The sequence below is a fragment of the Loktanella gaetbuli genome, assembly GCF_020531945.1.
In the GTDB taxonomy this organism is placed as follows: domain Bacteria; phylum Pseudomonadota; class Alphaproteobacteria; order Rhodobacterales; family Rhodobacteraceae; genus Loktanella; species Loktanella gaetbuli.
Window position 1 is genome coordinate 170,345 of the sequence record NZ_JAJATZ010000006.1, and the last position, 57,671, is coordinate 228,015.

General features: G+C 58.6%; 45 protein-coding genes, 1 tRNA gene and 2 pseudogenes (2 of these 48 running past the window's edge). 30 read left to right on the forward strand and 18 right to left on the reverse strand.

The window, feature by feature from the left end; translation table 11 throughout:
• Positions 1–1,694, reverse strand: partial view of an NADP-dependent isocitrate dehydrogenase gene (locus tag LGQ03_RS13270; protein ID WP_226748789.1) — the 5' portion only. The gene continues 514 nt to the left of window position 1, outside the view; the window shows 1,694 of its 2,208 coding nt (coding positions 1–1,694); its start codon is at positions 1,692–1,694; its stop codon lies beyond the left edge, outside the window.
• A gap of 183 nt (positions 1,695–1,877) precedes the next feature.
• On the opposite strand from LGQ03_RS13270, the gene LGQ03_RS13275 reads away from it, so the two are divergent.
• The 9 genes from LGQ03_RS13275 (at position 1,878) to LGQ03_RS13315 (ending at position 10,154) form a co-directional block, all read left to right on the forward strand.
• Entirely contained in the window at positions 1,878–3,020 is a 1,143-nt protein-coding gene (locus LGQ03_RS13275; RefSeq protein WP_226748790.1) for a DNA cytosine methyltransferase, read from the forward strand.
• Positions 3,017–3,754 (forward strand): GIY-YIG nuclease family protein, encoded by a 738-nt coding sequence (locus LGQ03_RS13280; RefSeq protein WP_226748791.1) that lies wholly within the window; start codon positions 3,017–3,019, stop codon positions 3,752–3,754. The genes LGQ03_RS13275 and LGQ03_RS13280 overlap by 4 nt, the downstream gene beginning before the upstream one ends.
• Positions 3,755–4,314: 560 nt before the next feature.
• On the forward strand, positions 4,315–5,529 hold the full coding sequence (chrA, locus tag LGQ03_RS13285) for a chromate efflux transporter (RefSeq protein WP_226748792.1): 1,215 nt from the start codon (positions 4,315–4,317) through the stop codon (positions 5,527–5,529).
• A gap of 202 nt (positions 5,530–5,731) precedes the next feature.
• Positions 5,732–6,298, forward strand: coding sequence for a hypothetical protein (locus LGQ03_RS13290; protein ID WP_226748793.1), 567 nt, complete (start codon positions 5,732–5,734; stop codon positions 6,296–6,298).
• Positions 6,295–6,969, forward strand: coding sequence for an ABC transporter ATP-binding protein (locus LGQ03_RS13295; RefSeq protein ID WP_226748794.1), 675 nt, complete (start codon positions 6,295–6,297; stop codon positions 6,967–6,969). Before LGQ03_RS13290 ends, LGQ03_RS13295 begins: the two co-directional genes overlap by 4 nt.
• Before the next feature lie 197 nt (positions 6,970–7,166).
• Positions 7,167–8,123 carry an ABC transporter permease gene (locus tag LGQ03_RS13300; protein ID WP_404807658.1) on the forward strand — a complete coding sequence of 319 codons (957 nt, stop codon included), beginning with the start codon at positions 7,167–7,169 and terminating at the stop codon, positions 8,121–8,123.
• A 30-nt stretch (positions 8,124–8,153) separates the two neighbouring features.
• On the forward strand, positions 8,154–8,921 hold the full coding sequence (locus tag LGQ03_RS13305; protein WP_226748796.1) for a DUF4198 domain-containing protein: 768 nt from the start codon (positions 8,154–8,156) through the stop codon (positions 8,919–8,921).
• Positions 8,921–9,256, forward strand: coding sequence for a hypothetical protein (locus LGQ03_RS13310; RefSeq protein ID WP_056036342.1), 336 nt, complete (start codon positions 8,921–8,923; stop codon positions 9,254–9,256). The genes LGQ03_RS13305 and LGQ03_RS13310 overlap by 1 nt, the downstream gene beginning before the upstream one ends.
• A 4-nt stretch (positions 9,257–9,260) precedes the next feature.
• On the forward strand, positions 9,261–10,154 hold the full coding sequence (locus LGQ03_RS13315; RefSeq protein WP_226748797.1) for a metal ABC transporter substrate-binding protein: 894 nt from the start codon (positions 9,261–9,263) through the stop codon (positions 10,152–10,154).
• A 479-nt stretch (positions 10,155–10,633) separates the two neighbouring features.
• Here the strand turns inward: LGQ03_RS13315 and LGQ03_RS13320 are convergent, their stop codons facing one another.
• Positions 10,634–12,763, reverse strand: a complete 2,130-nt coding sequence (locus tag LGQ03_RS13320) for an AAA family ATPase (RefSeq protein WP_226748798.1) — start codon at positions 12,761–12,763, stop codon at positions 10,634–10,636.
• 36 nt (positions 12,764–12,799) lie between these two features.
• Complete coding sequence (locus LGQ03_RS13325) at positions 12,800–13,201, reverse strand: hypothetical protein (RefSeq protein WP_226748799.1); 402 nt, start codon at positions 13,199–13,201, stop codon at positions 12,800–12,802.
• Between the two features lie 225 nt (positions 13,202–13,426).
• Here LGQ03_RS13325 and LGQ03_RS13330 point away from each other — a divergent pair, with 225 nt between their 5' ends.
• Positions 13,427–13,759: a hypothetical protein gene (locus LGQ03_RS13330; RefSeq protein WP_226748800.1), complete on the forward strand. Its 333-nt coding sequence runs from the start codon at positions 13,427–13,429 to the stop codon at positions 13,757–13,759.
• On the opposite strand, the gene LGQ03_RS13335 is transcribed toward LGQ03_RS13330, so the two are convergent.
• From LGQ03_RS13335 to LGQ03_RS13345, 3 genes are all read right to left on the reverse strand, one after another.
• A complete protein-coding gene (locus tag LGQ03_RS13335) occupies positions 13,756–14,241 on the reverse strand; it encodes a hypothetical protein (RefSeq protein ID WP_226748801.1) in 486 nt (161 codons plus the stop codon). The two genes, LGQ03_RS13330 and LGQ03_RS13335, sit on opposite strands and share 4 nt — an antisense overlap.
• Positions 14,242–14,327: 86 nt before the next feature.
• Positions 14,328–14,816 (reverse strand): hypothetical protein, encoded by a 489-nt coding sequence (locus LGQ03_RS13340; RefSeq protein WP_226748802.1) that lies wholly within the window; start codon positions 14,814–14,816, stop codon positions 14,328–14,330.
• A 653-nt stretch (positions 14,817–15,469) separates the two neighbouring features.
• Positions 15,470–20,329, reverse strand: a complete 4,860-nt coding sequence (locus tag LGQ03_RS13345; protein WP_226748803.1) for an NACHT domain-containing protein — start codon at positions 20,327–20,329, stop codon at positions 15,470–15,472.
• Between the two features lie 346 nt (positions 20,330–20,675).
• Between LGQ03_RS13345 and LGQ03_RS13350 the strand changes: the two genes are divergently transcribed.
• Positions 20,676–21,455 (forward strand): alpha/beta fold hydrolase, encoded by a 780-nt coding sequence (locus tag LGQ03_RS13350; protein ID WP_226748804.1) that lies wholly within the window; start codon positions 20,676–20,678, stop codon positions 21,453–21,455.
• 288 nt (positions 21,456–21,743) lie between these two features.
• On the opposite strand, the gene LGQ03_RS13355 is transcribed toward LGQ03_RS13350, so the two are convergent.
• Positions 21,744–22,175, reverse strand: coding sequence for a hypothetical protein (locus LGQ03_RS13355; RefSeq protein WP_226748805.1), 432 nt, complete (start codon positions 22,173–22,175; stop codon positions 21,744–21,746).
• 268 nt (positions 22,176–22,443) lie between these two features.
• Between LGQ03_RS13355 and LGQ03_RS13360 the strand changes: the two genes are divergently transcribed.
• Positions 22,444–23,214: a hypothetical protein gene (locus LGQ03_RS13360; RefSeq protein WP_226748806.1), complete on the forward strand. Its 771-nt coding sequence runs from the start codon at positions 22,444–22,446 to the stop codon at positions 23,212–23,214.
• A 721-nt stretch (positions 23,215–23,935) separates the two neighbouring features.
• On the opposite strand, the gene LGQ03_RS13365 is transcribed toward LGQ03_RS13360, so the two are convergent.
• Complete coding sequence (locus LGQ03_RS13365; RefSeq protein ID WP_226748807.1) at positions 23,936–24,418, reverse strand: very short patch repair endonuclease; 483 nt, start codon at positions 24,416–24,418, stop codon at positions 23,936–23,938.
• 68 nt (positions 24,419–24,486) lie between these two features.
• On the opposite strand from LGQ03_RS13365, the gene LGQ03_RS13370 reads away from it, so the two are divergent.
• From LGQ03_RS13370 to LGQ03_RS13400, 7 genes are all read left to right on the forward strand, one after another.
• Positions 24,487–26,040 carry a DNA cytosine methyltransferase gene (locus LGQ03_RS13370; RefSeq protein WP_226748808.1) on the forward strand — a complete coding sequence of 518 codons (1,554 nt, stop codon included), beginning with the start codon at positions 24,487–24,489 and terminating at the stop codon, positions 26,038–26,040.
• Between the two features lie 65 nt (positions 26,041–26,105).
• The gene (locus LGQ03_RS13375) at positions 26,106–27,599 is read left to right on the forward strand and encodes an ATP-binding protein (protein ID WP_226748809.1); all 1,494 of its coding nucleotides are present in this window, start codon (positions 26,106–26,108) and stop codon (positions 27,597–27,599) included.
• Positions 27,596–30,331 (forward strand): Z1 domain-containing protein, encoded by a 2,736-nt coding sequence (locus LGQ03_RS13380; protein WP_226748810.1) that lies wholly within the window; start codon positions 27,596–27,598, stop codon positions 30,329–30,331. The genes LGQ03_RS13375 and LGQ03_RS13380 overlap by 4 nt, the downstream gene beginning before the upstream one ends.
• Positions 30,318–31,292 carry a PD-(D/E)XK motif protein gene (locus tag LGQ03_RS13385; RefSeq protein WP_226748811.1) on the forward strand — a complete coding sequence of 325 codons (975 nt, stop codon included), beginning with the start codon at positions 30,318–30,320 and terminating at the stop codon, positions 31,290–31,292. Before LGQ03_RS13380 ends, LGQ03_RS13385 begins: the two co-directional genes overlap by 14 nt.
• A complete protein-coding gene (locus tag LGQ03_RS13390) occupies positions 31,289–33,367 on the forward strand; it encodes an AIPR family protein (protein WP_226748812.1) in 2,079 nt (692 codons plus the stop codon). The genes LGQ03_RS13385 and LGQ03_RS13390 overlap by 4 nt, the downstream gene beginning before the upstream one ends.
• Positions 33,368–33,714: 347 nt before the next feature.
• Positions 33,715–34,017 carry a hypothetical protein gene (locus LGQ03_RS13395; RefSeq protein ID WP_226748813.1) on the forward strand — a complete coding sequence of 101 codons (303 nt, stop codon included), beginning with the start codon at positions 33,715–33,717 and terminating at the stop codon, positions 34,015–34,017.
• On the forward strand, positions 34,014–35,405 hold the full coding sequence (locus LGQ03_RS13400; RefSeq protein WP_226748814.1) for a hypothetical protein: 1,392 nt from the start codon (positions 34,014–34,016) through the stop codon (positions 35,403–35,405). Before LGQ03_RS13395 ends, LGQ03_RS13400 begins: the two co-directional genes overlap by 4 nt.
• Here the strand turns inward: LGQ03_RS13400 and LGQ03_RS13405 are convergent, their stop codons facing one another.
• Together LGQ03_RS13405 and LGQ03_RS13410 are read right to left on the reverse strand one after the other, a co-directional pair.
• Complete coding sequence (locus LGQ03_RS13405) at positions 35,406–37,484, reverse strand: site-specific integrase (RefSeq protein WP_226748815.1); 2,079 nt, start codon at positions 37,482–37,484, stop codon at positions 35,406–35,408.
• Between the two features lie 150 nt (positions 37,485–37,634).
• A tRNA-Asn gene (locus tag LGQ03_RS13410) sits at positions 37,635–37,728 on the reverse strand.
• A gap of 120 nt (positions 37,729–37,848) precedes the next feature.
• Between LGQ03_RS13410 and LGQ03_RS13415 the strand changes: the two genes are divergently transcribed.
• From LGQ03_RS13415 to LGQ03_RS13445, 6 genes and pseudogenes are all read left to right on the forward strand, one after another.
• Positions 37,849–39,102, forward strand: coding sequence for a tyrosine-type recombinase/integrase (locus LGQ03_RS13415; RefSeq protein ID WP_090158658.1), 1,254 nt, complete (start codon positions 37,849–37,851; stop codon positions 39,100–39,102).
• Positions 39,099–39,815 (forward strand): hypothetical protein, encoded by a 717-nt coding sequence (locus LGQ03_RS13420; RefSeq protein ID WP_226748816.1) that lies wholly within the window; start codon positions 39,099–39,101, stop codon positions 39,813–39,815. Before LGQ03_RS13415 ends, LGQ03_RS13420 begins: the two co-directional genes overlap by 4 nt.
• A 269-nt stretch (positions 39,816–40,084) precedes the next feature.
• Complete coding sequence (locus LGQ03_RS13430; protein WP_090158661.1) at positions 40,085–40,657, forward strand: hypothetical protein; 573 nt, start codon at positions 40,085–40,087, stop codon at positions 40,655–40,657.
• On the forward strand, positions 40,654–41,997 hold the full coding sequence (locus LGQ03_RS13435) for an AAA family ATPase (RefSeq protein ID WP_226748817.1): 1,344 nt from the start codon (positions 40,654–40,656) through the stop codon (positions 41,995–41,997). The genes LGQ03_RS13430 and LGQ03_RS13435 overlap by 4 nt, the downstream gene beginning before the upstream one ends.
• Before the next feature lie 306 nt (positions 41,998–42,303).
• Positions 42,304–42,612, forward strand: coding sequence for a hypothetical protein (locus LGQ03_RS13440; protein ID WP_143056780.1), 309 nt, complete (start codon positions 42,304–42,306; stop codon positions 42,610–42,612).
• Positions 42,613–43,382: 770 nt separating this feature from the next.
• Positions 43,383–44,572 (forward strand): annotated as a pseudogene (locus LGQ03_RS13445) (IS3 family transposase).
• A gap of 190 nt (positions 44,573–44,762) precedes the next feature.
• On the opposite strand, the gene LGQ03_RS13450 reads toward LGQ03_RS13445, so the two are convergent.
• The 5 genes from LGQ03_RS13450 to LGQ03_RS13470 all read right to left on the reverse strand — a co-directional run bounded on the left by LGQ03_RS13450 (position 44,763) and on the right by LGQ03_RS13470 (position 48,466).
• A complete protein-coding gene (locus tag LGQ03_RS13450; RefSeq protein WP_090158664.1) occupies positions 44,763–45,446 on the reverse strand; it encodes a DUF4386 family protein in 684 nt (227 codons plus the stop codon).
• A complete protein-coding gene (locus tag LGQ03_RS13455) occupies positions 45,443–45,925 on the reverse strand; it encodes an NAD(P)H-binding protein (protein WP_226748818.1) in 483 nt (160 codons plus the stop codon). Before LGQ03_RS13455 ends, LGQ03_RS13450 begins: the two co-directional genes overlap by 4 nt.
• Positions 45,926–45,946: 21 nt before the next feature.
• The gene (locus LGQ03_RS13460; RefSeq protein ID WP_090158666.1) at positions 45,947–46,309 is read right to left on the reverse strand and encodes a glycine zipper family protein; all 363 of its coding nucleotides are present in this window, start codon (positions 46,307–46,309) and stop codon (positions 45,947–45,949) included.
• A gap of 106 nt (positions 46,310–46,415) precedes the next feature.
• Positions 46,416–47,441 (reverse strand): helix-turn-helix domain-containing protein, encoded by a 1,026-nt coding sequence (locus LGQ03_RS13465; RefSeq protein ID WP_226748819.1) that lies wholly within the window; start codon positions 47,439–47,441, stop codon positions 46,416–46,418.
• Positions 47,442–47,530: 89 nt separating this feature from the next.
• Positions 47,531–48,466: an alpha/beta fold hydrolase gene (locus LGQ03_RS13470; protein WP_226748820.1), complete on the reverse strand. Its 936-nt coding sequence runs from the start codon at positions 48,464–48,466 to the stop codon at positions 47,531–47,533.
• An 87-nt stretch (positions 48,467–48,553) separates the two neighbouring features.
• Between LGQ03_RS13470 and LGQ03_RS13475 the strand changes: the two genes are divergently transcribed.
• Positions 48,554–49,267 carry a helix-turn-helix transcriptional regulator gene (locus tag LGQ03_RS13475; protein ID WP_090158755.1) on the forward strand — a complete coding sequence of 238 codons (714 nt, stop codon included), beginning with the start codon at positions 48,554–48,556 and terminating at the stop codon, positions 49,265–49,267.
• Positions 49,268–49,303: 36 nt separating this feature from the next.
• Here LGQ03_RS13475 and LGQ03_RS13480 read toward each other — a convergent pair whose 3' ends face one another.
• A complete protein-coding gene (locus LGQ03_RS13480) occupies positions 49,304–50,203 on the reverse strand; it encodes a LysR family transcriptional regulator (protein ID WP_090158669.1) in 900 nt (299 codons plus the stop codon).
• A 133-nt stretch (positions 50,204–50,336) separates the two neighbouring features.
• Here LGQ03_RS13480 and LGQ03_RS13485 point away from each other — a divergent pair, with 133 nt between their 5' ends.
• Entirely contained in the window at positions 50,337–51,059 is a 723-nt protein-coding gene (locus LGQ03_RS13485) for a DUF4386 domain-containing protein (RefSeq protein WP_226748821.1), read from the forward strand.
• A 12-nt stretch (positions 51,060–51,071) separates the two neighbouring features.
• Complete coding sequence (locus LGQ03_RS13490) at positions 51,072–52,097, forward strand: NAD(P)-dependent alcohol dehydrogenase (RefSeq protein WP_090158671.1); 1,026 nt, start codon at positions 51,072–51,074, stop codon at positions 52,095–52,097.
• A gap of 932 nt (positions 52,098–53,029) precedes the next feature.
• Here the strand turns inward: LGQ03_RS13490 and LGQ03_RS13495 are convergent.
• Complete coding sequence (locus LGQ03_RS13495) at positions 53,030–54,676, reverse strand: mechanosensitive ion channel family protein (RefSeq protein ID WP_226748822.1); 1,647 nt, start codon at positions 54,674–54,676, stop codon at positions 53,030–53,032.
• A gap of 275 nt (positions 54,677–54,951) precedes the next feature.
• Complete coding sequence (locus tag LGQ03_RS13500) at positions 54,952–55,203, reverse strand: hypothetical protein (RefSeq protein ID WP_177172739.1); 252 nt, start codon at positions 55,201–55,203, stop codon at positions 54,952–54,954.
• Between the two features lie 57 nt (positions 55,204–55,260).
• Between LGQ03_RS13500 and LGQ03_RS13505 the strand changes: the two are divergent.
• Both LGQ03_RS13505 and LGQ03_RS13510 read left to right on the forward strand, forming a co-directional pair.
• A pseudogene (locus tag LGQ03_RS13505) lies at positions 55,261–55,548 on the forward strand (integrase core domain-containing protein); the annotation flags it as partial.
• 182 nt (positions 55,549–55,730) lie between these two features.
• The coding region annotated (locus LGQ03_RS13510; protein ID WP_226748823.1) for a DUF11 domain-containing protein crosses the window boundary (this coding region is incomplete at its 3' end): on the forward strand, positions 55,731–57,671 show 1,941 of its 8,110 nt. 6,169 nt of the annotated region lie beyond the right edge of the window.

Below are 57,671 nucleotides of genomic sequence, written 5' to 3' on the forward strand. Positions count from 1 at the left end.
ATGGACAGCATTTTGGCGGATGTGCCCAGTTCGAGAATCGGGAACAGGTCGGTCAGATAATCACGCAGCACGTTTCCGGTGACGGCGATAGAATTCTCGCCCTTGCGGATGGTGTCGAAGGACAGCGCCGTCGCCTCGCGCGGGGCGAGGATCTGGAATTTGTCGGCGACACCGGCCTTGTCCAGCAGGGGACGGACGTATTTCAGCAGCTCGGCGTCGTGGGCACGGTCCTCGTCCAGCCAGAACACGGCCTGACAGTTTTCCAGCGCCTGACGGTCGATGGCCAGCTGGACCCAGTCCTCGATCGGGGCCTGCCGGGTGGAGGCAGACCGCCAGATGTCGCCTGCTTCGACCTCGTGTTCGTGCAGGATATCGCCGTTGTCCAGCACCATGCGGACGGTGCCGTCGGCGGGGATTTCGAACGTTGTGGGGTGGCTGCCGTATTCCTCGGCCTTTTGCGCCATCAGGCCGACGTTCTGCACGGTGCCTGCGGTAGCAGGGTCCAGCGCGCCATTGGCGATGCAGTTTTTCACGGCCTCGTCATAGACCGCGGCATAAGAGCTGTCGGGGATCACGCAGTTGGTGTCGGCCTCTTGGCCGTCGGGGCCCCAGCCCTTGCCGCCCGCACGGATCAGCGCGGGCATGGAGGCGTCGATGATAACGTCGGACGGGACGTGCAGGTTGGTGATGCCCTTGTCGGAATTCACCATGTACATCGGCGGCTGGTCGGCCATGACCGCGTCGATGGCGGCCTGGATTTCAGCGCCCTTGGGTGAGGCTGCGATCGTGGACAGAACACCGCCCAGACCGGAATTCGGGTTTACACCCATTGCCGCAAGGTCATCCGCGTATGTGTCGAACACAGGTTTCAGGAACGCCTTGACCGCGTGGCCGAAAATGATCGGGTCGGACACCTTCATCATGGTGGCCTTGAGGTGGATCGAAAACAGCGTGCCAGCCTCTTTGGTCGCGGCGATCTGGTCCAGCAGGAATGCCCCCAGCGCCTTGGCCGACATGAATGTCGCGTCGACGACGGTGCCAGCGGGGTAGCTGACTGCGTCCTTGAGGACCGTCACTGTGCCGTCTAGGGCGACGTGTTCGATCCGGGCGGTGGCGGCCTGCGCCAGCGTCGCGGATTTTTCGTTGGACCGGAAATCGTTGGCGTCCATGGTGGATACGGTGGTTTTGCTGTCGGCGGACCATGCGCCCATGCGGTGCGGGTTGGCCTGCGCATAGTTCTTTACGGCGACAGCAGCGCGGCGGTCAGAGTTGCCTTCGCGCAGGACCGGGTTCACGGCAGAACCTTTGATCGTGTCGTATTTTGCGCGGATCGCCTTTTCGGCGTCGCTGGCGGGGGACTCTGGGTAGTCGGGCAGCGCATAGCCTTGCGCCTGCAATTCTTTGACGGCGGCGACCAACTGCGGGACAGAGGCCGACACGTTGGGCAGTTTGATGACATTGGCACCCGGCGTTTTCACCAGCTCGCCCAGAAAGGCCAGATCGTCGGACTGACGCTGGGCCTCGGTCAGGTGTTCGGGGAATGTCGCGATGATGCGCCCGGCCAGCGAGATATCGCGCGTGCCGACGGTGACGCCTGCCTCTGCCGCGAACCGCTGGATGATCGGCAAAAAGGATGCCGAGGCCAGCTCTGGCGCTTCGTCGACCTTGGTGTAAACGATATCGGGGTTGTCCATCGGGATATTCCTTGCTGTTCTGCGTTGAGATTGCTTTATCCAACGCGGGCAGGCCGGTCCACCCAAACACGCGGGCCAATCGTGGCAGAGCCCTGTTGTTCCGTTTTCGTTCCTGATGTATGCGGTTGATGTTGGATATGGCCGGGACCGCTGCCATATTGGGTGCAAGAGCCCGGAGGAACGATGCAGCACAGCTATTACGATTTCTTTGCCGGTGGCGGCATGGCGGGATTCGGGTTGGGGTCAGACTGGCGCTGCCTGTTCGCCAATGACATCGACGCGAAAAAGGCTGCGAGCTATCGTGCCAACCATGCGGAGGACGCGCTGTTGCTGCGTGATGTGGCACAGGTGACGCTGGACGATTTGCCGGGGTCTGCGGATCTGGTCTGGGCGTCCTTTCCCTGTCAGGATCTGTCACTGGCCGGCAATGGTGCGGGACTGGCGGGGAAACGCAGCGGGATGTTCCGGCCGTTCTGGCAGTTGATGCGCGATCTGCACGCGGACGGACGCGCGCCAAAGATGATCGCGCTGGAAAACGTTTATGGTGCGATTACCAGCAACGGCGGGCGTGATTTCGCAACGCTGGCGGCGGCGTTTTCGGAGCTGGGATACAGATTTGGCGCGGTCGTCGTGGACGCGGTGCATTTTTTACCGCAGTCCCGGCCCCGTTTTTTCATGGTGGGCGTGCGCGGTGATCTGACGATCCCCGATGCATTGGTCGCTGACGGGCCAGGCACGCTGTGGCACCCGCCCGCGTTGGTCGAGGGGTGTCGTCTGCTGTCGCAGACGGCCGCCGGGCGCTGGCAATGGTGGAACCTGCCGACGCCGCCCGCGCGCACCATCGCCCTGTCGGACCTGATCGAGGACCAGCCGACCGGCGTGGATTGGCACAGTGCTGCCGAAACGCAGAAACTGTTGGGCATGATGACCGACCACAACCGGGCCAAGGTCACGGCGGCGCAGGCGACGGGCGAACGGATCGTCGGCACGATCTATCGGCGCACGCGTGCTGATGCGAATGGCGTGAAACGTCAGCGGGCCGAGGTGCGGTTCGACCAGATTGCAGGCTGTCTGCGCACCCCCGCAGGCGGGTCCAGCCGTCAGACCATCATGCTGGTGCAGGGTGCGCACGTCCGGTCGCGCCTGTTGTCCAGCCGCGAGGCAGCGGCACTGATGGGGTTGCCTGCGGATTACATCCTGCCCGCACGTTACAACGATGCCTATCGGCTAGCGGGTGACGGCGTGGCCGTGCCCGTGGTCCGTCATCTGGCGCAGTCGCTGTTCACACCGGTCCTGCGGGCGAACCGGTTGGCGCTGGTGGCGTGAGCCTGTTCGACGGCGTCATGATGGGGCGCAACCCCGATGACACCAACTATCCCCCTTTTGAAACAGAAGATCTGCGCAAGAATCTCGCCACTTTTCTGTCGCAGGGATTTCAGGACCCGGTGACCGATCGGTTGCGGTCGATCGGCAGCTTCAAATGGGGGGTCTATGCATTTTACGACTATGACGGTGAACCGATCTATGTGGGTCAGACCAAGGAAAAGGTCAGCACCCGCATCCGCCGTCATCTGACCAATCAGCGCACCGATGCGGTTGCGATGTCGGTGCTGGACCCGTTCGAGGTTTATGCAGTCGAGGTCTGGCCATTGCCGCAGTTCCAGAAAACCGGGGCAGGGGACAGTGCGGCGCGGGCGCATCTGGATGCACTTGAAAACCTTGTCTACCAGCAGGCCATCACAGAGAGCGTCTTTGGCGCGGTTCTCAATGAAAAGGACCCGCCGCAGCCCAGTGTCGCCGTGACCAAACCTGCGTCATTCCGGGGCGTGCTTGTCTCTGATGCCGTGCACCGCATCCGGTCGCACCCTGATTTTCGTATCGCGCGCCGCGCCCTGATCCTGTCGCGGTTGGCGCAGGTCATTTCCGAACGCAAGGTGCAGGGCGGTCTGCGTCGTGTTCTGCTGACGCAGGCGAAGCGGCTGCAATGGTTGGCGGACCGCCGCTATGGCGCATTGGGTGGTGCTGAGAGCGTCCTGTCAGGTGAAGACGACGACGATTGACCGGATGATCCGCGCGTCGTCGCGCGTTTGAGACACCCCGTTTGGGGCCGCCAGGACGGCTTTATCGTCCAGGCCAGAAGTATTGCACCTCTGGTCCGCACAATCGCGCGTTTTCGTTTCAAGGTGAATGTTGTATTGCACCGCTGGTCTGGCATGGTCCGTTTGGGATTGATCTGCCGACTGTCGTCATGCGACCTGCCAACGTTCGAGGTACAGGGCGGCAACGGCTGCATCGGCGTAGATTTTGGCGTTTCGGACCCCTTGGCGACCACAGCAGTCGCACCCGTGAGTGCACGCGATCAGGTGAAAATTTGGGCTCGCTGAGTCAACGCGGCCCGTACTGTCGTCATCCGCAGACCATGCGCCCGACAACACCATTCGGGCGCTTGGCTGAAGCAGGGCCAGATGGCACAGACAGGATGATCTGATAGTCCGGCTGTTGCACATGTTTCCGATAGATGCAGCCACGTTATTTGTGCATCCATGCGGCACGTCGGACTGCGGTCACGCCGATGATACATGGACCGCCTAGGTCGGCAGGCGCTGGCAAAGGAGACCTTGTGCGTAGAAAATTCGGGGTAGATCAGAGTGAGGCGGGGCACCTGCAGGGAAACCCCAGAGAGGTCTTTGCCACCTTTCTGAAGCTGGGCCTGACGTCGTTTGGCGGGCCAATCGCGCATCTTGGCTATTTTCGCGAGGAACTAGTGATCCGGCGGAAGTGGTTGTCGGACAGTGCCTATGCCGAACTGGTCGCCTTGTGTCAGTTTTTGCCCGGTCCGGCCTCGTCGCAGGTGGGGTTTGCTATCGGTTTGCTGCGCGCGGGATGGCTGGGCGCGCTGGCCGCTTTTGCCGCGTTTACCTTGCCTTCGGCGGTGGTCCTGTTCGGTTTTGCCATGACCGCAACGCGGATTTCGGGTCCGATCGGAACAGGGGTCCTGCATGGGCTGAAGATCGTCGCGGTGGCCATCGTGGCACAGGCGGTCTGGGGGATGGCGCGGAACCTCTGCCCTGACCGCGAACGCGCGGGGATTGCGGTCTTGGCGGTCGTGATACCGGCCATTTTGCCAGGCACGCCGGGGATGATGGGCGCGATCACTGTGGGGGCGCTGCTTGGCCTTGCGTTGGGGCGGGGCATGGGCACGTCTATTGGCAGTGACGTGATCGTGCCGGTGTCGCGCGGTGTTGCGGGCCTCGCGTTGTTCACCTTCGTGGCGCTGCTGGTTTGCTTGCCGCTGGTTGCGGGGCTGGGGCAGGGGTTGGCGATCCTGGACAGTTTTTATCGCGCTGGGGCGCTGGTCTTTGGCGGTGGGCATGTGGTGCTGCCGCTGTTGGAAACTGAGGTGGTGCAACCGGGATGGGTGACGCCTGACGCTTTTCTTGCGGGCTATGGTGCGGCGCAGGCGGTGCCGGGGCCGCTGTTCACGGTCGCAGCCTACCTGGGAGGGGCTGCACATGGGCTGGCAGGGGCTGTCATCGCGATCTTTGCAATATTCCTGCCGGGATTTCTGGTTCTGATTGGTGTTCTGCCGTTCTGGGACCGGTTCCGGTCCATGTCCCGGGTCCAGTCGCTGATGCAGGGCGCGAATGCTGCTGTCGTCGGTATTCTGGGGGCCGCTCTATATGCGCCGGTTTTCACCAACGCGATCAGCGATCTGTCAGATTTTGCGCTGGCGCTCGTTTGTTTTGTGTTGCTGACAGCCTGGAAAGTGCCGCCTTGGGGCGTCGTGATTGTCGCAGCACTTGGCGGGGCCGGTCTGATGCTGATGCGTGGCTAGCGGTTCGTTTGTCTGATCCGCCCGCTGGAACGACACATGCGGGACCGCGTGAACGTCGCGTATTCCATCTATTGCAGACAGCCTGTCGCATCTGTGATCCGCCAAACCGGTTTGGCTGACTTGTGCTGGCCCCGCATGCATCCGATAGTCCCCCGAATACCGGCAGAACAGCCCCGGGCGCGCGACAGGACGAGGACAGGAATTGAGTAAGACGTTGAAGATCGTCGTTTCGGGCTGCATCGCCATGGTCGCGCTACTGGCCGTCGTGTTCGTCGCGCGACCCGACGGCACGAGCGGGCAGGCCTATGCGGCACCGGGGACCGGCGCTGTATCGGCGGATGAATTCCGCCAGATTTCGTTTCAGATTGTCCCGGAAATCCTTGCGGTCGTTTACCGCGCCTTTGCGGAAACGGATGAATCGCAGATCTACGACAGCCTGTCAGAGGTATCCGCGCGTGACGCACTCGAAACACTCTATCTTGAACGGGTGGGTGCGATGGCCGGCGGCGGTCTGGAGGCCGCGGACCAGGAATTGCACGCGATGGAACTCGAAGGTCTGACATCGCGTCAGGACGGCGAGGCATTCGACATGAACGTCACATGGCGGGTCGTCGGCACGGTCGGACATGCCACCCACCTGCATGTGCGTGGTAACACCTATTCCGCGAATTTGATGATCGAACCGGTGGACGGCGCATGGCGCATGACCAGTTTTGAGCTGACCGACGTGGATCGCACCGATGCCGGTGAAATGGTGGCTGCGGAATGATTGCAATCAACGATCTGACGTTTGCCTATCCGGACAGTGATTTCCGGTTGAATATCCCCAGCCTGGTGCTGGAGCCGGGCGAAAAGGTCGCCGTCGTCGGCCCCAGCGGGACCGGCAAGACGACGCTGCTGAACCTGATCGCGGGCATTGCCGTGCCGCAATCTGGCACGGTGCGACTGGGCGACGTCACCGTGTCAAACATGGGGGATGCCGACCGCCGGAGCCTGCGGGCCGGCCGCATCGGTTTCGTGTTTCAGGATTTTGCGCTGCTGGAATATCTGACCGCACGGGAAAACATCCTGTTTCCGTACCGTATCGCGGCGGGTGCAAAAATCGACGACGCGGCGCGGACCCGTGCCGTTCAACTGGCGCAGTCCTGCGGGCTGGAAGGCAAGCTGGACCGCCGCCCCGGCGCATTGAGCCAGGGCGAACAGCAGCGCGTCGCCCTGTGCCGGTCGCTGATCATGAAGCCGGACCTGGTGCTGGCGGATGAGGCGACAGGTAATCTGGATCCCGCGAACAAGGTTGCCATCCTTGATCTGCTGTTTGCGCGCACGTCCGAACAGGGTGCCACATTGCTGGCTGTGACCCATGATCACGAATTGCTGCCGCGGTTCGATCGAGTCATCGACTTTGCGACATTCCGCGATGCAGGGGAACATGCCGCATGAACGCGTTTTTTCTGGCGATTTCCTATCTGCGGTTTCATTGGGCGCGGTCACTTGTCTTGATCGTGGTGACCGCGCTGATCCTGTCCGTGCCGATCATCAGTCAGGTGTTGCTGAACGGGTCGCAGACCGCATTGACCGAGAGGGCAGAAGCGACACCGCTGGTTCTGGGCAGTCGGGGCAGCCAACTCGATCTGGCGATGAATGCGCTGTATTTTTCCGACGATCGGGCGAACCCGGTGACCATGGCGGATGCAGATGCAATCTGGGATTCGGGGCTGGGCCTGCCCATCCCGTTGAACACGGCATTTGAAACCAATGGTGCGCGGATCATCGGCACCTCGGTCGAGTATTTCGAGTTCAGGGGCCTGAATGTCGCGCAAGGCCGCCAGATTGCCCTGCTGGGTGAGGCTGTTCTGGGTGCATCTGTGGCCGAACGTCTGGGGCTGGTCCCTGGCGATACGGTTGTGTCGGCTCCGCAGAACCTGTTCGATCTGGATGGTGTCTACCCGCTGGAGCTGAACATCGTGGGAGTTCTCGCACCGACCGGCACCCCCGATGACGAAGCCGTTTTCGTTGATATCATGACGTCCTGGGTGATCGCCGGGATCGGCCACGGCCACGACGGCGTGCTGGCCGAGGGGGCGACATCCGGCGATATCGTCGCCAATGCCGCGATCGTCGAATTCAACCGCATCACCGACGACAATATCGACAGTTTTCATTTTCACGGCGATCCAGCGGATTATCCGGTATCGGCGGTCGTGCTGGTTCCCAATGACGCTCGCGCAGCAACCATGCTGCGGGGGCGCTATCTGGATACGGATAACCCCGTTCAGATCATCGTCCCGCGTGATGTGATCGGCGAACTCGTCGGGCGGATCTTTCGGATCAAATCGCTGCTGGATGCCGTGACACTGATTGTCGGCGGCGCGGCCCTGGCGGCCGTGGGTCTGGCGATTTTCCTCAGCTACCGATTGCGTGCACGTGAAATGCAGACCGCGTTCAAGATCGGAGCCCGCAAAAGCATGATCCTGCAATTGATCGGGGCCGAAACCATTCTAATTCTGTGCATAGCGGGCGTCATCGCCATCGGACTGACGTTCGCCGTTCAGACAAACGGCAGCACCATCGTAGCCTGGTTGTTGGCGACGTGAAACCGAACAAGAAAACGGGAGTTCTAAGTAATGAAAAAGACCTTTGCAGCGACAGTCGCGCTGACCGCACTCAGCGGGACGACAGCACTGGCGCACTACGGGATGATTATCCCGAACGATGCGATGATCAGCCAAGAGGATGGCCGGTCCGTGCAGCTGGAAATGTCGTTTTCGCACCCGTTCGAACTGTTGGGCATGGAACTGGTCGAACCCGTCTCCTTTACCGTCACCCACGCTGGTGAAACGACCGATCTGCTGGGCGATCTGATGGCCGCACAGATCATGGATCAGCCCGGCTACACCCTTGATTATCCGTTGGAACGTCCCGGTACCTATGTTTTCGCGATGGAACCGCAGCCCTATTGGGAACCGGCCGAAGACAGCTATATCGTTCATTACACGAAAACCTACGTCAGCGCGTTCGATGATGACGAAGGCTGGGACACCGAACTGGGTCTGCGCACCGAAATCGTACCGCTGAGCAAACCCTTTGGACTGTGGGAAGGCAACGTGTTCCAGGGCACCGTCATGCTGGAAGGTGAACCCGTCCCCTATGCCGAGGTCGAGGTCGAGTATTACAACGAAGACGGTGAAGCGTCCGTCCCCAGCGAGTTGATGATCACGCAGACGGTCAAGGCCGATGCCAACGGTGTGTTCACCTATGCGGCGCCGACCGATGGATGGTGGGGATTCGCCGCGCTGAACACCGCACCTGAAACGATGGCGTTTGAGGGCGAAGAGAAGGCCGTCGAACTGGGTGCCGTGATCTGGGTCGAATTCGAAGAATGGGACGACTGATGCGCCGTTTGTTCGCAGCACTGGCGGTGGTTGCTTTTGCAACCGCCGCACAGGCCCATAATCTGAACGTATTCGCATTCGTCGAGGACGGAACCGTCGTTGTCGAAACCAAGTTTTCGACCGGCAAGATCCCGGTATCCGGCGAGGTGCGCGTTCTGAACGCGGCATCAGAGGTGGTTCTGACATTGCCGTTGCAAGAGGACGGGACGGTCCGGTTTCCGCTGGATCCCGATGCCGCGTCGGGTGGCCTGACCATCGAAGTCATGACCGGCGAAGGCCACGACGATTACTGGATACTGACGCCAGAAGACATCGCAAACGGATCCGAAAGCTGACCTTATGAACCTGACCCGTCGTGCCGTGCTAGCCCTGATCATGTCGACCGTCGCCCTGCCCGTCGCGGCGCAGGATCGTCCGGTCGTCGCAACCGACAACTATCCGCTGGCCTATTTCGCGGAACGTCTTGGCGGGGGGGGCGTGGACGTGCTGTTCACGGTGCCCGGCGATGTCGATCCGTCATTCTGGCGGCCGGGAATCGCGGATATCACCGCCATTCAGGCAGCTGATGTCATTGCGCTGAACGGAGCGGGTTTTTCCACTTGGCCGACCAAGGCCTCGCTGCCGCGATCACGCACATTCGATACCACGGCGGGACTGTCGGACCGCCTGATCCAGACCGATACGGTAACGCATTCGCACGGGGACGATGGCGAACATTCGCACGAGGCGACGGCGAACTATGTCTGGCTCGATTTCGAACTGGCGCAACAGCAGGCAGCGGCCATTGCCGAGGCGATGACGCGACAGGTGCCGGACCTGGCCGATGCGATCGCTTCCAGTCGTGACGACCTGATGGCTGACTTGGCGGCGCTTGACGCACAAGGGCGTGCAATCGGCGACATGGCGGATCTGCCGCCCGTCGTCGCGTCGCATCCCCGCTATCAATATCTTGGCGCGGCCTATGGGCTGGATATCTCGGCCGTGGAATGGGATGCGAATGTGGATCCGACCGCGGATCAATGGGCAGCACTCGAGGCGCTGGTGGCGCAGACGGGCGCACAGGTGTTCATCTGGGAAGCAGAACCGGCCCCTGGATCGCGTGCGCGGATGGCAGAGATCGGTCTGACGGATGTTGTGTTCCCACCGCTTGCCAATCGACCCGCCGAGGGCGATTTCGTGTCCGTCATGCAGGCGTCACTGACGGCACTGTCCGAGGCATTCAAAGGGCTTTGACCTGATAGTTCGGATGGGATGGCCAATAGCGGTAATTGATCGGATCGGCAGACGATCCTCACGCACCCATGCGTGTGCTAAAGTTTTGCCTGCATGGCTTTCCTCGTCCAGTGCCGCCCGAAACGATGTTTGCCGGGCGACCAGTGGCGATCGGCTGAGCGCGCGATAATCCCCAGCTTGCTAAAACTCTCTGCAAACTCGCATCAAGTGCAGTTCGGGCATTATATGATGAGAATTGGCTCCGACGGTAGGGATCGGAGGTAAATTTTACCCGGTTTTGTAGGTATCTGAAAAGTAATGTTTTTTACGGTCGGTCTTGGTGCCCTGAGTGTCCTTTGTGAAACCTGTGTGCAACCGAAGTGCAACTCGCGTGCAACCGGTCGGTCCGGAGATGATGGCATCCTTCGGCCATCATGTCACGAGCCTCGGCCGGGACCAGAGCCGTGCAACGCTTCCCGTTTTCGGCCATCCTTGACCGATCACCTGTCCATATTCAGCAGCAGCCCGAGCGCCTCAGCATCCAGCTCTCTCGCCTCCATCAGGGCGTCTGCCACCCGACTGACGAGGGCGCTGTTGGTATTGACGAGAGAGCGCGCCACCTCCTCCGCGTTGCGCAGATCCGCGGTCAGCAGATCCATCGCTTCACCAGATGAGGTCAAGCCAAGGATGGTAAGGTCGGTCAGCGCGAGAGTCCCACTCGATCGCATGCCCCAGTTATACCGCATATCGATAGCCAACCGGGTGGCCTGCGTCAGATCGGTCTCGGCACCGTTCGAGCATGACCCGAGGAGCTCCAGTTCAGCGGCGCGGCCCCCGAGCAGGACTGCCAGATGAGCTTCTGCCGCTTGGGTCGTCATGATCGACGGCGTCGGGTATTCGTACGTCCCGCCTGTCGCGGTCATCCGCAGGCGGTGCGGTGGAGGCAGGCCAAGGGCATGGCCGACGACGGCATGGCCTGCTTCGTGGATCGCGATGCGGCGCGCGTTGTCTGCCGCTTGTGGCGGGGCGGTTCGATCGACGGCAGATGTAAGGTGTTCTGGCTGCAAGGTGCTTCCTGCGCGCCGCGCGATCGCGCGGGCGTCCCGGACAACGGCGCTGACCTGGGCACCGGATGCGCCGATCAGTCTGTCTGCGACGCTGAGGGCGTCTGCAACGACGGCATCAGGACCAAGCTCAATCTGGAGGATGCGAAAGATGCCGGCCCGATCCGGGTTACCGAGATGGATCCGCCGGTCGAATCGCCCGGGGCGCAGGACGGCAGGATCGACGAGATCCGGATGGTTGGTCGCGCCAATCAGGACCACGCCAGGCGAATTGTTCAAAACAGAAAGGTGCTCGAGCAAGCCGTTGACGACACCTAAGATATAATCTGACGATCTTCCTGGCCTATCGCGGCGGCTGAACGAGTCCAGCTCGTCGATCATCATGACGCAAGGAGCAGTCGAAACGGCCTCTGCGACCTTGTCAGACAGCGCGCGGAGAAAGTCGCCCTGATGGCCGGCGCGTTGGCAGTCGGCATAGCTGGTCGTGATCAGCGGGATACCAGCCGACCCTGCAAGCGCCGCCGCGAGGCTGGTCTTGCCGTTGCCGGGTGGGCCAACCAAACATGCTGACGATGGCACCTGCGACCAAGAAGCGGTGCCTGACCGCCACGAGTCAAGATCGGCAAGCAAGTCCCTGCAGAAAGCAGACGCCTCGGGCGGCAGATAGAGGCGATTGAGCGTCAGAGGGCAGACGGAAGTGGTCCCCGGTGCCGGTGCAGCCAATGCCCGGAGCCGCAACAGGATGTCGCGGGCCAGCGGGCGATGAAATGCGTGCTGGATTTGCGTCAGTGGCATTGTGGCCAAGACTGCATCATCTGGCATCAGGTCACGCAGGGCGTCATCCTCCAGCCCGCCTGCACAGGCGCGTGTCTGCCGCAGGATCGCAAGCAGCATCGCGCCCGACGCTGGCGGCAGGATCAAGGATCGCGACACGAGAGGATGGACCTCCGACGGCAGGGCGCTGACGCTCGGCACCAGCGCGACGATGGTCTTGCCGTCCTCGATCGCCTGCGCCATCGAGTCGGCGAAATCAGTTGTCGCACGCGCGTGGTCAGCCCGCGTCGTGCCGCGATGGCCGAGGACCACGATCTTCACGGTCGCCGGGTCAACGGTCTGCCCCGCCAGATATCCCAGCTGTCGGATGATTGCTGGGAGGTCTCGCCAGACCTGTTTGCGTTGCGCGGGGTCAGGCACCTGCAAGCAGTTGACGGCCTGCGGTGCGAAAAGTTCCGCGAGTTGCTCCGGCGCGTCGAAGCAAGCAGCAAGGCGTGCCCCCAGCAACAGCTTGCGCAGCGGGATCTGTGGCGATCGGCGCTTGGCATCAATGCCATGCGCCAACGCGTCCGGATCGGATGCTGCATCCAAGATGGCAGCGATCTGCGAAGGCTCCAGCTCGCGGGTAGCGGATGCGGCACCATCGCTCTGGCGGCTGAACCTGGCGGGCTCATGGTCGTCCCAGTCGCCTGACGTCGTTGCAGGCAGTCCGTCGGCGGTGTCGTGGACGTGGATGCGGCTGAGCAGATCGCGCATGAGTTGGCTGGTGAAAGAATCTGGTGGTAAGGGCATCGAAGTGCCTCCTGTAGAGGTAGAGGGAGAAGAAGATCAGGGGCGCTGTCCGGCGAACCGCGCCTCGATTTCATCGAGCATCGCCATGATCCGAGCCTCGGCGACGGGCAGATAGATCTCGGACACGGTGTTGATCGCGTCGCCGTACACCGCCTTGGGAACCTCCCAATCCGGTCGCTCGCGGCAGAGGATGCGGTGACACAGCTCCTCCTCGGCGCGGGCAAGATGCCCCGTCGGCAGGCGGATGGCACGGATGATGTCGGTCTCGACGCCCTTGGCGATGCCAAGCTGTTGCCGCAGGCGTCTCGCCGGACTCGCGCTGTACCCGAGCTTGATGACCGGCAGATGCGGGAGCTGGATACGGAACAGGTAGATTGACGAGGCCTTGGCGGTTCTGCCCGGACTGCATCCGGCGCAGGCGCAGGCACCCCACAGCATATTTCCGACGGATACGTCTTGGAGACGCCCACAGCTGTGGCGATAGCTGCGGTAGCCGGACTTGCCGTTGGTCGCCGGCCCGACGAGATGCCAGCTGAATCGTCGGGACTGGTCAGCGTAGCGAAGCTCGCGACATGTCTCGCATCCCACAGCGTGGCCGCCAGCCGCTGCGGTTTCGATCCGCCGGGACTGCCGGCGTGCATGATGGCCGCAAGAGAGTAAAATGTGGAGATATTTCTGGGTATTACAGTCGTACCCCACAAACTTGGCACCGAGCCGGTCAATCGCTGCTATCAATCGGTTGTGGATGCAGTGCGGACATTCGGGGTTATTCCGCATCACGACATTGACGCGCTTTGCGTGAACCTCAGTGCAGCGGCTGCATCGCAGCAAGAGGTGCTGATGGTCGATCACACGACCGACGGCACAGAAGCCCTTGTTACTGGCAGCAATGCGCCAATGATTGTGGATTTTGCCGTGGTGTCTTGGGAGATGGGCATCATCGGAATGGGCAAAGGGGCGGATGAAGGAGGAGAAGTCTGCGTTGGTGAATACTAGAATCCTTCCGGAACAAGGGTTGGGTTAGGGTCGAGGTGCGAGGGGGTGGTGGCCGCGGTAAAGGGATCGCCTGCGTCGAAGACCTCCGACATCACCCTCGCTGCGCGGGCAAAGTGCGCCCGGACAGATCCGGGGATCGTCGGGTCGGCCGCGGCAAAGGCAAGTCCGGCGAGATGCCAGCAGTCTTGTCTAGGATCGGTGCCGTCCGAGACCACAAGCATCAACAAATCCCGGACAGGGGAGCACCAGCGCGGGGCATCGGCCAGCACGTGGGACAGGTGGCGCAGTCGCGACCGGGCTTCTGCCCAACGCCGATCGGCCTCCTCGAAAATCCCGGACAAGGCGGGATCCCCATGGGCAACGTCGAGGAGGACGTCGAGGTGACGGGCTGCTTCGATCGTCACGACGATACCGGCAAGGGTCTTGCAGGCGTCGGCTGATGGCGCATATGGATCGGGCCATCGTTCCGGAAAAGTCATCATTGTGAAAGCCTTCAGAGAACAGTCGCGATCGAACGAAGGGAGGCGGCTGGCATCGAACGGTCTTGCCGACGCCGGCGGCTGTCGCGTCAGGCCCCGGATGAGAGATCGCTGACATCGGGTTGCGAGAGCCCGGGCTGTCCGACGTAGTTGAGGTATGCAGCAACATCGGCGAGGAGTTCGACGAGGCGGGCGTCGTGTCCGGGATCCGTCTTCATCGCCTCGACGATGTCCGAGACCGTATCCGCATCGATGGTATGCTCATAAATCCCGGACAGCCGGGTCTGAAGGAGCTTCAAGAGCTGATCGTAGACCGGCCGCAGCGCCGGCGTCAGAGACGGGATCATGCTGAAGTACGTGATGCTGAACCCTGCGGTCTGCCAATCGCCGTAGGCCTGCACGTGGCGTTCCATGCGGACGTCAGAATTCGGAGCGACGTCATGCAGGTAGTCTGCGCGAAATCCTGCGAAGATGGCGTCACACGCCGCCTCCAAGGCATCGGTAGTCTGATCAGCTGTGAGGTCGGGCATCCCGTGCGCGGCGAATCCGACGATGGGGGAGCTGAGAGGTGTCGGCATCTGGATCTCCTTGTGGTTCCTGTTCTGGCCGGTGCGAGCGTCTCGCGACAACTGCCATCCGCTAGCAATATGGATATCAATATCGCTATTGCAAGAGGAAATCTGGGACGAGGCCATTAAAAGTGAAGCACGTCCGTCACGGACCTGATACTGATATCGAAATCAGCAAGGAGACAGTCACCCCGATGGCACCCCCAACGCGCAACACCACGGGCGTTCTCGTTCGCCTGCATGCAAAAACGCTCGATGCGATCGATGACCTGATAGTCAAGGAGGGTGATGACCCATCCCGGCCCGAGATGATCCGGAGGATCGTCAAGGCCGATCTCAGGGCCAAGGGATACGATGTCAGGGAGTGGGTAGACTGATCGATTGCCAAGTCCGTCAATTTGGAAGGGGTACGATTCCGCGGTCAGCGGGGCGGGAAGCAAACCTTCGCTGCTGGGGCGAAGGCACCGCGTCCGCCTCGAGGAAGCGGACATACAGTCAGGAACTCGGGCTCGGACCACTCTGGACGACAGGATGGGCGGAGAGCGGCCATTCGCTGCAGCTTGGCCGAATGACTGGTTTAGGGACTGAACCACTCTGGCAGTATCTGACGTTCGAAACCGAACAGCTGGCGCTTAAACAGATTTGCGCCGGGTGGGCGGTCTCTAACGAAGCGCTTCTGGAAGACGGTAGAGCAAGCGTCGAGCGGCTGGCCATCCGGCATCGACGAAGACTTCCAAGACCTCAACCAAGGCGAGCCGACGGGCCGGATCGTCGAAGAGTTCGCGGTGGTCAGCGATCGTTCGTCCGATCATTTTCACGAATCGATCAGCGCCTAACGACTCAAATTGATAGCCGTGCAATTTACCCGCCTGCAGTAGCGCGTGGGACGTCAGGTCGAAGACCATGGTCGGATCTCCGGGCGCAAGGAAATCCAGAAGCTGAAGCATGTAGTGGATGGTCTTAGGTGTTCCGGCATCCCCGACCCGCCGAAAGGTCCTTTCGTTGTCTGCGAGGTAGCGCTTCCGGTAGTTGAATTCTCCCAACGCGCGCGGCTCCTCGCCCTTTCGGATCTCAGGAGCGCCGACTGCAAAGAAGAATTGATCGGACATCTTATCCAGTAGCGCCGCGTCGCCGGCAGCTTCGGCACTGCGGGCGTCTGATTGGTCGGCATGATTGAGGGCGATGAATTCTTCAAGGCCGTGGCCTGATTGGTTGATAATCTCGAAAGCCAACTCCTGGCACCGGGTACGCGTTTCCTGATCCAACCCGTTGTCATTGTCGTAACCGACGACCAAGCCTTCCCTGATCGAAAAGGCGCCATGCTGTAATTCAGCTTTAAACTTGATGCGGTCCGCCAGCCAGCGGTCAATGGTCTCGCGGGCCTCGTTTTGAGCGTGACGCGTCCAAAGGTGGAAGATCAAAGTTCCTATGCCTTCATGAAGAAGGTCTCGCCCCTCGCTCTTCTCGATATTGTCCCTTTGCATAATCTTCTGCGTAAGCGCGCCGATACGGTCGGGCTCAGCGTTGGATGCGCGTATGAGAAAGTTCACGAGTTGGACCAGAACGCGCGGGTTTGTCTCTCTTTCAGTGAGACCATCCGCCAAGTCCCAAAGAAGCGTTTTGTCGGCGTTCCACAGAAAGCCGATTCGCCTAGATATCTCATCGCGAACGTCAGGTGATTTATCGGCGGCGAACGCACGAATTTCGTCGACGTAGCAAGCCGCAACTTCCGGTGCGCTCCGAACGATATTCATGATCGCTCCGGCGGTGTTTTCCCGCGCTCGTATCACCATGTCTTCATATTGCGTCGAGAGGCTAGCCAGAGCCGGATTCATGGACTTGAGCAAATCCTCTATCTCGGTCCGCTGGGAGACCGTCAGCCCGCTAACCACTGCCCAGTCCCTAGTCATCTGCTCCATCGTCCAAGCAACCTTCTCCCAGCCGTGGGCGGCAACCAACGAATGCGCTGCGGCGCTCCCACTGATCAGCCGGTCGCGCAACGTCCGGACGGCGGTCAATCTCACTTCCGTATCGGGCGCCTCCTTCGAGACGATGTTTTCGCATACAGTGACGGCGGCGAGGATTGATGCGTTGGGCTCGACCGCAACATCGACCCCCTTGGCGCTCAACCAGCCGTGTTCCTCTCGCTCGATGAACCCGGGATCGTAGAAGCTATGACCCTCGTCATTGGTGACGACTTTGCCGGTCGCAATGGCTTCGTCGACGACGTCCTTCGCGGCCTGTGTTTTGAGTGCGTCCCTACCGATTGCGCTAAAAACCTTCCGCCTAAAATATAGCGCGGCATCCGTGGGCTTATTTGACGCTGGGAACGTTGCGGCCCTTACCTTCTCTTCGACCTCCTGCCTCTCGACCGATGAGCGCTGGCTATATTGGGAGGACAAGAGGTCGATGGCCGGCTTCATCGTATCGGCCGAGCGCAGCAGCTCGATCTGAGCGGCCCAAGGCCAGAGCTTTGCGCCCAGCGCACCTCCGCGCTCATTCGCAACCATCAACAGCCTATTCCAGAGCCAGCCATGCTCGTTCTCGGCGATCAGCCGATCCGCAATTGATGTGGCATCCGTGTCAGAAGCACTCTTCAGCATCTCGATGAAGCCGTCGATGACCTGCACCGGGTCGTCGGAGTGCTCGGCTTGATGCTTGGCCGCCCAGATATAACTGTAGTCCTGGATGATGCGTCCTACCTGATTGCCGATTGTCATCGTCAACGTTTCGACGGGCTGGCTCAGTTCATGTTCATTTCGGATGTGGCTGCGGGATACCATAGTGGCCACTTCGGCGGCTGCCAAAGGATGCTTTTCGGCAAAGGCAGGGAACGCTTCCTTTAGCGCCCATTGCGACATCTTGAAGTCCTGACGGCGGTTACTCGTGAGAGCCAAGATCTTGCTGTTGCCGAGATTGGTGGGAGCATCTTCCTCAATCGTGTGGGCAAAGACACGATCGTAAATTTGAACGACAAGATCGGTATCGTGGGCCGCAATGTCGCCCACATCGTTCGCCAGCCAATGCATGTCGTTCGCCGCATGTTCTTTCATGCGACCGGGCTCAAGAAGCCGCTCGACCAACTGCCGCGACGCAGCCGGGTCGGTACCAAACGTCTTTGCAACAAACCCGATGGCCAGCGGCATCAACATCTCGCCGCCGCGAGCATCAAAGGCGTAGACCATAACCGCCCTTGCCGCGACGCCTACCTGTCGGCGCAGATCGGGATCGGCGACGCGGTCGATCAGATTGTGGATCAACGTCCGCAACGGCCACGCAATCTCGGCGACAAACGGCACTGCGGACTCGGCAATCGAGCACCATGGCGCTGGCGGCACACCCACTTCGTCTTCCAATCGAACGGATAGCGCACCGACAATATGCCGGAACGCACAGAACGCCGTTTCGCTCTCGGTTGGTCGCGCCATCATCCGGACGAAGCCGGCGGTATCATCAGCTTCCAAGGGCAGGTCGCAACCGACGCGGGCGGCAACACTTCGGGCGATCGGATCGGCTGCGGCATCACCCGCAAGTTTGGCAATCGCCTGCCAGAAACGATCGCGGCCCGGTCCTGAAGTCTCCCACAGATGTTGGAGCGCGAAGGATAGGGCCGGAGCGAGAAGCAAGCTCGCGCCGCTTTGTTTCAGAAGCTCGTCGGTCTTCGCGACGGCGTCGAGATCGATAACCGTCCGGCTTGCGACATAGTCGAATAGAATGTGATGGCGAAACGCCACTTCGCGGTCGCCATTCACCGAAATGAGCACGCCTCGCTGCAGCAGCTGATCAAGAGCGTTTCCGGTGCCCGCGCCGGCCGCGATCCTTGTCGCCTCCATTCGGCCCCGATCGATCATGGCCTTAACGGTATTGCCTAGACACTGCTCCGCCGGGAGGCCGAGTGATCTCACACGCTCGTTCCAGTACATTTCGAGCAGCTGGACCTGCGATCCGAGGTTTCGCAGTTGCTCCGGCACTACTCCCGCCGCCACTAGGTCGGCGAGGAGACGCGTGTTGAACGGCACTCTGGCAAGCTCCGCGAGCTTTGGTCCGCCATTGTCGATGGCAACACGCAGAGGCGGTATTTTCGTCAGGAGTTCCTCAAATTCCGTGTCGGACCATTCCGGCACTCTGATGTGCCGTACGGCCTGGAACCGCATGTCCGTAAATTCAGGGCTGGGAGGCACTCCTCTGAATAGTCGCCCGAACTCCTGTCCCACTATGAGATCGAACGTCCGGATCGATGCGACGATGCGCCATCGCCCTTCGTCGAGCTCAAGCACCTCCTGCATCACGTTCCGAAAGAGCGCTTCGCTTCTCCCGAACCGACAGGCGTCCAAAGCGTCCAAGATCAGATAAGCGGGCCCCGAGCCGGGCCAGTTTGCGAGTACGTCGGCGAATGGATGGGAAATACCCAGCGCGGCCGACAATCCCTCGACCGACTCCACTTGCAACCGGTCCACGGCGAGTAGCACCACATCGCTTCCTTCGGCACCAAGCTGCCGCGCGGTCTCATTGACGACGGCGCTTTTACCCGCCCCTGGATCGCCAACCACAACAAGCGATTCTTCCTTTGCTGCTGTGACACAGGCTGCCGTGCATGTACGCGAAATCGTGATGTCTGTGCCTGATACCTGCGTGCGTTCGAAGTCCCGCAGCGCCCCTGCAACTCGAGACGTTCGTTCCATGAGCGCAGCGATGTCCGATCGATAGTCGGGAGGGGCGCTTATCGGAACGCCGTCTCTGGCTAGTTCGGAGCGCAGTCCCGCAAGGCTGATACCGTTGCGCGCGGCCATCCGCCGCTCACATTCCTTTTCAAGGACGGCGATGCTGGCGGGCGCCGATAACCGATTGGTCAACGCATTTGCGAGGACTGTCTCGGCGGTCGTGCGATGCGGCCCACCGAAGTCGAAATCGAGTATGTGGACAAACTTCAGGATCGCGTTGGTATCGACGCCCGCTATTGCGCCGCCGCGCGCTGCGAGCGCTTTGGCCATGAGTTTCCGGAAGCTATCGAGTGCGTTCGCTTGATCTTGCGAGAGCGTCGCTGACGATCCGTCCCTCACGTTATCGAGAGCCCGAGCCAAATGATTTTTGATTGTTCCCGAGGTGGTGGGTCCAACCGCGATCACCATAACGTCGATACCGGCGGCAAGCGGGCGGTCCCAACCACGTGAGCCTGATTTGGTGGTGGCTGCCTCCCAGAGGCGCACGAATTCATCACAAGTTTTTCCGAGCTCGCTGGTCAGAGCTGCCGAGTTTGTCAGGCTGTTCTTTGCTTGGATAAACGCCCAGCCGCCCGTATCCAAAGAGATCAGGACGTCATCAACTGGCGCCTCGGTTTCAAAGCGAAACCCAATCGGTTTTGCGGCTCCCAAACCGAGGCGAGCGTCCAGTGGAACTTCTGCCAAACCGTGCGAGGCGAAGTAGGCCGCAACTGATGCCTGAAAGCTTACTCCTGACGCGGTGGCATTTCCGCCTCCTGTCGCAAGCAGCTTTTGCTTTTGGGCCACTGGTTTCTTTGCCATCAACTACCTGCAATGCACTTCCGTAAGTCTAACCTTTGAACTGTTCCCGTGGATTACTCGTCCACAGTAAAATTGCTGGCTTAGAAATTGGTAGCTTGATTGGTCAATTTGAACAAGCAAGTCGGACGTGAAGCGGACATTTGACTAACAATAGCTGACCGTCGGGTATGGGCCGTCCTTGACTGCGGCGAGACGACCGCACAGGGGTCAGGAATTGATATCTGCTGCGCCGGGGCGTCGGTGGCGGCGATGCGCAGGAGGACCGGAAGATGCGTGTCCGCTGCACGGCGCCGTCGGCTACCAGCACCACCGGCGGAACCAGTTCCGCTGCCGAGCGTTCCTTAACATGAAACTGAATTACGAACGTCACGGTGCAGGACCACCCTTGCTCCTGGTTCACGGGCTGGGTGGAAGCGTCCGGTCCTGGGACAGCAGCCTGCCGATGCTTGCTCGCGGACGCGAGGTCGTATTGGTCGATCTGCCTGGGCACGGGGCATCTCCGGCGCTTCCGGGGCGCCAGACGATTGCCGCCTATGCGGACGCGCTTGAGCACTTCATCGACCGGAACGGGCTCGCCGGCGTCGATACCGTCGGCAGCTCTGTCGGCGCGCGCCTGGTGCTGGAACTGGCGCGTCGCGGCATCGGCGGCCACACGGTCGCTTTTGATCCGGGCGGTTTCTGGCGTGGCTGGGAGACGGCGTGGTTCCGCTCCACGCTTGCCGCCTCGGTCCGGCTGGTGCGCCTCCTGCGGCGGCGCATTCCGGCGCTCTCGCACAGCCGCGCCGCGCGGGCCGTTTTGCTCGCGCAACTGTCGGCGAGGCCCGGCGCCCTCGATCCGATGCTGGTCCAGAACGAGCTGACGGCTATAGCCGAGACCGACGTTTTCGACGCGATGCTGCGCGAACTGGCGCGTGGCCCGTTGCAGGAGGGGACCGCCACGCCTCCGGGCCGCGTGACGATTGGCTGGGGACGTCAGGACCGTCTACTGCTGCCACGTCAGGCGGAGCGTGCGCAAGCGGCCTTCCCCACCGCGCGGTTGCATTGGTTCGAGCGGTGCGGCCACTTTCCGCAATGGGACCGCCCGAAGGAGGCCGCAGAGGTCATCATGCAAACGATGGCGAGATAAGGCGCTGATAAAGGACGTGATCTCTCACACGCAGTCCAGCTCCTCGAGAAACTGCATGATGAGATGGCGATAACTCGAGCAGATGCTTCCTTTGTCCGCTCCGCCGGCCTTCACCTTCGAAAATGCTGCGCGAGGGATGAATGGCCGATATCGTGAAGCTGCACTGCAGCATTCGACCATGAAGCCAATGGCAGGTCTGGGCCGTGAACGACCGAGCCATTTAACTCTGCGTTTGAAGGCATATCGGAAAATTTTCGAACACAAGCGCTACAATCACAGAATTGCAATCTAGAATGCTAGGCGATCTCCTAGCTGGATCTTAACGCCGCCATTTTCGTCAATTTCGTAAGAACTGACCCCGTAGATGGCAATCAATTTGCCTGATCCAAAAAGTGCTTGATTTTCGTCTTTCCCGCCATGTCGGATGATTGCATACTCACTGGCCTTCAAGGCCGTAATAAACTGCTCGTATTTCTTCGAGAACTTATGTCGTGGCCCTTTAAACGGATCGTCATAGATTTGATTACTATCAATGCGCGCGCTGTGTAAAATGGGGGCATTTTCGATATCAATGCCTCGACCTTTGGCGTATCCAGTCCAGGCGGATCTATAAGAAAAACCAGAATTTAGATCTTTCATCTTGATCATAGCAATAACACCACACTTGGAAAGGCTGCTGTTTGAGTCAACCATACATGGCACTACACTCGCAACTACCATGTTGACCCTCTTGGCAGTCGAGGGTCAGGTTTGGTGTGCTGGAATGCGGCACCGCCGCCTCTCTCCGACGGCAGCTATGGGCCGGAAGCGACGATATCGCAGCTGCCGTCTACCGACTGGCGCGCCGCGCTGCCGCATGTCTGCTTCGAGCCCAGATTGACAAATGCTGCGGCTGTTGCTGATGTCCGCTTTGACTTCACCAAGACAGTCGAGCAGACTACTGTCAGTGACCATTCCACACTTTATGAACGCAAATTTTTGAGAGACGATGAAACTTAGATTTAGGCTAATTCTGATTTCAGTATTTCATTTGAATACCGGTCAGGCGCTTGCCCATGCCCCCTACTACACACAGGTGGAAAAACTTGAGGTGCAAGATGGTGAAGCCTTTTCATTGAAGCTCTTGCACGGTGATGGCATCATCGCAGGTGATCCGGTAAGAGCAGTCGTCGTAGATAGCGAGTTTAGAGTTCGGGCTGTTTCCCCTTTGGCATTGAAACTTCACATTTTTTGCGAGCACAAAGGCAGCCGTCATTGCAGCGTTTATGACAGTGTCGCAGCTATTGTATATCAATTTGACCCAACAAGTTGGGCCTTGGGACCAGTAATCGAAGAACAGGGCAAACCTTTGCGCACCGCATATCCAGAAGACATGGGGCAAAATTTTGGGTTTGCGCAGCGTCCCGCGACCTTTTTGGAGATTATCCGGTTTGAGGGTGATAAGGTCCTTTCATTTCCAATCGTGGCAGCCCTTTCTTTGATTTTCTGGACTTTGACCGCGTTGCTCTACACCCCTCTGGCTTGGCAAGTTTATCTCAACAAGGGCCATCTAAAGCCGTGGAACCTGTCGTCAGTACTGTTGATCCTGCTGCGCTTGGGAGGAGTTGTAGGCTTTCTGTTCATTGCAATGGTCGGTTGGGCTTGGGAGCCATATTCGATCTACTATGCAAGTTTCTTTGCCTTACTAGGTCTCATAATTGCGCTTTTTCTGAGCCGACCTAGCCGCAAGTTTCCCAAAAGCGGTCAACCGACTGGGTGAAGTGAATGTCTCAAAAGTCCCGCTCACCCGACGTCGGCCATCGAAAAATGCTGCGCTACGCACGAACGACCGCTTCGGTGAAGCTGCGCCGCAGCGTGGTCACTCGTCCCCAAGGTCGGCAAAGGGCCGTCCGCGACATGCTGGTCCATCCATTCCGGATTTCGCAGCCTCGGTGCAAAAATTCTGATTGGACTTGTTGCTGGAAAATTCAGGCGAACAAAACCTGTGCGTGACTGCTGAGAAAGTTCAGAATGCCGGGTCTCCAATCATGACTTTGGAATAGGGGTTGAAAGGCATTGCGTTGGAGGAGGGGGCGAAGTACGGATGCCGACGGACCCTGCGTATGCCTCTGGGTCGATAAACATGGAGCATCGCAATCGATGCAGGTCTGCGCGGCGCCATGGAACGGCCACCCGATAAGCGGGAAAAGGTTCTGAGACCAGGCAGCAGCTGGTCAATTCTGATGCCGATCGGCGTTGGTGCGGGCCTTACATTGCAGGGACCCGTTGACAGAATTTCGCCATTCTGATGCCGATCAGGTTCGGGAAGCACACCGCGTAACCTGGCTTTTGCGAGCCGTGCGGGGTCGGGCTCGGCGCCATCGACTGCGCCGACGTCATCGATGTGCGGGCCGCGTAAAAGTGGTCCGACCATACCACTCGGGTGACCCTCCCGCCAATTTCAGTGCAGTTTCAGTGCTGCATCGATAGCATTTGCGATTTCACAATTCTTCGCAAGCCGTTCGGAGATCTAAATCCTCTTCGCCTATCTGGAAATACGCTCCGCCGCTGATAATCCAGTCCGACAGTAGATCGATGGAGCGCCCGGCTCTGGTTTTCTTTTTGATTGCGCATTCCCAGACTGTGGCAATCCGCCATCCACTTTCCGAAAGTTTTTTTACAACCGTCTGATCGCGCCGGATATTGGTGGCGAATTTGGCCATCCAGAATTCGGTGCGCGTGGCTGGTGTGGATGTGAAGCGACAGCCTTGGTGTCGGTGCCAGAAACATCCATGCACGAAGACCGCGACCCTGTACTTCGGCAGAACGAGGTCCGGTCGCCCGATCATGGTCTTGGGATGAAGCCGGTAACGGAAACCGCGTGCATGAAGACCTTTGCGCAGCGTGACCTCCGGTCGGGTGTTCTTGCCGCGTATTCCGGACATCATCCGGGATCGGGTTTCTGTGTCGACAATATCGGCCATCTGTCTCCTGGCATCGCCTCGCTGGCTTGGTATAAGGGGGAGCAGTTTGTCGAAGAGAGGTTTCTGTTTTGCCAGCCAAATTCGGCATTGTCGATCTGTTTGCCGGTCCTGGCGGCTTGGGTGAGGGTTTTTCCTGCCTGAAGATCGGTGACCACTTGCCATTTCACATAGGCATCTCCATCGAAAAGGAAGCCTCGGCGCACCGGACGCTCAGGCTGCGCGCCTTTGTCCGTGAATTTCAGGCGCGACACGGGGCGCTGCCGCAAGCTTTCGTGGATTTTCATGCGGGGCTCGCCAAAGAGCCGGCTTGGCATGAGGTTGATGCCGATGCTTGGGCGCTTGCCGAGGCGGAGGCGCAGTGCCTCGAGCTCGGGACGGAGCCGGCCGCGAGTGCCGTTGATGCAGCGATTGCGGCGCTCCGGCAAGACTACGACGATACGATCCTGATCGGTGGTCCGCCATGTCAGGCCTATTCGCTGGTCGGTCGCGCCCGGTCCAGGGGGAAGGTCGGCTATGTGCCGGAGGACGATGAACGGCACTATCTTTTCCGGGAATATATTAGCGTTCTCGACCGTCTGCGTCCCGCGGCCTTCGTCATGGAGAACGTCAAGGGCATGTTGTCCTCTACCATCGAAAGCCGCCTGGTTTTCGAGATGCTGATGGAGGATCTTGCGTCGCTGGGCACGGGTGAGGGGCGCGAGTACGAACTCCGCGCGATTCGTGTCGAAGACGGCAAGGCAAGCCTGCATGAGGCAGGGCAACCATCCGATTTCATCGTGCGCGCCGAGCGCTTCGGCGTGCCTCAACGCCGTCACCGTGTCATCATCATCGGGATACGCTCCGATCTCGCCCGGCGCGCTGGTGGTGCCGAAATCCCGGTGTCGGATATGCCGCGGACGGTCGATGACGTGATCGGGAACATGCCGATGCTGCGCAGCGGGATCAGCAGGGGGCAGGACGATCCGGATGCCTGGCGGACAGCTGTCGCCGATGCAGCCCGATCATTGGCTGATCTGCATGCGGGCAAGGAGAACGCACGGATGCGGAACGCGTTCAAACACGTCGTGGACCGGATGAAGTCCGGCGGACCAAGGGTCCGGTCGGCGTCACGATTGCCCGAAGGTTACGGCACGGCCAACGACGCTTTGCTGCAATGGCTGGAAAGGCCGGCTCTGCGTGGGCTGGCGCAGCACGAGGCACGGGGTCACATGGTGCCGGACCTTGGTCGCTACCTCTTCGCATCCATCTTTGGAGGCTTGCATGGCTACAGCCCGAAGGCCGCAGACTTCCCGCATCTCATCAGTCCGGATCACAAGAATTGGGACAGCGGGAAGTTCAACGACAGGTTTCGGGTCCAGCTGTCCGGCGAGGCCTCGACGACCGTGACCAGCCACATCTCGAAGGATGGTCACTACTTCATTCATCCTGACGCCATCCAATGCCGCAGCCTGACGGTGCGTGAAGCTGCAAGGCTGCAAACCTTTCCCGACGACTATCTGTTTCTCGGAAACCGCACACAGCAGTACGTGCAGGTCGGAAATGCAGTCCCTCCGTTTCTCGCTCGCCAGATTGCATCGCTTGTCCATGCCGCCCTTACGAATGGCAGCAAACTTGACCAGTAAAGGCCTTGCAGTCTCGCGTTCCTCCCGCCAGAGTTGTCTGGAGACCCGAGCGGACGAAGGATTGCATGCAAAAAGTTGTTTCGTCTCGTCGTGCCGATGCAACCCCGCACGCTGCTTCGCTGATAGAGGGCCTGAGGGATATCGGATATTCCCTCGAGACCGCAATCTCGGACGTCATCGACAATTCGATAACTGCCGGAGCGCGGCGCATCCGGATCGTGACCGAGACATTTGCAGAAGAACCACACATAGCCATCCTTGATGATGGTTCGGGGATGACGGAAGAAGAGTTGATCGCGGCCATGCGACCCGGCAGCCGTAATCCACTCGCGTCACGAGATGAACCCGACCTTGGCCGTTTCGGTCTCGGAATGAAAAGTGCGAGCTTTTCGCAATGCCGTCGGCTGACCGTCGTGTCGCGGAGGGATGGCAATACCTCTGCAGCGGTCTGGGATCTGGATGATGTCGCAGAGCATAACGAGTGGGCCGTCCAGTTGCCGGATGACATATCCCAAATTCCGGAGGCCGACAAACTGGGTGAAATCGGAACACTCGTCCTGTGGGAGAAGATTGATCGCCTTTCCGGGGGTTTCGTCCACAACGCGACAAAACGGGCCGAGGTTATCAATCAGCGTATTGCCGAAACGGAACGGCATCTGCGCCTTGTCTTTCATCGCTTCATGGAAGACGCCAAGCCCGTGTCGATTTCGCTGAACGGTAGGAGATTGCCCCCTCTCGATCCATTCGCCCGGAAGAATCCGGCAACCATCGCCGACCCGGAAGAACGACTTTCACTGATCCGGGGAGATGTGGAAATCCAGAGTTTCACTCTTCCACACCACAAGCAGATGGGTAAGGTGGACTGGGAAGATATCGCCGGGCCGGAAGGGCACCTGAAATCGCAAGGCTTCTATCTTTATCGCGGCAGGCGGCTCATCTTGCATGGTACATGGTTCGGCCTTTGCCGTCAGTCGGAACTGACGAAACTGTCACGGGTCAGGATCGACATTCCCAACAGCATGGACGCCGATTGGAAGATCGACGTCAAGAAATCCTCGGCGCAGTTGCCTCCCATCGTGAGGGACCGCCTGAAGAAAGTCATCGAACGGATCCAGGACGGATCCAAACGAACCTACCGCAAGCGTGGTCAGAAGCTGGTTGATCACGAGCGTCTCCCGATGTGGCATCGCATCCAGTCCGAAGGACAGATTCGATACAGGCCAAATGTCGAGCATCCTGCTTTCGCAGATTTTGCAGAAAGTCTGGCGCCAGACCTGCGCCGCGGCTTTTTCAACTGCATCGCCTTGGTGGGGGCGTCCCTGCCCATCGAAACGCTGCATGCCGACATGGCTGGAACTGCCGAAGATATCGTTCCTGACCGGGTGGATGAGGACACCTTGGCGCAAGCCGTTCAGGCGACCCTTTCCGTGCTTTTGGGTGCTCGAAAGGACATGAAGGAAATCATGTCATTGATGAAGGACGTCGATCCCTTTCGGTCGGCTTGGGATGACACGCAGCGGATCATTGCAACGACACTCGACGAAAAGGAACAGCAATGACCCCGCTTCTCAGCAGCCTGGAAGGCATGACGTCAATGTTCATGGCGTCCCAGGCGGGGCCTCATACTGCGCAGTCCATTCGGGACATCATAGCTCAGCTGCGCGAAACCCCGATGTTCGCCGGCAAGATCGAGGACGCTGATGCCGAGGATCTGGCACGGCTGATCGAGGAGAAATACGGCATCAGCATGGGTCTCGGAGCAATCGTTGATGCCGAGGATTTCAAACCTTGGCTGAATGATGCGCGGATCAACGGCGAGGTCGGGGATTTCTACTGGGGACGGTATCGCCGGCTTCTGGGGCTGAAGGGGCTGCCAAAGTCGGTGATCGACGGCACGGACGAGGTCACGGACAGGGTTCTGGACCGGCTAGGCAACCCGAACAACCTCAGTCCCTGGAGCCGCCGGGGCATGGTCGTGGGACATGTCCAGAGCGGCAAGACCGCGAACTATACGGGTCTCATCTGCAAGGCGGCGGATGCCGGCTATCGTCTGATCGTGGTGATCGCGGGAATCCACAACAACCTGCGCAACCAGACACAGGCGCGGATCGACGAAGGTTTCATCGGTCGGGATACCGGGCGACTGGCCCATGCCAACAAGGCCCAGCGACAGAAGATCATCGGAGTCGGCCAGTTCGATCAGCGCGAATTTCCGGTATCACTCACGAACACCCTGCGGGATTTCAACAAGGCGACCGCAACGACCTTCACCGCGCAGCTGGGCCAGATCAACGTGCCGGTGGTGCTGGTGATCAAGAAGAACTCCAGCACGTTGAAGAACCTCCTGGAATGGCTGAAAGAACATTCCGTCCACCAGAGCACGCAGATGGTCAGCCAGCCGATGCTCCTGATCGATGACGAGGCCGACAATGCCTCCATCAACACGGCCTACCAGCGGGACGAGGTGACGCGGATCAACGGCCAGATCCGGGAGCTGCTGTCGCTGTTCCATCGCAGTTGCTATGTCGGCTATACCGCGACGCCCTTTGCCAACATCTTCATCGATCCCGACACGGATGACGAGGCGCTGAAGCAGGACCTGTTCCCGCGGGATTTCATCATCGGACTGGACGCCCCGTCGAACTACTTCGGGGCGCAGAAGATCTTCCTCGACGCACGGGACCAGCACATCCGGCTGATCAACGACAACGAGGATGTCCTGCCGATGAAGCACAAGATCGACCATCCGGTCGATGTGCTGCCCGGTAGTCTGGTGGAGGCAGTGCGCGCCTTCATCGTCGCCCGCGGGATCCGGAATGCGCGTGGACAGCAGGCAGATCACGCGTCGATGCTGGTCAATGCGTCTCGGTTCACGGACGTACAGGGGCGCCTGCGATCGCGTGTCGCCGATGTTGTCGCCCGTATCCGCGACGCCGTGGCCGTCGACGCTGCAAAGGGCAAGGCCGCGTTGCGAAACCCCGAGATCGCGGCGCTGCATGCGACCTGGGAGAGAGAGTTTGCCGACGCGGAGGGTGCCGACTGGCCGGCCGTGCAGGCCCGATTGCACGAGGTGCTGGTCGCTGCCCGCGTGATCGAGGTCAACGCCTCGAAGCGCTCGCAGGCGCTGGACTATGATAATGCCGGGGAACACGGAATCACGGTGATTGCGGTCGGGGGATTTTCGCTTTCGCGGGGGCTGACCCTCGAAGGGCTGACGGTCAGCTATTTCCTGCGCAACTCCATGATGTACGACACGCTGATGCAGATGGGCCGCTGGTTCGGCTACCGCCCCGGCTACGAGGACCTGTGCCGCGTCTGGATGCCCGCCGATGGTGTCGGCTGGTACGCCCATATCCACGAAGCGATGGACGACCTGCAGACACAGCTGAAGCGGATGGAGCTTGCCAAGGCGACGCCGGCACAATTCGGTCTTGCGGTGCGCAGCCACCCCGAAGCCCTGATCGTGACCGCGCGCAACAAGATGGGGACGGGGAAGGAATTCCCGGTGAAAGTCGGCTTGGCGGGGAAGCTGGTCGAAACGACACGCATTCGAAATGATCGTGACCAGCTCCAGCGCAACCTCGATGCGGCGAGAGCGCTTTCCTCAGCAATCAAGGCCGCAGGTGTGAAAGAACAGCATCCTTCACGTGGAACCCTTTTCAGCGGTGTGTCTGTCGACCTGATCCGAGATTTTCTCCGTGTATTCCGCGCAGACAGCTCCGATCCCCTTACGGATCCAAGGTTGATGGCTGACTACATCGATGCTCGTGCTGAAACAGAACTGAGCACATGGGATGTCCTTTTCGCCAGCGCTCAGAAGGATGAAGCGGAGCGCGCCAATTTGTCCGGGCTCGAAATGCGCGCTTTTGGCCGATCAGTTGGCGAGCCGGAGCTTCGCGACGGAATCCTGGCGATCAGTGGAACGAGCCGGCGCGTCGGGTCACCGGGAGACGAGAGAGTAGGCTTGACACAGGAACAGATCGACACTGCCATCGCAGCGTTTCGCGATGAGCGTACGCGAGACGGCAAGGACATTCCCAAGACGCTTCCGCCACGCATCTTCTGCGAGATTCGCGGCCGTCGCCCGTTGATGATCCTTCGTTTCGTGGACCCTGTGATCCCGGAAGAGCTCCGAGCCAAATCGCCGGGGCTGGTGTTGGCTTGGAGCGTCTGCTTCCCGTCTTCGGACATTCAGGGCGGCACGGTGGAATATGTCGTGAACACCATCCGGATGAGAGAGATGTTCGGCGAGGAGGAGATCGAGGAGGAGGCGTCTGGTGATCCCGAATGACACTCCCTGGTCCGGCCTCGAGGCGGGAAAGGTCGATACGCGGCGGGTCGATGCTGCGGCACGCTGGAACTGGTTCTGGGCCGTGATGCCACGGGCGGATGCGGCGCTGGTGCTGCAGCTCAGTGATCTGCCGCACCCTGTCCCGGACCTCCCCAAGCTCAAGAACCTTGAGATCCGTTTCCAGACCCTTCCCGGCGGTCCGATCCTCTACATCCGGCTGAAGGACAACGCCCAGATGGAGCTTTTCGAGACGCTCTGTCGCGACGTGATGACGGCGGGCGAGCTGGCCGAGACCGAGGCCGAGGCCTTGGAGCGCGCCATAGGGCGCACTTTCCGGTGGCATTACCTCATGCGCGGCGGCAAGCCGGAAGTGCTGTCCGAGGAGGCCCAGAAGGGCCTGATCGGCGAAATAGAAGTTCTGAAGCTGTTGATCACCGAGCTTGGGCCGAAGGCCGCTCTTTCGGCCTGGATGGGACCGTCCGGCGCGCCAAAGGACTTCGAACTCAAGGCGGATTGCATCGAGGTAAAGGCTCGCCGCGGCGCGTCCCAGCCATTCATCAAGATCACGAGCGAACATCAGCTGGCCGAGGTGCCTGATCGCCGGATCTGGCTGGCGGTTCTGGCGGTCGACAAGGTGCAGCCGCCTCATGGCCGGACCCTCACCGAACATGTCGATGCGGTCACGGAACTGCTGGAGCGCAGCGAACCTGCAGCCGTGATGGACTGGGACCTGCACCTCGCGGACGTGGGTTACGATGCGTTGCATGACTACGACGCCTGGCGCTGGATCGTGTCGGCACCCGAGTTTTTCGCGGTGACGGAGGACTTCCCCCGCATAGCCGCGCCGGTTCCGCTCGGCGTGTCGGGCGTGACCTACGCGCTGGGTCTGTCGGCATGCGCGCCTTTTCTTAAGGCGTGGGATGACGTGCGGGACTGTTTGATCGAAGGTGGGCTGGCATGAACGAGCTGCAGGAATATCATCAGAACCTGATGGCCGACATCCGTCGCGAAGCCGACGCCGGCGGGATTTTCCCCCTCGAAGCATTTTTCAACCTGATGACGGACCGCCTGACGGAAGCAGGAGAACTGGAGACCGCGGATCCAGCGCACTATCAGTTCGGTGAGGGCGCCCAGAAACTGCGTATCGATGGATATGCGGGAGATCCGAGGGACAGCGAGGGCGTCCTTGGGCTGATCATCTGCGACTTTTCCGACAGCGATGCCGTGCAGACCTTCGGCAAGACCGATGTCACGCCCATTCTCAATCCGCTCATCAGATTTTTGAAAAAGGCAAGAAGCGAAGAGTTTCGAGACGCACTGAACGAAGAAAACCCTGCTTTCCAGGTTTCCGACCTTGTCATCGCTACATGGTCGCATGTGACGAAGGTCAAGTTGATCCTCGTTTCGAACCGGCAGTATGTCGGCAGGGGCGATGCAGTACCCCTCGGCAGCATGGGGGATGTCCCGATCACGTGGTCGGTATGGGACCTGGCGCGCTTCGAACGGTTCGATCGGTCCGGTCAGGCGCGAGAGGACATCCTGATCGATTTCGAACAGGATTTCGGCGGCCCGTTGCCGGCCTTGAAGGCATCGCAGACCGGAGCAGCGCTCGAAAGTTACCTTCTGGTCGTGCCCGGCGAACAACTGGCCTCCATCTTCGACAGGTGGGGCGCAAGGCTCCTCGAGGCAAACGTGAGAACCTTCCTCCAGGCGCGTGCCAAGACCAACAAGGGCATCCAGAAGACGATCAAGGATGAGCCCGAGCTGTTCTTTCCCTACAACAACGGGCTATCCGCGACGGCAGACGACGTGACCTGCGTCCGCACCCATGAGGGGCTTGCGATCTCCTCCATCAGCAATCTGCAGGTCGTCAACGGGGCCCAGACGACCGGGTCGATCCACAGCGGACTGAAGAACGCCCGCGATCAGCTTCGGCAGGTCTTTGTCCAGATGAAGCTGACGGTAGTGCCGCCCGACCGGTCCGAAGAGATCGTGCCGAAGATATCCGAGTTCGCGAATACCCAGAACAAGGTGAACGCGGCGGATTTCTTTTCGAACCACCCGTTTCACATCCGGATCGAGCAGTTCTCGCGCAGCGTGATCTTCGCCGCCCGCGAGGGCGAGCGCCATGACAGCAAATGGTTCTACGAGCGGTCCCGCGGTCAGTACATCAATGCTCGCGGGCGCCTGACGCCAGCCCAGCAGAAGAAGTTTGATCTCGAGTACCCCAAGGGGCAGCTTTTCAGCAAGACGGACCTCGCGAAGTTCGAGTATTCGGCCACCGGGCAGCCGTTTCTGGTGTCCCGTGGCGCACAGAAGAATTTCGCTGAATTTGCCAAAGAGATCGGCGAAGTATGGGCGAGGAGCGATGCCCGGTATGATGAGCTCTGGTATCGCCGGTTGATCGCGAAGGCGATCGTCTTTCGTAAGCTGGAGGCAGATGTGCCGAAACAGCCTTGGTACGAAGGCGGCTATCGCGCGAACATCGTGACCTACGCCATGGCAAAGGTGTTCCACGACGCAACCAGCGACAAGCAGGTGCTGGACGTCGACGCCATCTGGCGGCGCCAAGCCGTCTCGGACGCCCTGTCACGTGCGTTGCTCGTCGCCGCAGCGGAAGCAAACGATGTCATCACGCACCCCCCGTCCGGTGTTCGGAACATGTCGGAATGGGCAAAGCAGCAAGCATGCTGGTCTGGTCTGAAGGGCAGGCAGCTCGCGTATGATGACGACTTCGGCAGCTGCCTGACGCAGGTCGAGTCGATGCGAACCGCAGTACGGGACGCGAAGGCCAAGAAGGCGTTGACGGAAGGGATCAATGCACAGTCCGAGGTGGTCACCCTCGGGGCCGAGTTCTGGACCAGAATGATGGACTGGGGAAAGACCGAACGGAAACTGACTCCCAAGGATCTTCAGATCCTGCAGATATGCGCCTCGATGCCGCGAAAGATCCCCGAAGATTTTCAAGCTAGGCACGCCATGAATGTGCTCCATCGCCTCAAGGATCAGGGTTTCGAAACCGAGCGTTCCTCCTAAGGGCAAGTCGGACGTCGATTGATCGACAAACCGAACGGCGAGGCAGGAAACTCCTTCTTGCCCGGATGCTCGTGCTTTGCGTCATCGCTCAACCATCGCGGTCTGTCAGCCTGATCTTGAGAACCTAAGGCGTGACGTCATTTATCCTTTCGTCCGTGAAATTGTTTTTCTCAAGGTCGCCGCTTTGAACGATGATCGCTGCCGTTCGAATTTCGTAGCTTCGCTTCAGCGACGATAAACCATTGTTTTTGTTTTGAATGAGCCTCGGTTTCGGTTGGCGTGAAATCTCCGCCCTCGGTCAATTCCACCCGCCTTGGTAAGCTGGGTTATCGAAACGAGGATCGGCCATGCCCGCGAAAACCATCTCCTACACGATCCGCCAAGCCCCTGAGGTCGCCGCCCGGATCGACGACATGGCGAAGTTGAACGGGTTCGCCACGCGCGCGAAATTCATGACGCATGCGGCTTTGACCTACGGCGGCGGGGATGAGGCCATCGTCGCAGAACTGTCCCGCATCAGCTACGCGCTGCATCAGATCGACCGCGCGGCCGCGGGCCGTCTGCATCTCGTGAAGCCGCGCGACATCGCGGACATCGGTCGCCGCGCAAGGGCTGCACTGAGCGCCATCATCGCCAGGAACGCCGGATGAGACGCTACACGACTTTTCCATCCCAGGCTTTCCCGATCCTCTCTTACCTGTCGAAGGACGGCCAGATCCTCTCCGGGTCGATGCCGGTCCACACGTTGCGGCAGGCCTGCGACATGCTCCGGCCGTTCGAAGCCCCTCAGGGCGCGGGGCTTGTCCACATGACGCTGTCGATGCCCGTCGGTCGCACCCTGACCGACGACGTCTGGCTCGCCGTCGCACGGCGGGTTCTGATCGCCAGCGGACTGCCGTCCGAGATCGTTCCGTGGATCATGTTTGGCAGGGAGGCCACACACTGTGATCACATCCACATCGTCGCCGCGCTTCAGACGTTCACTGGTCGGCATCTCGAGATCGCGACGTCGGTCCGCGAAACGGATCGCATCGAGCGCGACGTGTGCCAACTGCTCGGCTTGCCCGACCCTTCGTGGCGTCCCGACCCGGAGATGGTTCTGGCACCTCCCATCACAGTTCGAGCGCGGCGGAAATCCGGACAGGCGGCATGGTTCGCGGGCGACCTGAACGCGGTCATGTCCAAGGCCCGACCTGCCAGCCTCTCTGCGCTCAACGACGTCCTTCGGGCACGAGGCTCCCCTTGGTCGCTGACCTTGTCCGAGAACAGCCCGGGAATGCTGATTCCGCGCAACGTCCTGACCGGCAAGACTATCAACCCGAGGCTCGCGGGCAGCGCATACTCGTCTGTGCTGATTTTGAATCGTCTTGCACTGGCCGCGCGCATTCGAGCGGTGGCGCTGACGGTATTCCTGCGCCGTGTCGCCGAGGCGATCCGCAACCTCCCTGAACTGACGCACACCTTGAAAGGACCCTCGCATGACAGACCTGAATACGGGCCACGGCCGCACGCACGCGATGCTCGACAAGACGCGCGAGGACGTGCGGCGGTTGCACCCGCTGTTGCAGCTCCTCGACCCCGATCAGGCGGACATTACGACCGAGTTCGCGGTCAGGTTGATCGGGCTGCTGGTCGAAGTCGAAGATCGGCTGACGGAACAGACCGCAGCGTTCATGGCACAAACGGCGGAAATGTCCGGCCTGCGGTCGCAGCTGGACGACCTCCAGGCAGACATGGCCTTCCTGATGGGGAGCGGCGATCCCGTGGAGGGTGGGTCACGCTGATCTATCGGCTCGCCCGGCGCGGCAGCCTGCACCTGCGGCACCGTTTCGTCGCGGATGGCTCCGCAATTATGCTCATGGGGAAAAGCGGAGAACGCGCGATCCTCGACATGGCAGAGACAGTCATTATCACCGGTGACGACATCCCGCTTGGCCCATGGCGCGACCTCCTTGATCGCCTTGTCCGAGATGCCGGCTGCACGATTGACCTGATCCCGGATGCCGTCACGCAGAACGACGACCCGACGCTCGTGTGATCAGAACAGCCGCGGGAGCTTGTTGATGGCCGCCAGCTTCAGGTGGATCGGGGCTTCGCCACGGTAGACGGAGGTGTTCGTATCTTCATTTTCGGATTTCACATGTCCAACTAGATCGAAGCGTACGGCTCCAAGAACATCCGACGAAAACAAGAAAAAATCGTTCACGTAATGACGCATGGAATGCATGCACAGGTTTCTGGGATTGCCATCCAAGGCGGCTTCCAGCGATGTGCGCCACATGTAGTCGATGGACGCGCCGAATTTGTCGACCATCAAGGCGGGGTCGGTAGCCGCTGCCCTGCGAGATTTCTTTCGGGGGACCGGGACAACATCCGGGAACATCAGTTTTTCTCCGCGATCCGCCATCTCGGAAACGTGTCTGCACAGTCCAAGTTCGATGAGGTGGGGATGAAGCGGCACGATGCGGGTCTTTTGGAATCGCGCGTCAGTTTCCCCCGGTTCCTCACCCTTGATGGAACGGTACTCGTTTGCCTGAATCACGATACAGGGATGACCGTCGATATGCTTGAGGTCGCTGATCTTGAGGCCTGCGATTTCTGCCCGGCGTGCTCCGGTATAGGCCAAGATGAGAGGGATCCAATAGCGCGAATCCCGGACAATTACCGATCCCGGCTCATGTCGACTCCCTTCGCTCTGGGCACCTTGCCACAGGTGATGCGCAAAGACCGTTTTCAGCTCCTCCGCAGTGAACACGGGCCTCTGCTTGTGCTTTGCGCTCTTTCCCTTGGCTTTCGGTTTGATTTTCTTGGTGTTCAGGGCGGGATCCAGATCGTGGCCTTCCGAAGCCGCCCGCTCCAGCAGAAGCTCGACCGACTTGATATGGCGCTGGCGTGTGGAGACGTGGGGCCCCTTTTCGGAGTCGGGCATGAATCGTGCCTTTTGCATGATGTCTTCGATTGTCCTCGAGCCGTCCTGCGGAGACCTCATGAAGTGGATCGGGAAGGTCGCAAGGGCATCCCGGAATGCGGAGAGATGATGTTGACGAATGTCATCGACCCGCTGAAGGCTGGTGATCAGGCAGAACAGACGGAGGCTTGCGGCGCGCTGCGCGATCGTTTCCTTGCTCAATCCGTCTGTTGTCGCCATCCGCCAGAAGATCCCGGCGATGTCCGGACCATCGATGACCTTTTCGTGGTGCCGTGCCACCGCTTCCGCTTGTGCCTGCTGCGCGCGCAAAGCGTCGATCGTCAACGGTTCGCGGATTTCGTCGACGCCGGGCGTGAAGCTGATCTTGCGCTTGTCGGCAGTGATCTGGATCGCGCGGGCAGCCTCGATCGCTTTCGTCGGAACCTGCTGCGGCAGCACCGCGACCAGCGACGGGGCGGGTGCGGCCAGTGACTGGGTCACGGTTTCGGACATGACCTCACGGACTGGGACCAGAGGCGGTGTTTCTGCTTGGCTGATGAGCGTCTTCGCAAGATCGGCATAGACCTGCGCGCGCAGGTCCCGACAATTCTGCTCGGCGTCCAGGGCCGCGAGCCGTGCCTGAAGGTGGGCCTCAATGATCTGGTATTCGTGTTCGCGCGAGGCAACCTTGACGCCGGTGACGGTTTCGAAATCGCGGATCACGCGCTGGCGCTGATCCTGGTCGCGCAATCCCCGGACATCGTTCGCGTAGAGGGTGACGGCCCCCTGCACTTCGTCCGCGGTCCACGACGGATCAATCCGCGCCGGTTCAAGCGCGGGCGCGATGCCGTCTTCGACCAGTGCCCGCAGGACCGCACGCTGCACGCGATGGGTTGCATGGGGCGAGGTCCTGCGCCCGGACATCCGTTCCATCCGCAACTCGCGGCGCAGGTCGTCGATGATCACCTGCATACGCGTCTGGATGTAAGTCGCGATCAGCGCTTCCGGCAGCGGGTCGATCAAAAAGGTGAAGGCGTTCAGCATGGCGTCGAACTCTGTCGTCAGTGTTCTGGACCAAGTATGCGCCGTTTTTTCATCTGTCGTCCCCAGTGCCACCTGCACCGAGCGGATAGATGTGGATAACCCCGGGATCCGGCGCCTGAAATGGAAGTGGCGTCCTTGGCGGAAAAGGTATCTGGGTTGGTGCATGTCGCCCTCCTGATGAGGGCACCCGGACCGGACCTGTGCAACCGAAGTGTCAGCCGTGTGCAACCTGTGTGCAACATCGGCGGAGATGTCGGTCAAAACCATCGGAGCTAAACTCCGAAGTTGAACCTTTTCAACACCTTGAAGGGGAATTGGCTCCGACGGTAGGGATCGAACCTACGACCAATTGATTAACAGTCAAAATTCAGTCCCAAACAGTCCCTAACTTTGTAAAACTATCATCGGTCATTATGGCCTAAATTTTAAAGCTAAAAACTCACTTCTTGCTAACGCTCCATAACGCGGGGTAACAGTTTCTAACGGGCTCATCCGTTACCCCTGTGTTACCCCGGGAGACAAATTGATCATGGCAAGAGCTCTGACATCCAAGGCCGTGGAGGCTATGAAATCCGATCCAACCCGCCGGCTGGAGATCGCAGACCCTGCACTTTCAGGGCTCTATCTTGTGATTCAGCCGAGCGGGGCGAAGAGCTGGGCGCTGCGCTATAGATGGGCTGGTAAGTCGGCAAAGCTAACCTTGGGTAAGTGGCCCCTCTTGGGGGTGGCAGACGCGCGGGCTGCGGCATCGGAGGCGATCGATAAGGTAGATCACGGCCGAGATCCGTCTGCGGACAAGAAGGCCACCAAGGCAGCGCGCCTAGACGCCCAGCTGTCGGAGCGCGACAAGGTGAAAACGCTGGTCGACCAATATGACCAGCGCCACTTGATTGGTCTAAAGAGCGGTCGAACGGTGCGGCGCGAGTTGGATCGTCATGTCCTTGCTGTCTGGGGCGACCGTGACATTCACGAGATCCAGCGCCGCGACGTGATCGACCTATTGGACGGCATCGCAGACTCTGGGCGGATTGTTACCGCCAATAGGGTCCGAGCCTATCTAAATACGTTTTTCGCTTGGTGCGTTGAACGGGACATTCTTGCTGGTAGTCCGGCGACGGGCGTGAAGCCGGTTGCCAAAGAGATCAGCCGCGACCGTGTCCTAAGCGACACCGAGATCCGCTGGTTTTGGGAAGCCTGCGAGAATGCAGGTCAGCCTTGGGGACCGCTGGGAAAACTGCTCCTGCTGACAGGTCAGCGTCTCTCCGAGATCGCCGGAATGACAGATTCCGAGATCTATGATGCCACCCTGCATCTTGGGGCTTTACGAACAAAAAACGGCCGTGCGCATGACGTCCCGCTTTCGAAGGCAGCAATGGATGTCCTGTCGAGCATGGTGCAGATTGAAGGGCAAGCAGGGCTTTATCATACCACAAACGGAGAAACGCCACTGAGTGGGTTTCACAAGGGCCGCAACCGTTTGGCCGATGGCATGAGGGCCATAGCGCGTGAAGATGCCGGAGAGCCGACGGAGATCCCGCACTGGACATTTCACGACCTCCGGCGAACGGCTGCCACTGGAATGGCCCGTCTAGGCATCCCTGTCCGGGTTACGGAGGCGGTGCTGAACCACGCAAGCGGCACTGGCGGGGGGATCGTGGCTGTCTATCAGAGGCACGACTACGCCAACGAGAAGCGAAATGCGCTCGATGCTTGGAGCCAATTTGTATTGGCTCTCGTCGGTAGCGCTGAAGATAGCTTGGTCATTCAAAAGGTGCGAGGATGAACTACGACGAGTTTGTTCGGCGCTGGGATAGGCATGGTGTGAAGGATGACCCGCTTGTGCAAGTTATTTCAAAGCACACCCAAGCCGAAGGTGCCGAAGCTGGTTGGTGGGCCAGTCGAATCCACTCTCACGCGTTCATGTTCGGCTACGAGGTTTATAGCCGATCGAAGGATATAAATGCTCTCGTGACTCTAGATCGAGCGGTTAGAGATATTCAAAAGGTACTTGATGATGATGCAATGACAAGTCTTGCTTTTAAACAGCTCTTGTCAGAGCTAGGAATAATCTATGAAGAAGAAATATTAAAGCACCGTCACATTGAGACCGTTCGTGATGGCGATGAAGATTCTCTCTCAAATGCAGGGGGTGACTTCACGCACGACATGAGACTGCTTTATCTTCTGGAGGAGCGAGCTAATTCAATTAGAACTGGAATTAAAAGAACAATTTCTTTCATTGAAGAGTCACCGTTAGAAAGGGTCTCTGCGTCGAAAATTAATGAGCGGGGTATTTCGCTTGTTGATGCGGCGCGTTTCATGTGGTGCCTTGCGACGGATAAAGAAGCGCCGTCAAAAGACTTGAATCCCGCATCTAAATTCGGAGAGTTTTTGGCTGACGTTTTTGCAGCAATAGGGGAGACTACTGATCCTAGATCGACCTTTCGAGCCTGGGCGCGTGAGCGAGGCGACTGGTCCCTAGATCCTCCAGAATAACTGTGCCACCATGGGACGACTTTGAGGTTTTAACTTCATTAGAAAGAGGCCTAACGTTTAATAACGAGAGGTCTAAAAATGCAACGAAAGTTAATATCGTCGTTCGCAGTTCGAGAGCTTTGCGGCGGCGTTTCCAACATGACAATCTGGCGCTGGCTGCAAGATCCAGACATGAACTTTCCAAAGCCAATCAAAATTGGAAGACGGAACTACTGGCGCGAGGCAGATATGATTGTCTGGCTCGATCAGCAAGTGTCGGCAACCTGATCATGGCTGAACGCATAAAAGGCGTCGCCCTTTCGGCAAAGGGAACGGCGTCTAACGACTCGAAAGCGGCTAACCTCCACTCAATGAACTGCCTCAATCAGCAAGCAGGGGCAACCTGTGTTTCCCACCTGAAAAAATGCCAGAAAAGTTCGCTAGAAGCTCGTAATTGTCTAGGGTCCTGTGGCGTGTCAGGCATTTTTGCACACGCCCGCCCGGCGCACCAGACCGTCGCCAAGTCGATATGCTATGCGCTGACCCTCGAACACGCCGACGGTTGGCATGCATTGCCGGTCATCCTGCGGGCGCGGCTGAATGAACGTGAACGCGGGGCGTTGGCCTGCGTCGCATTACGAGCAATGGACGGCAGCAACGCGGCGTTCGTCGCGGACCTCTTCACCGACAGCGCGGGAATGCCTGCCATGCCGATGGTGAGCAAGATGGAGGAGGCCTCTTTTTGGGCCGATATGGCGACCACCTTGGAGCTTGAGGCTTATTGCTTCGCCACGTTCCGGCGCATGGCGCCTGACCGTCAGGCTGCGTTCCTCAACTTCATCCAAAGGGGGGCCGCGGCGTGACCTCAGGATTCAACGACGTTCGTGTCAGCGATAATAAGCCTCTGGCAATGGTTAAATCGAAAGTCCCGCAGCGTGACCCTTCGGACTTCAATAACACACAGCAAGGTAGGGATAGCTTCAAGCGGATGGCACAACTGGACAGCGCGTTTCAATCTGCATTTCTGCGCGCTCCAAATTCAGACCCTTTGCTACTACCGACCAACTACGTTTGGCGCGATCCGGCGCTGATCCCGCCGCGACCGTGGATTTACGGCAGTCACCTGCTGCGGAGACAAGCGTCTGTCACGGTCGCACCCGGCGGGCTTGGCAAGTCGTCCCTTTCGATTGTCGAGGGGTTGGCTATGGTCACAGGCCGAGACCTGCTGGGCGATAACGTCCACGACGGACCTAAGTCGGTCTGGCTGTTTAACCTCGAAGATCCGCTTGACGAACTCGAGCGCCGGATCGCCGCGGCGATGCAGCTTCACGGCATCTTAGGGAGCGAACTGGGCACACGTCTGCACATCGATAGCGGTCGCGATAGGCCGCTTTGCACGGCGATCCAAACCCGGAACGGCGCACAGATCATCGAACCAGTCTTTGAAGATCTGGCGCGGCAAATCCGGGGTCGCAAGATTGACGTGCTGGTGGTCGATCCTTTCGTATCGTCGCACCGAGTCAGCGAAAACGACAACGGCGCAATCGACCTTGTGGCGAAAAAGTGGGCCAAACTGGCGGACGAATGCAACTGCGCAATCGAACTTATCCACCACACTCGCAAGACGAACGGCGAAGAGGCAACGACCGAGGCCGCTAGGGGGGCATCGGCACTTTTGTCAGTTGCAAGGTCCGGTCGTGTCCTCAACCGCATGACAAGCTACGAACGCGAATCTGCAGGCATCCCTGTGGATGACCTGTCCACCTACTTTGCAGTTACCCGCGACAAGGCCAACTTGGCACCCGCTGGGCTGCGGCAATGGCGGCATATGGCATCTGTCCACCTTGCTAATGGCGACGACGTCGGCGTGGCTGAGGCATGGAAATGGCCCGACACCTTCGACGGTCTCACGGTGAAGGACTTATTGTCAGTTCAGAACGCAATCGATGGAAAACTGCCGCGCTACTCTCACCAAGCTGGCGGCGACTGGGTAGGCGTGATTGTGGCGGACGTGCTGGGTCTGCATGCTATAACTGACCGCAAGCGGATAAAGAAAATCATTGAAACTTGGATCCAAACTGGGGCGCTCGTGAAGGTTATGTGCGATGACAAAAAACGCATGAAGAGACCATGCCTTAAGGTGGGCGATTGGGCCGCCGAACGATCTGCCACACCACCCTACAAACATGGTGGGGCAAAATGAGGCAAGCGCGAGTTGAGAAAGGTGCCACACCACCACCACCCCCTATGGGGGCGGTGGGTGGTAGTGGGGCGGCACACCTTGGCCGTAAGGTGGAAAGGCAATTTGGCACTCACAATCAGCGAGTCGTTGAAGGAGTGGCCGACGAAATACAGATGGCTGTGGCCGAGGCACACCGTATCCGATGTCTCCGATTTGCAAACGTGATGACGGTATCGAATGCGGTTCTGGATCTTCGAAGCACAGCTGCGCATCCGTAATCTAGCAGGCATAGCTTTTTAAATCTCTGACAATAGAAGGACTTCTGAAGTGCCAAAGCAAATCTCGGATTTAACACCTCGAGAGCAAAAAGACGTAATCCTCAGTTTCTTAATAGATTTTGCGGATCACGATGAAGAAGGCGATCTTTTGTCCTACCTCGACCACATTGGCTTTGATCTGCGGGTCATCCGCCATGTTAAGGAACTGCCTGCAGCGTTTGTAGCCAAATATCGTCTGAAAACCGGTAAGTACGATGTGGACCGCGCCGCAAATGACCTTGCCACCTGGCCCCCAATTGCCGCCCGCATTGCGGAGCTGACCGAAGCCGAGCAGAAAGGTTTGCCTAATGATTTGTGAGTGGCAAGAGCAGGTTGATGTCCGCCTCTTGGGCAGAGATTTGCCGGCGCGGAAGTGGATTATTTCGCAATGGGTGCGGATCACAACGACACCGTGTCATTTCGGCGGTGTGCGCTATTGGTTCATTTGCCCCAGCTGTGATCGCCGCTGCGCCATCCTGTATCCGCACGCCTGCCGCAAGTGCATTGACGGTCGCTATCAAGTTGAACTTCTCACCCCCGCGCACCGCCAAATAACCAAAGCTATCCGTGTGCGCAGAAGGCTCGGTCAAACTAAGAACGGGATGGTTGGCCGGTTTCCACCAAAACCTAAGTGGATGCGTTGGCACACATACCTGAACCTCCGCGCCAAGAGTGAGGCCCTTGAAAAAATCGTATGGACAACAGCTCATGCAAAACTCGTCAGATAGATTCTTGGGCCGTCCACGTTTCGTGTTGGTCGCTTTTGGGCTGCACTCGGACATCTCTCATCGGTCAGGAGAATGGGTAAATCAAAGTACGGCTGGAGGCTGCCGAGGTGTCTGTGATCGATGCCAGATGCGGGAATCCGCCGTTGAAGCGTTTTTGGGCGCGCTACCCAGAATCGTCACTGCCGACATTTAGAGAGCACGCTGCTTGACACTACAGAGCGACCGCAAGCATGTCGTTTAGTCTGCAAATTAGCGATAGGCTCAGGAATGAGTTCCTGAAGGTTGTTTCCGCAACGTGTGACCTGCCACGGGATTTTTCCTCCACCGTCGATTAGAGTCCGACCCAACCTGAGGACGGACAATGAAGCGAACGAGATTCACGGACGAGCAGATCATCGGCATCCTGGCCGAGCATGAGGCAGGCGCAAAGTGCGCGGACCTGTGCCGCAAGCATGGCATGTCGGAAGGCACCTTCTACAATTGGAAAGCCAAGTTTGGCGGTATGACGGTGTCGTAGGCGAAGCGGCTGAAGGCGCTCGAGGATGAGAACGCCAGGCTCAAGAAGCTGCTGGCCGAACAGATGCTGGATCTGGCTGCTATGAAGGATCTGGTCTCAAAAAAGTGGTAGGGCCCGCCGTGAAGCGAGAAGCCGTCGCATATCTTCAGGCCGAGCATGGCCTGTCGGAGCGGCGGGCCTGCCATATCATCGGTGCGGATCGCACGATGATCCGTTATCGATCTCAGCGTGCGTCGGACACGGTTCTGCGCGGTCGGTTGCGGGACCTGGCCAACGAGCGCCGGCGGTTCGGCTACCGGCGCCTGTTCGTGCTGCTGCGCCGCGAGGGCGAGCCCTCGGGGATCAATCGTATCTATCGGCTCTACCGCGAAGAGGGGCTGACGGTGCGCAAACGGAAGGCCCGGCGCAAGGCTATCGGGACGCGAGCCCCGATTCTCGTCGAGGCGCGGCCCAATGCACGCTGGTCGCTGGATTTCGTCCCTGACCAGTTCGCGGGCGGCCAGCGCTTCCGGGTTCTCAACGTGGTCGACGACGTCACGCGTGAATGTTTGGCCGCCATCCCGGACACCTCGATCTCGGGGCGCCGTGTCGCGCGTGAACTGACGGCCCTGATCGAGCGCCGCGGAAAGCCCGGCATGATTGTCAGCGACAACGGGACCGAACTGACCAGTAACGCGATCCTGCGATGGTGTTCCGAGACCAAGGTCGATTGGCACTACATTGCGCCGGGAAGGCCAATGCAGAACGGTTTCGTGGAGAGTTTCAACGGGCGAATGCGCGACGAGCTGCTCAACGAGACCATGTTCCGAAACCTGGCCCATGCCCGCATCGTGATCTCGGCGTGGGCCACCGACTACAACACCGAACGCCCGCATTCTGCTTTAGGTTACGAGACCCCGGCCGACTACGCGCGGACCCTGGCCACCGCAATCGCCCGCCCCGCTGCGCGAGATGAAAACTCCGCGCGCCGGGCGATTGCTCAACCTGCGCCAAATGGCGTAAACACCAACCGGGCTCCGGTCGCGGCTGGATGAAAGTTCAGTGGCAGGTCAGTATGGGCCTTGCAAAATGCCAGCCAAGACAAACGCGCCCGGTAATGCAGGCACCGCACCCAAGAGTGCGATTCCCAAGGGGCCTCGAAGTGCCAATCTCGAAGATTTTGTCATGTGCCCGCTCCTTCGCACTCGATGAACTTACATGTTTTTCAGTGTTCTGGTCGGTTCGTTAGCTCTGCATGGGTTCTGACAAGACGACATTCCGCTTGAACAAAAGCGCCAAACCGACGGCGATGAACCATGCAATTGCCCCCAGTCCAAACACAGCACCCGCGATTTCACCGAACGGCGGAAAGACGGTCAGCAATCCACCAATGCCTGTAAGCAGTCCCAGACCAACGACGATCTTGCCAAAGGCGCGATGCATTATGCCAGCAAGACTGACGCACAAGATCCAGACCCCGCCAGCAATTTCGTTTCCGCCACCAAGACCGAGTTCAACAGCGTGCAGTGCTTCCCACGTCTGAACGGCACTCTCAAAATCGTTCGGAGCCATCGCAGCCATCGTTTCGGTTGTGACATTGCCGATCATGCCTGCGCCCAAGACGAGCGTCGTCCAGATCAGGCCAAAGGCCAGTGTCATGGTTGCCCAATCTGCCGACTTGGCCCGCAAGCGGCTTGCCAATGCAACAACCAGCACAGCAAGCGCCAGCGCGTTGAGCACGTAGATCACAGTGAACCATGTAATCATGAGTGCTTGATTATCGACAGTAAAACGCACCACGCCGGCGGCATCGATGTCGTTTGTGCCAAAGCCGGACTCTGCGAATACAGTCACAAGCAGGGTGAAACCAAAGATGTAGGTGGCGGCACAGATCAGGGCGGCAAGGCCCCCAATACGTTGCATCGTCATGATTTTGTCCTTTCGGGTTTAAATTTATGAATCCGCGCCGTTGGTATTATAGCGCTCGTGTTTTCGAATTGGTCTTGTTGTTTCTGCGGCTCTTCAGCTGCGTCTAGGCCGAGGGCATACATGACCTGCGTTTTACTAAGACCATGCAATTGGTCGACGCATATAAACTGTTCGACAGCTGCTCGCTTTGCCTCCCTTAGGAGGCTGAGTTTCGTTGTATAGTCGATGAGCCATCCATCTACGGCGTCGGCTTCATGCTTGATGCCAAGGCAGGAGACGACCAGTGTCGCACCGGTCATAACCCCATTTAAGGCATCGGGGTCGGTAAAACGCGCCTCAACAAGTTGGTCCGCCGCGAGCAACTTCGCGCGGCAGGTCTTGCGAACAAGGGCGATCACGTACCACCTCTGTCGCTGGAACTCCGCACATAAGGAACGTCCGAGAGGACTGCTGGCTCCGATGATGAGGATGCGTTTCATGATGAACCTCCTGCGCCGGTCTTACCCAACAACCCGATGGCCACGGCCACGCAGGCATTCAATGACGATGCTCTCGCGCTTTTCACTCGCGTCAACGGCACCCGAAACGCCACCCGCAAGCGCACCTGCAATTGCGCCCTCCAATGGGTCGCCACTGTCAACTTCACCGAGAACAGCACCCACACCAGCGCCCAGAACAGATGCAGCAATCGTGTCTTCATCGAATTGGGTCTGATTGCGGGCCAATGCCTGACAGGCATCCAAGTCTGCCTGATAAGCTGGTGTCGGTGCGCCATCGAGAATTGGTTGGTAGTTCGCGCCGCTGTCTGCGCACGCCGCCACCAAGGCTAGCATGGCAGTGGAAATGGTTATTTTCGTTCTCATTGTCTGATCTTTCTCGTTGAAATGTCGAGAGATCAGATAACGAACCTATAGGAGTCGCGGCATGACCGCAGGCATCAACGAATTGACACTTGGTAACAGAGTGCTGTCAGGCCGCCTGATTGATGTAGGCGGTTGGGCTCAGGCCGGTCCATCGTTTGAAAGCACGAACAAACGAAGATGCTTCAGAGAATCCCAAAAGATAGGCTGTTTCGTTTACTGTCACCTTCTGGCCTTCCAAATACTCCATCGCCATCCGCTGGCGAAGGTCGTCGTGGACTTCGGCGAAGGTGACACCTTCATCCTTTAAGCGACGGTACAATGTCTGGCGGCTCATCGCGATGTCACTGGCCACCCTGTCCATCGAAATCGCCCCTTCATGCATCTTGGGCAGGATCTGGGCCTCGATCTGCGCGCGGATCGACGTATCGGCCCGCAGCTTTTTCAACAAAGCGTCTGCGTGTTGCGTGAAAATGCCGAAGGCATAGGTGTTTCCTGGATCGAACTGGGTCGCGGGGCTGTCCCAAACTGGATCAATCTGAAGTGCATTGCGGGGCGCATTGAACTGCACGGGGATACGGAACAATTCTGGATACTGGCCCACGTGAGGCGGCGACGGATAAGTAACCTCCAACCCGATCTCGAATATTGCATCCGGAAATGACCGGCGAAACTCGCTGATGAAGCGGGCAAATGATGCTTCGGTCGCCAGATATGCTTCAGGTGAAACTTCCAGATGATCGACGATCCAAAGGCTGCCGCCCTCATGCAGAACTTCAAATCGGTCGGTTCCGGATGTCAGCTTCCCGCTGGCCATTAGGTGCAGATAGCGATTGAGCTGCTCAATCGAATGCCGAAACGATGAAGAAGTGTGCACGATCTGCCCAACGACAGAGATGGTTTCGAGGCGCGATTCAAAGGTGTGGCGCAATAAGAGCGACGTATCACCAGTCTGCTTCATTGCTGCAGCAATCATCGCCCTATACGCGGCCTCGGGTATGCGGCTGTCCTGATCTGATAGATCATCCCTGGTCAGGCCACTGGCGGCGAGCAAGATGGCGCGTTTTGCGCCCTTCTCGCAAGCGTAGTCCAAAAAGCTACGCGCAAATCCCGCCGCCATTGTTTGTTCTGTCATCGCTTGGACTCATATCAAGAGGCCGTCTAACACTAGGCCCTTGAACCGGCCTTAATCAAGAAGGCCGGTCAAGTCTGCGCCTACCTGCATCATTGACCTGCAAGCCAGTCCAAAATCGCCTTTGTTGTCTCTTCCGGCAATTCCTGCTGGATCCAATGCCCGCAATTGAGGCTAACGACGTCGACACCCGGTACGACCTCCGCAAGGGTCTCAGACTTTGGGATCATATCCTGTTCGCCGTAAACCATTAGTGCGGGCTTGCGGATGATCGGCTGGACATCTGCAAGGATGTGCCAGTTGCGATCCATATTTCGGTACCAGTTGATACTGCCTGTAAATCCATTCTGTTCGAAAGCCGCGACAAAGACCGCGCGGTCCACATCGCTCATCACGGGCTCGCCAGCCGCGTCTGCGGTCTGAGCAAGATTGATCATCATCATGCCCGGTTCTGGCGGGGCTAGTGGAACATTCTTTCGAAACAGATTGCGGAGGAACCGATCAGCGTTTGCGTCCAAAATGGCATCCGCGACGCCAGGCTGCCGATTAAAGTGAACGAAGTAGTTATCAGGACCAAGGAATGCCTCCATCATTTCAATCCACGGCGTCTCGCCGCGCGTCTGATAGGGCAGTGCGAGATTGATGATCTTCTTGACCCGTGCTGGGTGCAGAAGCGCCATGCTCCAGACGACATTTGCGCCCCAGTCATGGCCGACAAAGATCGCGTCGTCGTAGCCGAAGTGATCAAGAAGAGCGGCAAGATCTCCGGTCAAATGCGAGATGTCGTAGTCCGTTACCTCCGAAGGGCACGAAGAATTGCCGTAGCCGCGCTGGTTGGGCACGATGACGTGATAGCCAGCCGCCGCCAAGGCCGGCATCTGATGACGCCAGGAAAAGGCGTGCTCTGGCCAGCCGTGGCACAGGACAATCGGATTGTCTTTATTTTCCTGACCGGCTTCGAAAACCTCGAGGGTCACACCGTTGACGTCCACGAATGTGGGCGCAGGGAACTTGGTGGTGTCTAACATTGCTTTGTCTCCGTTAATTTGGGTCAAGCAACATCGTAGATTATAAAGGTATCATAAACTGACACCTTTTATGCTATGGTCGTCCTCATGAATGGCAGAGCACGACAGGACGCGATTGTCCGCTCCCTGCGACGCTCGGGGTCGGCGACGATCAAGGGTCTGGCCGAAGAGGTTGGGGCATCGCGCAGCACTATCCTGCGCGATATCGCAGCGCTGCGGGATGAAGGGTTCGTTATTGATACCGAACAAGGCCGGGGCGGTGGGGTATCGATGGATACACGCTCCGTGCAAACCGCCGCGCGTCTGACCGTGACCGAAGTGTTCGCATTGGTGATCAGCGTGGCAAGTATGCAGGCGGCAGGGCAGCTTCCGTTTTCGCGGCTGGCCGATGCGGGACTGGCCAAGATCGAGAAAACGCTGCCGCCTGATAAGCTGCGCGATTTGCGGCGTCTGCTAGAGTGTCTCTATGTTGGTCCGTTGGCCCCAGAGGTTGATGTTTCTGATATTACAGTGTCCGATCCTGCGTTGCTTTCGGCATTCGAGGACGCGTTTCTGAACAGAAATTACTTACGCTTTCATTATTCTGATGCTCGTGGGGTCCGCTCGGAACGCGAGGTTGAGCCGCAGGCAATGCTCGTTCTTCCGCCACTTTGGTACCTTGTTGCTTGGGACCCAGAGCGACAAGATTTTCGCCATTTCAGAATGGATCGGATCACGACGCCGAAAGTGGTCGCAGGGTCAACGTTTCGTAAGCGACACGTCATGTTCGGTGATGGTGTTCACCGGGTGCGCTATGCATAGCCTTGGCTGCAACCCACATCAGAAGCCGCAGTTTGCTTATCTTTTCAGTTCTTCAATCAGAAAATCATAGACGCGCCGAATACGGCGGCTTGTTGTCAGTTCGCGGTGCGCCACAAGCCAGATCGGAAATTGCAGCGGCTCTAAATCTGGCAGGACACGCACAACGGTAGGTTCTGCATCGCCAATCTGCGCATCCAGAACACCAATGGCCGCCCCTTGCTTTACCAATTCCCACATCACCAGATAGCTCTCGGTTAGCAGCGGAAAGTTTGCTTCGGTCAGACCAAGGCCCAGACTATTGAGGCCTTTCAACATGCCGCCGCTGCGATCCAGATTAATGAAGTCAGCGTGCCGGAGATCGTAAGGCGTCTTTGGATTGCCCAGTTTTGCAACATAGTCAGGCGTGGCATAAAGAATAGCATCGGCCATACCGATCTTCTTGGCGATCAAGTCAGGTTCGGTCGGTCGGAAATTGCGGATCGCGATATCGGCTTCCCGGCGCAACAGGTCGCTGGCGTGGTTAGAGACAACAATCTCAACGTGGATGCCGGGTTCTAGTTTGCGTAGCTTCGTCACGATCGGCGGTAGCAGCACAGCCGCATAAGTCTCGCTTGCCGAAATGCTGATTGGCCCCTCCAGCGCCTGCGACTGACCCAGCGCGACCAAAGAGACCCGGCCAGCAGCCTCACCCATGCCGCGCACGTGCTCCAACAACTCCATGCCGCTTGGCGTCAGGGTCAGCCCCCGACCGACACGTTCGAACAACACGACCCCAAGTTCCTGCTCTAAACCATCAACCTGCCGCCCAAGGGTCGGCTGCGCCATGCCCAATGCGCGCGCGGCAGCAGAGAGTGATCCTTCTTCCGCCGTCACCAAAAAAGCGCGGGCTTTATTCCAGTCAAACTTTACCGACCGCCAATCCATGCAAATCTGCATATCAAAATTAGAGAATTGGTCAATTCGCATGGTTCACGGTCAGACGTACACCCATCCCAAGAACAAGCTAACGCTCTGCCGGTCACTGACAGCGAGGCTGACCCAGTCCGGCGCAACCGTGAAAGGAAACGCCATGAATAACGCAACGCAACACTGGGACCCACAAGCGGCCCGCGCCGCAGGAGGCCTTTATCTGGCCATTGCGATCTGCGGTGGTTTCAGCATTGGATATGTGCCGATGCAAATCGTGGCTGCCGATGGCGCCATTTCAAGTGCCAATCTCTTGGCTAATCGAGGTCTCTTTCAGCTTGGCGTTCTGGCTGACAGCGCCGTGATCCTATTTGAACTAGCTATCACGGCGATCCTTTATCAGATGTTCCGACACGTCGGACCAAAGATGGCGATGGCTGCCCTGATTTCCCGGGCGGGCATGATCACGGTCATGGGGATCAACCTGCTGCTCTGGGTGATGCCATATGTTCTGCTGACGCAACCGACCGAACGGGACACCGCGCAACTTCATGCAATGGCTCAATTCTGCTTCGAGGCGCAGGCCATGGGCGTCTTCATCTGGCAGCTCTTCTTTGGTGTCCATCTTCTCGCCCTTGGTTGGCTGATCCTGAAGTCTGACGTTGTTCCACATCTTTTAGGAAAGGGGCTGTTCGTAGGAGCCTTTGGCTATCTGATCCAAGGCATCGCGAAACTGACCTTCGTCGATGTGGCAGCCATCAACTACACCTTCATCGCGTTGCTCGTCATCGTCTCGATCTCCGAGATCAGCTTTGGCCTTTGGCTGCTGATCCGCGGAGGCCGCCTTACCCCCAAAACCCATCAATCCGCATCTGTTGCGGCCTAGAGGAGACATCTCATGCTTGCTTATTCCTATTCCCAATACGGATCTGCCGACGTCGTTTCACGCATCGAGGTCCCCACACCGATCGCAAAGCCAGATGAGGTTCTGATCCGGGTTGTCGCGACGACGGTCAGCGCCGGTGACTGGCGCGCACGCAGCCTCACGATGCCAAAAGGTCTTGGGCTGTTGGGGCGGTTGGTCTTCGGCATCACGGGTCCCCGCAAACCGATCCTTGGGACAGAGTTCTCCGGCATCATCGATAAGGTCGGATCAGAGGTCTCTACATTCCAAGCAGGCGATGCAGTCATCGGGTTCCCCGGAGCAAGCTTCGGCGCACATGCCGAGTTCATCACAATGCCGGCGGATGGAAAGCTGACCAAGAAGCCTGACACCGTCAGCTTCGCAGAAGCCGCCGCCATACCGTTTGGTGGAACAACGGCCTATGACTTTCTTGTCAACAAGGCCAAGCTGAAGTCCGGTGATAGAGTACTGATCAATGGTGCGTCCGGTTCCGTAGGCTCAGCCAGCGTGCAAATCGCAAAGCATCTCGGGGCAAAGGTCACTGCTGTTTGCAGCGGCAAGAATACCGACTTGGTGCAGAAGCTGGGGGCAGACCGCGTCATCGACTACAGGACTGAGAGCATTGTCGAAGATGGTGTTCAATATGATATGGTGATCGATGCTGTTGGAACCCTGCCATGGTCACAAGCCCAACACGCCATCCGTCCTGGTGGAAAGATGGTTCTTATTGCGGGCAAGACATCGGACATGTTCTTTGGGGGCCTCAAAGCGACCATCAAAGGAAAGAAAATGGTCGGCGGGGTCGCAACAGAGAGCCGTGAAATAGTGGAGGCGGTCGTAGATCTCGCAGCGCAAGGCATCCTTCGTCCCGTCATCGACAGACGTTACGCATTTGACGATATGCGAGCGGCCCATGCTCATGTCGATACTGGGCGGAAAATGGGCAACGTGGTCGTTGCCGTCATGCCAAAAGTCAGCACAGAAATCGCTATGAATACGAAGGATCTGGTCAATGTCTGACAAAATGAAACTACGGATCGTTGGTCTTTGTATAGTAAGCGGTGCAAAGACCCCATGTTTCAATAAAATAAGGGTTTTGCGATGGTGTCTCCATTGAAGGTATGGAGAACATCACAATGGATAACGGCGCGACGCGAGAGGTGAAGATATGGGGTTTCACTATCCCAGTTTCCACGTCTGGCCGGCGGACATGGCCTGATGGGCTGAGGCTGCTTGCGGTCAAAAAAATTCAGGAAGGAGCTGGGATCCGCGAAACGGCTGAGGAGATCGGTGCGAATAAGTCTCTGGTGGCACTTTGGGTCAAAAAGGCAGAGGTGTCGCCGGGTCCCAATTTTGTGGAAGCAGTGCGCGCCTCCTCTGATCTTGGAACCTTTTCCGAATTTGAGTATCGATACCTTTGTTGCTGGCGGCACGCCGTTCACGCATATCGGCGGAGTGATGGAAAATGCGGTTCTACACCTCTACGAGGCAGGCGACGAATGACCATCCGTCATGTTAGGGTCAGCGCGCTGTATCCCTGTATTATCATTTCAAGGATACGATGACGAAGGTCCGAAACCGGCAGATACATCTGCACTGGCCTCTGACTTTTCGCCAATCGCAGTTAGCCGGAGGCTAGCGTCGCTATCCTCCTAAAGGCCAAGGTTGCGGCCCGACCACTTTGGGACTGGGCTTGCGCTTTAGTCGAGTGATGTAAATGTTCCGCACCGGAACTTGCTGGAATTCGTCCGTCCGCCTCTGTTTGATAGTCAATCTTCTTTGTTGCAGTAAATGCAATGAAAGGAGCGGCATTAATCCGCGACAGGTCCACCTCCTCGACGAAGTGGGTGATCGCACCTTGACCGCAGCCAACTGAAACGGTCTCGATGCCTTACGATCTCCCATCCTCTTTCTCATGTGGTATCTCAGGCGCTTTCGATTTGCGGATGATCTCACACGGCTTCGACGGGTTCGGCCTCGGGGAAAACTTCAACACCCGTTCGTTCTAGACCTTGCATGCGACTGATAAGTTTCTCGCGGACATCGCAGGATACGACGAACGACGTGTTGGGATCGGCACAAGAAAGCGCAAACGTGACTTCTTGGCCAAATACGTCATGATCTGTGACCATAACCAAATGCTCATCCTTGTCGCCTAGCTCCTCGGCATCCACGGTTTCGATCACATCATAAAAAATCTGACGGAGATTTTCGACATCCGCGGTATGTGCGACCTTCACCTCAATAAGGCGCTTCATGTTTGTTTCCTGAAGCGTCCAATTCTCGAAAGTCTCTGCCACGAACTCCGTCACGGGGACAACGAGCCGCACACCTGTCCAAACACGCAACTGGACGAAAGTGAAATTGATCCGTTCAACGTGACAAACGTGATCTTTGAAGAGCACTTTGTCCCCGATGCGCGCCGACTGATTGAGAGCGATCTGCATGGACGACATGATATTTGAGAGCACCTCGCGCGCCGCGAAACCGAGGATGAGAGTCAGAGCGCCGGCCGAAGCCAGAAGGGAGAACCCGAAAGTCCGAAAAAGGTTGGCTTCGGTCATGACAATACCGGCACCCATAACAAAGATGGCGACGATCAGGATACGACGCGCCAGCGATATTTTTGTTGCCATCGAACGTCGCCCGTCGTGTTGGGCACTCTTTAAGGACACGTCATCGAAATCAACCAGCCGGTCGATGATCCTGTCGATAACGTTGATGACCAAGACCAGGGTGGTCAGGACATACCCTAGCGCTAGAAACGGCGAGATGAATGTCGAGACCCCGCCAGAGAATACGAACATCGCGCTGATGCCCGCGATGATCGTCGTCATAACGAAGATCATCGCGGGCATCCTGGTTGACTGAACAATCTCTGTTCTGAAACTACGCCGTGCGTTGTCAGCCACGCGAGAAAGCGCCTTGTGTGTCAATACGCCTGACAACCCTGCCAGCACGAGCATAAGAGGGATTCCAAACACCTCCCACCACATGAGGTGCCAGAATGCGATTTCGCGTGTCCACCCCGGTAGAGCCTCCTCCAGCCGGGACGGGCGGAATTTCGCGTGCAGTTTCTCGATATTGGCGACCGACCTCTGGGAAAACACCCAGACTGGCGGGGTGTCACCAACCTGAATTCGGTCCAGTCTGATAGGATATGGCCGAACGTCGATGATTAGAACCCAAAGAAGAATTGACCGTCTTGCTTGGCCGGCAACCGCACCATCCGTGGTGGCGTTGGCATCCATACCGTCAGGTCGATCAATTAAATCGGTCCAGTCGATCACGACCTTCCTGGTGATGATCTCATAAAGCTTCTCGGCGAGTTCCGGGCCCTTCTCAGCTTGTTCCGAGACTGGAACTGGTGAAAGGTTCAGCAGGTGAGCGGCGGATTTGAAATCCTGCAGTTCGGCAAGATCCAAGAGAGCTTCCAGCGTCGACTGCGGAGAACTCCGATCTACTGTATCTGGCACCTCGCCCAGCCCAACATTGAGCACATTGCTCTCGAAAACTGCGTCCTGAGCAGCAGCGGCATTGAATAGCCCTGTCGAGATCCAAAGACTCGTGATGAGAATGTATCGAGCGATGCAACGCATTTAGCTTCCTTAAAAAGCTGGTGGGTGACCTCATCTGCAAAGGTGTATGCGAGCGAACGACCACGGAGTTATTAGGTTCCTTTAGGGGCACCTCAACCTTCGCATAGGCCCGCCGGGCATTCGGCTTACTGCGTCGCCGCAGGTCGGCTCTGGCTCCACTGCGTCCTCTTCGACGAAGTGGGTAATCGCCCCCCCGGGAAACGGTCTCAATGCCATACGACCTCCCATCCTCTTTCTCGTACGGTATCTCAGGCGCTTTCGATTTGCGGATGAGCTCACAGGGCTTCGACGGTTTCGGCCTCGGGGAAAACTTTAACAACGGTTCGTTTAAGACCTTGCATGCGACTGATAAGTTTCTCGCGGACATCGCAGGATACGACGAATGACGTGTTGAGATCGGCACAGGAAAGCGCAAACGTGACCTCTTGGCCAAATACATCATGGTCCGTGACCATAACCAAATGCTCATCGTTTCCTACCGCATCCATACGATCCTGACGGACAACGCGATCGAGTTCGCCGAGCATACCCGCAACCGCAATACCGCATCATCCAGGTAGATGCGGTTCGACATGATCTGCGAGGCAAATGAGATTGAGCATAGGCTCACCAAGCCCAACCACCCGTGGACCAACGGTCAGGTCGAAAGAATGAACCGCACAATTAAGGACGCAACCGTCAAACGCTATCACTAAGACAGCTATGATCAGCTGCACACACCTCGCAGACTTCATGGCAGCCTAAAACTTACTCGCCGGCTCAAGACCCTCAGCGGGCTCACGCCCTGCGAATACATCTGCAAAATCTGGAAGTCAGAGCCAGACAGATTCATCGTCGATCCGATCCACCGAATGCCCGGACTGAACACCTAAGGCAAAGCATGGCGTTGCCAAAAGGAAACAGCAAATTTCACGTTGTGGGTTTTTGATTGAGCCAGACACAATTTTTTGCGCTACTGCCTTCGTCAGGTGCCATTTCAAGAGCACCCCAATGCAAGAGCGGCGTTGATGGCGGTGCGCACCGCCGGAGTTCTACAGGTAACGGATCAGTATCAATGTTGGAAAACCGCAAGGCGGATCTGTTTGTGCTTGTTAGCCGGATGATTGCGCTGCTGCTTTTGTCTCTGCTGTTTTTTGTGCCAACGATCGCCGCCGCGACACCCTTTACAATGACAGTACCAGGCACAGGTGTGCAGCTTCCGGCCGAATACCCAGAGGCCGGCGGCGTGGCCATCGTGATGACGGGCGTCAACGGCAACATCTATTACCAGTTTTCAAATCCGGACGGGGCGTTTGTTGGTTTCCAGAATGACGGCAATCCTGCGCGGTTTCGTGGCAACCCGTTTACTATCAACGATCCCATCGCGCTCGACTGTGGATTCCGCGATTGCAGCGGATATTTCGGTGGTGCCATCGCCCGTGTTGATATCCGATTTTCAGCCTTTGACGGCGACACCCAAGTCGGCGGATTTGATCGCAACGACATCTTTCTGATCCTCAATGGCTTCAATGTCGGCAATTGGTCGAATGTCACCACCCAAAGCACAAACGAGGCGGGCACAACCAGCTTTGGCCAGCAGCAGGGCTTTGGCAACGAGACATTTGATACAGGGTGGTTTTCCAGCACAAACGCGGCGCTTCTGGCGAATATCCTGCAAACGAACCAGACGCTGTCGCAGGTCTTTGACCGTGATCCCAATGACAACTTCTGGAACTTCACCTTTGGCGCATCCTTGCCGCGAGAGGACCTACGGACCGTCGCGCCGGGGTATGAATTCGAAAAAACGATTGATCCCGCCGATGTGACCTACAGCCAGGTCGGCGACGTCATCGATTACACCTATGTGGTGCGCAACATCGGGTCGGTCGATATCGACGACATTACGGTTCAGGATGACCGTATCCCGAACGTGGTCTGTCCTGCGCCGCCGCAGAACTCTTTGCGCCGAACGCGTGGCAACGATCCCGCCGCAAACGAGCTGACCTGTACGGGCACCTACACAATTACCCAGGCCGATATCGACGCTGGCACAGTCACCAATATCGCGACCGCGAACGGCACGCCTGAATTCGGTCAATTGGGCGCGGTCAGCGATACCGCGACGACGACCGGGCCCGCCCAGAATAACGCAATCACGCTGGAAAAGGTTGGCGCGCCAGATCCGTTTGGTCCGGTCGGGTCGCAGGTGACCTACACTCTGACAGCGCGCAATACGGGCAACACGACCCTGCGCAATTTGCTGATCACCGACCCCAAGACACCGGGGCAGACATGCGAATTCCCGACGCTTCTGCCGCTATCCGCAGATAACACAACGAACGCGGCCAGCTGTACTGTGACCTATACGGTCAAACAGGCGGACGTTGATGCGTTCAACAATGACGGTGACCCGCTCCAAAATACCGCAACGGTTCGCGCGACGCCGCCGGGCGGTGCCGCCATCACGGCCACCGCGTCAGAATCCTTACTTGGTCAAGTTGCGGTAGTTGATCTGACGCTGGTGAAATCAGCGTTGCAATCGACCTATGACGCCGTCGGCGACATGATCGACTATCGCTTTACGATTAACAACACCGGCACGGTCACATGGCCGGGACCTCCCACTGTGACGGATACGTTGACAGGCGGGGCGACCTGTCCGTCAGGTGTAGTGGCACCCGGTGGCACGGTCGTTTGCGAGGCGAGCTACACGATCCTTCAGTCTGATCTGGATAATGGCACGCGCCCGAACGAGGCGACAGCCAGCATTACCGTTGCCGGGCAGACCGCCAGCGCGGCCGATGACGTGACAGTCAATGCTGTTGTGACCACTGAACTGACACTGACCAAGGCGCTCTCTGCCAGCTCGCCCACGTCATTCACCGCACCCGGTCAGGTGCTGAGCTATGATTTTATTCTGACCAACACGGGCACCGTGACGCTGACGGCGCCGCTGGTTGACGACGCGACAACGGCACCTGCGGTGACGCCCGTTGCTGTGACATGCCCCGCAGGC

Excerpts from the sequence above, each read along its gene's own strand:
- LGQ03_RS13500 (WP_177172739.1), bottom strand. The coding sequence starts at position 55,203 with ATGCTCGGCGAACTCGATCGCGTTGTCCGTCAGGATCGTATGGATGCG.
- LGQ03_RS13300 (WP_404807658.1), top strand. The coding sequence starts at position 7,167 with ATGAATGCGCTGTATTTTTCCGACGATCGGGCGAACCCGGTGACCATG.
- LGQ03_RS13395 (WP_226748813.1), top strand. The coding sequence starts at position 33,715 with ATGCCCGCGAAAACCATCTCCTACACGATCCGCCAAGCCCCTGAGGTC.
- LGQ03_RS13310 (WP_056036342.1), top strand. The coding sequence starts at position 8,921 with ATGCGCCGTTTGTTCGCAGCACTGGCGGTGGTTGCTTTTGCAACCGCC.
- LGQ03_RS13295 (WP_226748794.1), top strand. The coding sequence starts at position 6,295 with ATGATTGCAATCAACGATCTGACGTTTGCCTATCCGGACAGTGATTTC.
- LGQ03_RS13345 (WP_226748803.1), bottom strand. The coding sequence starts at position 20,329 with ATGGCAAAGAAACCAGTGGCCCAAAAGCAAAAGCTGCTTGCGACAGGA.
- LGQ03_RS13495 (WP_226748822.1), bottom strand. The coding sequence starts at position 54,676 with ATGCGTTGCATCGCTCGATACATTCTCATCACGAGTCTTTGGATCTCG.
- LGQ03_RS13375 (WP_226748809.1), top strand. The coding sequence starts at position 26,106 with ATGCAAAAAGTTGTTTCGTCTCGTCGTGCCGATGCAACCCCGCACGCT.
- LGQ03_RS13405 (WP_226748815.1), bottom strand. The coding sequence starts at position 37,484 with ATGCACCAACCCAGATACCTTTTCCGCCAAGGACGCCACTTCCATTTC.
- LGQ03_RS13415 (WP_090158658.1), top strand. The coding sequence starts at position 37,849 with ATGGCAAGAGCTCTGACATCCAAGGCCGTGGAGGCTATGAAATCCGAT.
- LGQ03_RS13335 (WP_226748801.1), bottom strand. The coding sequence starts at position 14,241 with ATGATGACTTTTCCGGAACGATGGCCCGATCCATATGCGCCATCAGCC.
- LGQ03_RS13400 (WP_226748814.1), top strand. The coding sequence starts at position 34,014 with ATGAGACGCTACACGACTTTTCCATCCCAGGCTTTCCCGATCCTCTCT.
- LGQ03_RS13455 (WP_226748818.1), bottom strand. The coding sequence starts at position 45,925 with ATGAAACGCATCCTCATCATCGGAGCCAGCAGTCCTCTCGGACGTTCC.
- LGQ03_RS13320 (WP_226748798.1), bottom strand. The coding sequence starts at position 12,763 with ATGCCCTTACCACCAGATTCTTTCACCAGCCAACTCATGCGCGATCTG.
- LGQ03_RS13380 (WP_226748810.1), top strand. The coding sequence starts at position 27,596 with ATGACCCCGCTTCTCAGCAGCCTGGAAGGCATGACGTCAATGTTCATG.
- LGQ03_RS13420 (WP_226748816.1), top strand. The coding sequence starts at position 39,099 with ATGAACTACGACGAGTTTGTTCGGCGCTGGGATAGGCATGGTGTGAAG.
- LGQ03_RS13355 (WP_226748805.1), bottom strand. The coding sequence starts at position 22,175 with ATGGTAGTTGCGAGTGTAGTGCCATGTATGGTTGACTCAAACAGCAGC.
- LGQ03_RS13275 (WP_226748790.1), top strand. The coding sequence starts at position 1,878 with ATGCAGCACAGCTATTACGATTTCTTTGCCGGTGGCGGCATGGCGGGA.
- LGQ03_RS13390 (WP_226748812.1), top strand. The coding sequence starts at position 31,289 with ATGAACGAGCTGCAGGAATATCATCAGAACCTGATGGCCGACATCCGT.
- LGQ03_RS13430 (WP_090158661.1), top strand. The coding sequence starts at position 40,085 with ATGGCTGAACGCATAAAAGGCGTCGCCCTTTCGGCAAAGGGAACGGCG.
- LGQ03_RS13460 (WP_090158666.1), bottom strand. The coding sequence starts at position 46,309 with ATGAGAACGAAAATAACCATTTCCACTGCCATGCTAGCCTTGGTGGCG.
- LGQ03_RS13450 (WP_090158664.1), bottom strand. The coding sequence starts at position 45,446 with ATGACGATGCAACGTATTGGGGGCCTTGCCGCCCTGATCTGTGCCGCC.
- LGQ03_RS13470 (WP_226748820.1), bottom strand. The coding sequence starts at position 48,466 with ATGTTAGACACCACCAAGTTCCCTGCGCCCACATTCGTGGACGTCAAC.
- LGQ03_RS13485 (WP_226748821.1), top strand. The coding sequence starts at position 50,337 with ATGAATAACGCAACGCAACACTGGGACCCACAAGCGGCCCGCGCCGCA.
- LGQ03_RS13475 (WP_090158755.1), top strand. The coding sequence starts at position 48,554 with ATGAATGGCAGAGCACGACAGGACGCGATTGTCCGCTCCCTGCGACGC.
- LGQ03_RS13465 (WP_226748819.1), bottom strand. The coding sequence starts at position 47,441 with ATGACAGAACAAACAATGGCGGCGGGATTTGCGCGTAGCTTTTTGGAC.
- LGQ03_RS13480 (WP_090158669.1), bottom strand. The coding sequence starts at position 50,203 with ATGCAGATTTGCATGGATTGGCGGTCGGTAAAGTTTGACTGGAATAAA.
- LGQ03_RS13350 (WP_226748804.1), top strand. The coding sequence starts at position 20,676 with ATGAAACTGAATTACGAACGTCACGGTGCAGGACCACCCTTGCTCCTG.
- LGQ03_RS13490 (WP_090158671.1), top strand. The coding sequence starts at position 51,072 with ATGCTTGCTTATTCCTATTCCCAATACGGATCTGCCGACGTCGTTTCA.
- LGQ03_RS13305 (WP_226748796.1), top strand. The coding sequence starts at position 8,154 with ATGAAAAAGACCTTTGCAGCGACAGTCGCGCTGACCGCACTCAGCGGG.
- LGQ03_RS13365 (WP_226748807.1), bottom strand. The coding sequence starts at position 24,418 with ATGGCCGATATTGTCGACACAGAAACCCGATCCCGGATGATGTCCGGA.
- LGQ03_RS13315 (WP_226748797.1), top strand. The coding sequence starts at position 9,261 with ATGAACCTGACCCGTCGTGCCGTGCTAGCCCTGATCATGTCGACCGTC.
- LGQ03_RS13360 (WP_226748806.1), top strand. The coding sequence starts at position 22,444 with ATGAAACTTAGATTTAGGCTAATTCTGATTTCAGTATTTCATTTGAAT.
- LGQ03_RS13325 (WP_226748799.1), bottom strand. The coding sequence starts at position 13,201 with ATGCTGTGGGGTGCCTGCGCCTGCGCCGGATGCAGTCCGGGCAGAACC.
- LGQ03_RS13340 (WP_226748802.1), bottom strand. The coding sequence starts at position 14,816 with ATGCCGACACCTCTCAGCTCCCCCATCGTCGGATTCGCCGCGCACGGG.